This is a genomic window from Posidoniimonas corsicana, assembly GCF_007859765.1.
In the GTDB taxonomy this organism is placed as follows: Bacteria; Planctomycetota; Planctomycetia; order Pirellulales; family Lacipirellulaceae; genus Posidoniimonas; species Posidoniimonas corsicana.
The window spans coordinates 226,009-282,591 of sequence record NZ_SIHJ01000005.1; the positions used below are offsets into that span (position 1 = coordinate 226,009).

At 67.8% G+C, this 56,583-nt stretch carries 49 protein-coding genes (2 of these 49 cut by a window edge); 25 read left to right on the forward strand and 24 right to left on the reverse strand.

All coding sequences use genetic code 11. From position 1 onward, the window contains the following. A protein-coding gene (locus KOR34_RS24225; RefSeq protein ID WP_146568714.1) for a hypothetical protein crosses the window boundary here: on the reverse strand, positions 1–842 show its 5' portion. It extends 358 nt beyond the left edge of the window; the window shows 842 of its 1,200 coding nt (coding positions 1–842); the start codon lies at positions 840–842; the stop codon falls past the left edge of the window. A 305-nt stretch (positions 843–1,147) separates the two neighbouring features. Here KOR34_RS24225 and KOR34_RS24230 point away from each other — a divergent pair, with 305 nt between their 5' ends. Beyond that, positions 1,148–1,927 carry a lipoate--protein ligase family protein gene (locus KOR34_RS24230; RefSeq protein ID WP_146568715.1) on the forward strand — a complete coding sequence of 260 codons (780 nt, stop codon included), beginning with the start codon at positions 1,148–1,150 and terminating at the stop codon, positions 1,925–1,927. A 171-nt stretch (positions 1,928–2,098) separates the two neighbouring features. Further along, the gene (locus KOR34_RS24235) at positions 2,099–2,671 is read left to right on the forward strand and encodes an NUDIX hydrolase (protein ID WP_146568716.1); all 573 of its coding nucleotides are present in this window, start codon (positions 2,099–2,101) and stop codon (positions 2,669–2,671) included. Between the two features lie 105 nt (positions 2,672–2,776). Here KOR34_RS24235 and KOR34_RS24240 read toward each other — a convergent pair whose 3' ends face one another. Both KOR34_RS24240 and KOR34_RS24245 read right to left on the reverse strand, forming a co-directional pair. Then, entirely contained in the window at positions 2,777–3,178 is a 402-nt protein-coding gene (locus KOR34_RS24240) for a DUF4870 domain-containing protein (RefSeq protein WP_146568717.1), read from the reverse strand. Between the two features lie 25 nt (positions 3,179–3,203). Further along, positions 3,204–3,716 (reverse strand): DNA-deoxyinosine glycosylase, encoded by a 513-nt coding sequence (locus KOR34_RS24245; protein WP_146568718.1) that lies wholly within the window; start codon positions 3,714–3,716, stop codon positions 3,204–3,206. Between the two features lie 244 nt (positions 3,717–3,960). Here KOR34_RS24245 and KOR34_RS24250 point away from each other — a divergent pair, with 244 nt between their 5' ends. From KOR34_RS24250 to KOR34_RS24285, 8 genes are all read left to right on the forward strand, one after another. Then, the gene (locus KOR34_RS24250) at positions 3,961–4,410 is read left to right on the forward strand and encodes a YkgJ family cysteine cluster protein (protein ID WP_146568719.1); all 450 of its coding nucleotides are present in this window, start codon (positions 3,961–3,963) and stop codon (positions 4,408–4,410) included. Positions 4,411–4,605: 195 nt separating this feature from the next. After that, entirely contained in the window at positions 4,606–5,928 is a 1,323-nt protein-coding gene (gene hisS, locus KOR34_RS24255; RefSeq protein ID WP_146568868.1) for a histidine--tRNA ligase, read from the forward strand. 107 nt (positions 5,929–6,035) lie between these two features. Further along, on the forward strand, positions 6,036–6,818 hold the full coding sequence (gene trpC / locus KOR34_RS24260; RefSeq protein ID WP_146568720.1) for an indole-3-glycerol phosphate synthase TrpC: 783 nt from the start codon (positions 6,036–6,038) through the stop codon (positions 6,816–6,818). Positions 6,819–6,990: 172 nt separating this feature from the next. Further along, the gene (locus tag KOR34_RS24265; RefSeq protein ID WP_146568721.1) at positions 6,991–8,958 is read left to right on the forward strand and encodes an ABC transporter substrate-binding protein; all 1,968 of its coding nucleotides are present in this window, start codon (positions 6,991–6,993) and stop codon (positions 8,956–8,958) included. Between the two features lie 57 nt (positions 8,959–9,015). Next, positions 9,016–9,999, forward strand: a complete 984-nt coding sequence (locus KOR34_RS24270; protein ID WP_146568722.1) for an ABC transporter permease — start codon at positions 9,016–9,018, stop codon at positions 9,997–9,999. Positions 10,000–10,021: 22 nt separating this feature from the next. Next, complete coding sequence (locus KOR34_RS24275) at positions 10,022–11,158, forward strand: ABC transporter permease (RefSeq protein WP_146568723.1); 1,137 nt, start codon at positions 10,022–10,024, stop codon at positions 11,156–11,158. Positions 11,159–11,263: 105 nt separating this feature from the next. Continuing rightward, complete coding sequence (locus KOR34_RS24280) at positions 11,264–13,144, forward strand: ABC transporter ATP-binding protein (RefSeq protein WP_146568724.1); 1,881 nt, start codon at positions 11,264–11,266, stop codon at positions 13,142–13,144. Between the two features lie 122 nt (positions 13,145–13,266). Beyond that, positions 13,267–13,941, forward strand: a complete 675-nt coding sequence (locus tag KOR34_RS24285; RefSeq protein ID WP_146568725.1) for a hypothetical protein — start codon at positions 13,267–13,269, stop codon at positions 13,939–13,941. A gap of 86 nt (positions 13,942–14,027) precedes the next feature. Here KOR34_RS24285 and KOR34_RS24290 read toward each other — a convergent pair whose 3' ends face one another. Next, positions 14,028–14,672, reverse strand: coding sequence for a PEP-CTERM sorting domain-containing protein (locus tag KOR34_RS24290; protein WP_146568726.1), 645 nt, complete (start codon positions 14,670–14,672; stop codon positions 14,028–14,030). Positions 14,673–14,957: 285 nt separating this feature from the next. Between KOR34_RS24290 and KOR34_RS24295 the strand changes: the two genes are divergently transcribed. Further along, on the forward strand, positions 14,958–16,868 hold the full coding sequence (locus KOR34_RS24295) for a pectinesterase family protein (RefSeq protein WP_146568727.1): 1,911 nt from the start codon (positions 14,958–14,960) through the stop codon (positions 16,866–16,868). Positions 16,869–16,882: 14 nt separating this feature from the next. Here the strand turns inward: KOR34_RS24295 and KOR34_RS24300 are convergent, their stop codons facing one another. Then, positions 16,883–17,824 carry a 5'-nucleotidase gene (locus KOR34_RS24300; RefSeq protein WP_146568728.1) on the reverse strand — a complete coding sequence of 314 codons (942 nt, stop codon included), beginning with the start codon at positions 17,822–17,824 and terminating at the stop codon, positions 16,883–16,885. Between the two features lie 586 nt (positions 17,825–18,410). Between KOR34_RS24300 and KOR34_RS24305 the strand changes: the two genes are divergently transcribed. Continuing rightward, on the forward strand, positions 18,411–18,776 hold the full coding sequence (locus KOR34_RS24305; protein ID WP_146568729.1) for a SpoIIAA family protein: 366 nt from the start codon (positions 18,411–18,413) through the stop codon (positions 18,774–18,776). Positions 18,777–18,792: 16 nt separating this feature from the next. Here KOR34_RS24305 and KOR34_RS24310 read toward each other — a convergent pair whose 3' ends face one another. Then, entirely contained in the window at positions 18,793–19,617 is an 825-nt protein-coding gene (locus KOR34_RS24310; protein ID WP_146568730.1) for a hypothetical protein, read from the reverse strand. Between the two features lie 368 nt (positions 19,618–19,985). Here KOR34_RS24310 and KOR34_RS24315 point away from each other — a divergent pair, with 368 nt between their 5' ends. Then, positions 19,986–21,071 (forward strand): PA0069 family radical SAM protein, encoded by a 1,086-nt coding sequence (locus KOR34_RS24315; protein ID WP_146568731.1) that lies wholly within the window; start codon positions 19,986–19,988, stop codon positions 21,069–21,071. A 16-nt stretch (positions 21,072–21,087) separates the two neighbouring features. On the opposite strand, the gene KOR34_RS24320 is transcribed toward KOR34_RS24315, so the two are convergent. Both KOR34_RS24320 and KOR34_RS24325 read right to left on the reverse strand, forming a co-directional pair. Next, positions 21,088–21,849 carry a response regulator transcription factor gene (locus KOR34_RS24320; protein ID WP_146568732.1) on the reverse strand — a complete coding sequence of 254 codons (762 nt, stop codon included), beginning with the start codon at positions 21,847–21,849 and terminating at the stop codon, positions 21,088–21,090. A gap of 385 nt (positions 21,850–22,234) precedes the next feature. Then, positions 22,235–22,918, reverse strand: coding sequence for a VTT domain-containing protein (locus tag KOR34_RS24325; protein WP_197531715.1), 684 nt, complete (start codon positions 22,916–22,918; stop codon positions 22,235–22,237). Between the two features lie 83 nt (positions 22,919–23,001). On the opposite strand from KOR34_RS24325, the gene KOR34_RS24330 reads away from it, so the two are divergent. Beyond that, complete coding sequence (locus KOR34_RS24330; protein WP_146568734.1) at positions 23,002–24,078, forward strand: hypothetical protein; 1,077 nt, start codon at positions 23,002–23,004, stop codon at positions 24,076–24,078. Positions 24,079–24,218: 140 nt separating this feature from the next. Here the strand turns inward: KOR34_RS24330 and KOR34_RS24335 are convergent, their stop codons facing one another. The 6 genes from KOR34_RS24335 to KOR34_RS24360 form a co-directional block, all read right to left on the reverse strand. Further along, positions 24,219–24,425 carry a small basic protein gene (locus KOR34_RS24335; protein ID WP_146568735.1) on the reverse strand — a complete coding sequence of 69 codons (207 nt, stop codon included), beginning with the start codon at positions 24,423–24,425 and terminating at the stop codon, positions 24,219–24,221. Positions 24,426–24,573: 148 nt separating this feature from the next. Next, positions 24,574–26,190: an SDR family NAD(P)-dependent oxidoreductase gene (locus KOR34_RS24340; protein ID WP_146568736.1), complete on the reverse strand. Its 1,617-nt coding sequence runs from the start codon at positions 26,188–26,190 to the stop codon at positions 24,574–24,576. 154 nt (positions 26,191–26,344) lie between these two features. Then, positions 26,345–28,144, reverse strand: a complete 1,800-nt coding sequence (gene ilvB, locus KOR34_RS24345; RefSeq protein WP_146568737.1) for a biosynthetic-type acetolactate synthase large subunit — start codon at positions 28,142–28,144, stop codon at positions 26,345–26,347. A gap of 215 nt (positions 28,145–28,359) precedes the next feature. Next, positions 28,360–28,584 carry a hypothetical protein gene (locus tag KOR34_RS24350; protein WP_146568738.1) on the reverse strand — a complete coding sequence of 75 codons (225 nt, stop codon included), beginning with the start codon at positions 28,582–28,584 and terminating at the stop codon, positions 28,360–28,362. A 220-nt stretch (positions 28,585–28,804) separates the two neighbouring features. Continuing rightward, positions 28,805–30,043, reverse strand: a complete 1,239-nt coding sequence (locus KOR34_RS24355) for a DUF6786 family protein (RefSeq protein WP_146568739.1) — start codon at positions 30,041–30,043, stop codon at positions 28,805–28,807. Positions 30,044–30,253: 210 nt separating this feature from the next. Continuing rightward, entirely contained in the window at positions 30,254–31,972 is a 1,719-nt protein-coding gene (locus KOR34_RS24360; protein ID WP_146568740.1) for a DUF5060 domain-containing protein, read from the reverse strand. A 232-nt stretch (positions 31,973–32,204) separates the two neighbouring features. Between KOR34_RS24360 and KOR34_RS24365 the strand changes: the two genes are divergently transcribed. The 3 genes from KOR34_RS24365 to KOR34_RS24375 are packed head-to-tail and all read left to right on the forward strand — an operon-like array spanning position 32,205 to position 36,720. Then, positions 32,205–33,704: a purine-cytosine permease family protein gene (locus tag KOR34_RS24365; RefSeq protein WP_146568741.1), complete on the forward strand. Its 1,500-nt coding sequence runs from the start codon at positions 32,205–32,207 to the stop codon at positions 33,702–33,704. After that, positions 33,701–33,892 (forward strand): hypothetical protein, encoded by a 192-nt coding sequence (locus KOR34_RS24370; protein ID WP_146568742.1) that lies wholly within the window; start codon positions 33,701–33,703, stop codon positions 33,890–33,892. Before KOR34_RS24365 ends, KOR34_RS24370 begins: the two co-directional genes overlap by 4 nt. Before the next feature lie 32 nt (positions 33,893–33,924). Then, entirely contained in the window at positions 33,925–36,720 is a 2,796-nt protein-coding gene (locus tag KOR34_RS24375) for an alpha-L-rhamnosidase (protein ID WP_146568743.1), read from the forward strand. A 109-nt stretch (positions 36,721–36,829) separates the two neighbouring features. Here KOR34_RS24375 and KOR34_RS24380 read toward each other — a convergent pair whose 3' ends face one another. After that, positions 36,830–37,558, reverse strand: a complete 729-nt coding sequence (locus tag KOR34_RS24380; protein ID WP_146568744.1) for a hypothetical protein — start codon at positions 37,556–37,558, stop codon at positions 36,830–36,832. A 253-nt stretch (positions 37,559–37,811) separates the two neighbouring features. Between KOR34_RS24380 and KOR34_RS24385 the strand changes: the two genes are divergently transcribed. From KOR34_RS24385 to KOR34_RS24400, 4 genes are all read left to right on the forward strand, one after another. Beyond that, entirely contained in the window at positions 37,812–38,471 is a 660-nt protein-coding gene (locus KOR34_RS24385) for a sigma-70 family RNA polymerase sigma factor (protein ID WP_146568745.1), read from the forward strand. Between the two features lie 348 nt (positions 38,472–38,819). After that, on the forward strand, positions 38,820–40,766 hold the full coding sequence (locus KOR34_RS24390) for a serine/threonine-protein kinase (RefSeq protein ID WP_146568746.1): 1,947 nt from the start codon (positions 38,820–38,822) through the stop codon (positions 40,764–40,766). Then, complete coding sequence (locus tag KOR34_RS24395; RefSeq protein WP_146568747.1) at positions 40,763–41,302, forward strand: hypothetical protein; 540 nt, start codon at positions 40,763–40,765, stop codon at positions 41,300–41,302. The genes KOR34_RS24390 and KOR34_RS24395 overlap by 4 nt, the downstream gene beginning before the upstream one ends. Positions 41,303–41,469: 167 nt before the next feature. After that, positions 41,470–42,411, forward strand: a complete 942-nt coding sequence (locus tag KOR34_RS24400; RefSeq protein WP_146568748.1) for a hypothetical protein — start codon at positions 41,470–41,472, stop codon at positions 42,409–42,411. A gap of 256 nt (positions 42,412–42,667) precedes the next feature. Here the strand turns inward: KOR34_RS24400 and KOR34_RS24405 are convergent, their stop codons facing one another. Then, positions 42,668–43,843 carry a glycosyltransferase gene (locus KOR34_RS24405; RefSeq protein WP_146568749.1) on the reverse strand — a complete coding sequence of 392 codons (1,176 nt, stop codon included), beginning with the start codon at positions 43,841–43,843 and terminating at the stop codon, positions 42,668–42,670. A gap of 682 nt (positions 43,844–44,525) precedes the next feature. Beyond that, complete coding sequence (locus KOR34_RS24410) at positions 44,526–46,268, reverse strand: HEAT repeat domain-containing protein (RefSeq protein WP_146568750.1); 1,743 nt, start codon at positions 46,266–46,268, stop codon at positions 44,526–44,528. Positions 46,269–46,414: 146 nt separating this feature from the next. Between KOR34_RS24410 and cutA the strand changes: the two genes are divergently transcribed. Further along, complete coding sequence (gene cutA / locus KOR34_RS24415; protein ID WP_146568751.1) at positions 46,415–46,735, forward strand: divalent-cation tolerance protein CutA; 321 nt, start codon at positions 46,415–46,417, stop codon at positions 46,733–46,735. On the opposite strand, the gene KOR34_RS24420 is transcribed toward cutA, so the two are convergent. The 3 genes from KOR34_RS24420 to KOR34_RS24430 form a co-directional block, all read right to left on the reverse strand. Next, positions 46,725–47,396 carry an esterase/lipase family protein gene (locus tag KOR34_RS24420; protein WP_146568752.1) on the reverse strand — a complete coding sequence of 224 codons (672 nt, stop codon included), beginning with the start codon at positions 47,394–47,396 and terminating at the stop codon, positions 46,725–46,727. The genes cutA and KOR34_RS24420 overlap by 11 nt on opposite strands. Before the next feature lie 90 nt (positions 47,397–47,486). Further along, positions 47,487–48,449, reverse strand: coding sequence for a beta-propeller domain-containing protein (locus KOR34_RS24425; protein ID WP_197531716.1), 963 nt, complete (start codon positions 48,447–48,449; stop codon positions 47,487–47,489). Between the two features lie 43 nt (positions 48,450–48,492). Next, the gene (locus tag KOR34_RS24430; RefSeq protein ID WP_228714757.1) at positions 48,493–50,061 is read right to left on the reverse strand and encodes a hypothetical protein; all 1,569 of its coding nucleotides are present in this window, start codon (positions 50,059–50,061) and stop codon (positions 48,493–48,495) included. A gap of 224 nt (positions 50,062–50,285) precedes the next feature. On the opposite strand from KOR34_RS24430, the gene KOR34_RS24435 reads away from it, so the two are divergent. Together KOR34_RS24435 and KOR34_RS24440 are read left to right on the forward strand one after the other, a co-directional pair. Continuing rightward, on the forward strand, positions 50,286–51,137 hold the full coding sequence (locus KOR34_RS24435; RefSeq protein ID WP_228714758.1) for a phytanoyl-CoA dioxygenase family protein: 852 nt from the start codon (positions 50,286–50,288) through the stop codon (positions 51,135–51,137). Between the two features lie 94 nt (positions 51,138–51,231). Continuing rightward, complete coding sequence (locus tag KOR34_RS24440) at positions 51,232–51,435, forward strand: hypothetical protein (RefSeq protein WP_146568756.1); 204 nt, start codon at positions 51,232–51,234, stop codon at positions 51,433–51,435. Between the two features lie 205 nt (positions 51,436–51,640). Here the strand turns inward: KOR34_RS24440 and KOR34_RS24445 are convergent, their stop codons facing one another. Beyond that, positions 51,641–52,288 (reverse strand): hypothetical protein, encoded by a 648-nt coding sequence (locus KOR34_RS24445; RefSeq protein WP_197531717.1) that lies wholly within the window; start codon positions 52,286–52,288, stop codon positions 51,641–51,643. A gap of 114 nt (positions 52,289–52,402) precedes the next feature. Continuing rightward, a protein-coding gene (prfB, locus tag KOR34_RS24450) for a peptide chain release factor 2 (RefSeq protein WP_390620807.1) occupies positions 52,403–53,522 on the reverse strand; the annotation gives its coding sequence in 2 pieces (ribosomal slippage) (positions 52,403–53,452 and positions 53,454–53,522; 1,119 coding nt in all). Between the two features lie 223 nt (positions 53,523–53,745). Between prfB and mnmA the strand changes: the two genes are divergently transcribed. Next, positions 53,746–54,864, forward strand: coding sequence for a tRNA 2-thiouridine(34) synthase MnmA (gene mnmA, locus KOR34_RS24455; RefSeq protein ID WP_146568759.1), 1,119 nt, complete (start codon positions 53,746–53,748; stop codon positions 54,862–54,864). 191 nt (positions 54,865–55,055) lie between these two features. Here the strand turns inward: mnmA and KOR34_RS24460 are convergent, their stop codons facing one another. Together KOR34_RS24460 and KOR34_RS24465 are read right to left on the reverse strand one after the other, a co-directional pair. Beyond that, positions 55,056–55,904, reverse strand: a complete 849-nt coding sequence (locus KOR34_RS24460) for a TIGR01457 family HAD-type hydrolase (protein ID WP_146568760.1) — start codon at positions 55,902–55,904, stop codon at positions 55,056–55,058. A 362-nt stretch (positions 55,905–56,266) separates the two neighbouring features. Then, positions 56,267–56,583, reverse strand: partial view of a DUF6768 family protein gene (locus KOR34_RS24465; RefSeq protein WP_146568761.1) — the 3' portion only. It continues 55 nt past the right edge of the window; the window shows 317 of its 372 coding nt (coding positions 56–372); the start codon falls outside the window, past its right edge; its stop codon occupies positions 56,267–56,269.

The window sequence follows — 56,583 nt, forward strand, 5'->3', positions numbered from 1 at the left end:
ACCATCTTGCACACGCGGACCGGCACCTTGCGGCACTGCACCTCGGACACCATCCGCTGCACCTGCATGGGCACCTGCTCGGTCACCTGCTGGGGCACCATGCAGACCACCGGCTTCTGCACCGCCACGGCGTTCGGCTTCCAGACCGTCTGGACGGTCTGCTGCGGCGGCGTGGTCTGGTTCACCCAGGCCAGGCCGGGCCGCACGGTCTGCACGACGCCGGTCGCCGGGTCGACGGTCTGCTGCGGGCTCATCCAGCGGAGGCGCGGCCCCGACGTTGTGCCCGGCGTGACCGACACCTGATTCACGTAGCAGCCCTGGTCGACGTACTCGGTCTTGTACGTGGTGACCGGACGCATCACGGTGCGCACCTGCGGGCGGTAGACGGTCTCGCACACGGGCCGCTGCACCACGTACCGCTCGGTGCGCTCGCTGGTCTCCCAGACGGGGCGCTGCACGGTGTAGGCCTCGTCGCGGTACGAGGTCTCCACCACGTTTCGCACCTGGTTGTAGCTGGCGTCGCGGTACTGGGTCTCGTAGACGGGCCGCTGCACGGTGTAGCGGACCTCGCGCATGGAGGTCTCCTGCACCGGCTTCATGACCTTGTAGGTCCGCTGGCGGTACTGGGTCTCGTAGGTCGGGATCTTGCGCACCACCTGCCGCTCCTCGCAGACGGTCTCGCTGACGGTCTTGTAGCAGGTGACCTGCTTCTCTTCGTAGACGGTCTGGCACTCGACGCGGTAGGCCTGGCCGCAGCACTGAGCCTGGGCGGGCCGCAGCCCGCTCATGGGGCCCAGTCCAATGACCAGGGCAAGCACGCAGTTAGTCACGCGGTTGAACATTCGATTGACCCGACGAAATGGTATATCCGTTTGAAAAGCACAGCGGCCGCGGAGCACGGACGCCGGAGGGACTCATTTCCCTGCCGGAAGTGTGCGTCATGACCCGCGTCGCGGCAAATCAATTTCCTCCCGTACAACTGCTAGCAGGCAAAAAAGATTCAAGCCTGTTTCGAGTTGGGGCGCTCAGAGAATCTGTGCGCCCGACCCATTGTGGACCGACACTCGCGCGGGGCACAGCGGCGCCCCCACGGGTTCGGCGCACTCCGGCTACGCCACCGACGGCGCAACCCCTACAATCGTCAAACATGACAGCACCCTGCCCGACCACGCCCCCGCCCGCCGCGCCCCGCGGGCTCCGCTGGCTGGACCACACATGCGACGAACCGGCCGACAACCTGGCGCTCGACCACGCGCTGCTGGAAGCCGCCGGCGCCGAATCCGACTACCCCGAGGTGCTGCGGGTGTGGCGGCCGGCCACACCGATGCTGGTGCTGGGCCGTTCGTCACGCGTCGCGGAAGAGGTCGACGAGCAGGCCTGCCGCGGCGATGGCGTGCCGGTGCTGCGGCGGGTGAGCGGCGGCGCGACGATCTTGACCGGTCCCGGCTGCCTGATGTACGCCGTGCTGCTGAACCTGGAGAAGCGCCCCGAGCTGACCGCCGTGGACCGCGCGCACCAGTTTGTGCTGGGCGTGCTGATTGGTTGCCTGAGCGGATTGGCGCCGGGCGTGCGTTGTGCCGGGCAGAGCGACCTGGTTGTGCCCGACGGCGACCGCCTGCTGAAGTTCTCCGGCAACAGCCTCCGGGTTGCGCGGCGGTGGCTGCTGTACCACGGCACGCTGATGCACGGGCTGCCGGTCGAGGACATCGCCAAGTACCTCAAGCACCCGCCCCGCCAGCCTGAGTATCGGGACCAACGCGAGCACGGCCGATTCTTGACCAACCTGACCGCGGACGCCGACGCGCTGTCCGCCGCGCTCCGTCGGGGCTTCGGCGCCGATGAGGACTTCACAAACGTCCCCACGGCGTTGATGGAGCGGCTCGCGACGGAACACTACCGCGACGACCGCTGGAATCTGCAGCGGTAGGTAGGACGGGATCCAAGTGATTGATCAAGCCCGCACCGTTCGACTCGTAGCCCCCGGCTCTGCCGGGGGATAGCGCAACCAACCGACTCAACCTCGGCATCATCCCCCGGCAGAGCCGGGGGCTACGATCCACTCCCGGGGCCAGATTGAATCGCAAGTCATCAGCACCCAATGAACGAACCGCTACTCGCGCTCCTCGACAGCTACCAGTCCCGACACCCCGACGAAGCCGGCATGGTCGAGCGTGTCCGCGCTCTCGCCGCCGCTCACGCCGACTGCTTCGAGCGGACCTGCCTGCCGGGGCACCTCACCGGCAGCGCGTGGGTGCTCTCGCCCGACCGGCGCCAGTGCCTGCTGCTGCACCACCGCAAGCTGGACAAGTGGCTGCAGCCCGGCGGGCACGCCGACGGCGACCCCGACGTGCTGCGGGTGGCGATCCGCGAAGCGACCGAGGAGTCAGGGCTCGAGCGCATCTTCGCCCTCTCGCCGGAGCCGCTGGACATCGATGTTCATCTCATCCCGGAACGCCGCAACGCCGCGGGCGAGGTGACCGAGCCGGCCCACGAGCACCACGACCTGCGGTTCCTGCTGGCGACCGACGCGACGGCGCCGATTGTCGTGTCGCACGAGTCGAACGACGTCCGCTGGTGCACGCCGGACGAGGTGCACCGCCTGACGCAGGAAGAGAGCGTGCTGCGGCTGCTGCGCAAGAGCGAAGCCTGGATGGACAACAACGGCCGGTAGCCGATGGCTTACATCCATCGGAGAACATGTGGTGCGACTAGCCAAGCAACGGGCTCTTCCCCGTGACCTCCGACGGATGTAATCCGTCGGCTGCTTGGATCTTTGTTAGAAGATCCGGAACGCGCCGGGGTACTTCCACACGTCGCCGTCGCTTGCCTTGATGCCGCCTATGATTGGGAAGATCACCACGAGCAGCCCGAGCACGATCAGCATCGGGACGCCGATCAGCACCATCACCAGCGCGGCGGACACCAGCGTGTAGATGAGTGAACTGATGATCCAGTTGGCGATATTGCGGCCGTGCCCATCCAGGCCGGGGAGCGAGTTCTTCTTGAGTTGCCAGATCACGATTGGGGCGATCCACCCCGCCGGCGGCAGCACGCAGTTCGCCAGCTGTGACAGGTGCATCGCCATCGCCCACTGGTTGGTCTCGGCGTCGGTGACGCCGTCGGGCGCAAAGTGCGACGACTCGTAAGGATTCGCCTCGTGCGGTTCGTACTCGTTCATCGTTTCCCCTCCCCAGGTTCTTAGTTTAGACCCCCTCGGCGACCCGCCGCCACTCGGCCAGCTTCTGGGCGAAGCTCCGCCCTGCGTGCGCCGGGCTTGTCGACGGCAGGCGGGCGAGCGTCAGTTTGTCGGCCGTTGTCTTGTCGAGCAGCGGCGCCGCGTGCCGGAGGAAGGCGGTCTCGGCCTTCTGCCCGTTGAAGTAGATTCGCTCAATCTGGCGGCATCTTGCCAGAAAACCGCCGAAGTCGTTCGGCTGCTCGCTCGCGACCTCAATACTCGTGTCCAGGCTCCCCTCACGGCGGCACTCACGCAGCACATCCCACACCGCGACGCCGCTGGCCGCCAGCCGCTCGGTCCGCCGCTCGTACGGCAGATCAGGCCCGGCGCCGAACAGCTCGCCCATGATCGGCCAGAAGGCGTTCCGCGGGTGCGCGTAATACTGCCCCACTTCCAGCGACGCCACGCCCGGCATCGATCCCAGCACCAGCACCCGCGCTGACGGGCTCTCAATCGGCGGGAAACTGCGGGCAAGCGTCATCATAGTCCGGCTGATAGGAATTGCGTCGCATCCGGGTTGCGGCCCCAACGCGGAATCACCCTAGCCGACGAGCTACGCCTCGTCGGAGACCCCGGGGCCATGCTCTTTGCGTTTGCCAGGCTTCACTCCAGGCCTCCGACGGATGTAACCCGGCGGGTGCTGAGCCCGCCGCGATCTTCCGTGCCCCCGACGCGCATGGTAGATTAGGCGGCCTGCAACGATCAAGCAAAGGAAGCACGCGACCATGTCCACCCTGCCCGCCTTCGGAACCAACCGCATCCGCCGCGAGGACCTGCCCAAGGGGGGCAACCTGTGCGAACACTGCACGGCCAAGTGCTGTCATTACATCGCGGTTCCGTACGAGACGCCCACCGAGGCGGCCGATATGGAGTACATCCGCTGGATCGTGCTGCACGAGCAGGCCACCTTCTTCAAGGAAGACGAGGACTGGTACCTGCTGGTGCACGTGGTCTGCGAGAAGCTCGGCAAGGACTACCGCTGCGGCGTGTACGAAACCCGCCCGCAGATCTGCCGCGACTACACCTTCGACAACTGCGAGTACGACGAGGACTGGACCTACGACTTCTACCTCGAGACCCACGAGCAGGTGTGGGAGTACACCGAGGCCCGCTTCCAAGAGAAGGGGCAGGATATCCGCAGCCGCAAGCCCGACCCGCTGGCGGTGGTGGCCTAGGTTGACCACACACGGGGTTGCGACGCCAGCATCCGCTGGAGGGCGTTAGGCCCCGGCAAATCAAGCGGGCAGCGATTCCGCTAACGCATTCATCAGAACCACCAAGGCACAAAGACACCAAGCAGAAGCCGCTGAGCAGCCTCCCGCCGTTCGTCTTTGTGCCTTCGTGTCTTTGTGGTTTTTCAGCTCATGTCGTTGATCCAGCCACGCACACTCAAGGGTTTCCGCGATTACCTGCCCGAGGCGATGATCCCGCGCGAGCGGCTCATCGAGACCGCGCGGCGGGTCTACCGCTCGTTCGGCTTCGCGCCGATCGACACGCCGGCGCTCGAGTACCTCGAGGTACTCACCGGCAAGGGCTCCGACGAGACCGACAAGCAGCTCTACCGGTTCCAGGACCACGGCGGGCGGGACGTCGGCCTGCGGTTCGACCTGACGGTGCCGCTCGCCCGCTTCGCGGCGCAGCACATCGGCCAGCTCGGCACGCCGTTTAAGCGGTACCACATCGCCAGCGTCTGGCGGGGCGAGAACACACAGCGCGGCCGCTACCGCGAGTTCATGCAGTGCGACTTCGACACCATCGGCACGACCGCCGTGGCTTCGGACATCGAGGCGCTGCTGGTCATCAACGACCTGCTCTCCGCGATCGGCTTCGACAAGTTCACCATCCACGTCAACAACCGCGGCATCCTCAACGCGGTGCTCCGGCAACTCGGCCTGGCCGACAAGTCGGTCGCCGTGCTGCGGGCGCTCGACAAGCTCGGCAAGGCGGGCTGGGACAAGGTTGAGGCCGAGCTGTGTGAAGCAGCCGGCGCGTCGCACGAGCAGGCGACCGCCATCCTCGACTTCTCTCAGCTCCGCGGCGGCTGCGACGAGGTGCTCAGCGCCGTAGAGCCGATGATCGCGTCGGACGAGGCGGGCGAGGCAGCGCTGCGGCGCACGCACGACATGATGCACGCGGTCTCCGCGGCCGGCGTGCCGGACCACCGCGTGAAGATCGACGTGTCGATCGCCCGCGGCCTGGACTATTACACCGGCCTGGTGTTCGAGACCACCCTCGACGACCTGCCCGGCATCGGCAGCATCGCCAGCGGCGGACGCTACGACAACCTGGCCGAGCTGTACACCAAGCAGCAGCTGCCGGGCATCGGCGGCTCGCTCGGGCTCGATCGGCTGCTGTCCGCGATGGAGGAGCTCAAGCTGCTGGGCGACGCCCAAACGCCGGCCGACGTGTTCGTCCCGCTGTTCGACGCTTCGCACCTGAACGAGTACCTCAAGCTAGCCGCCAAGGTCCGCGCCGCGGGCATCGGCTGCGAGGTCTACCCGGAGCCGAAGAAGCTGGGCAAGCAGCTCCAGTACGCCGACAAGAAGGGCTTCAGGGCCGCCCTGATCGCCGGCGGCGACGAGTTCGCCAAGTCCCAGGTGCAGGTCAAGAACCTGGGCACCGGCGAGTCGACCACCGTCGCGTTGAACGCCGACGCGGTCGTCGCCGAGCTGCAGAAGGTGCTGGCGACATAAGAGAGAAGCACCCTAACGGCAACACAGCCAATCGACCCGCAGCCTCCGGCTCTGCCGGGGGCTACGAGCAACCGATCACGCAGAGCCGACGACAAGCCCGACCCACCATGCCCACCATCCTCGACAAGATCGTCGCCACGAAACGCGACGAGATCGCCCGCGCCAAGGTCGACCGGCCCGCGGACCGGCTCCGCGCGGCGATCGCCGACGCGCCGCCGGTGCGCGACTTCTTCGCCGCGCTCGCCGCGCCGGGGCCGATTAAGCTGATCGCCGAGGTGAAGAAGGCGAGCCCGTCGGCCGGGCTGATCCGCGACGACTTCGACCCGGTCTCGATCGCCAAGACCTACGAGGCCCACGGCGCTGCCTGCCTGAGCGTGCTGACCGACCAGCAGTACTTCCAGGGCAGTCTCGACTACCTGCGGGACGTGCGCGAGGCGGTCGGCCTGCCCTGCCTGCGGAAGGACTTCATCCTCGACGAGCACCAACTGCTCGAGGCCCGGGCCGTGGGCGCGGACGCGGCGCTGCTGATCGCCGAGTGCCTGACGCCCGACGAGCTCCGCCGGCTGCACGACGCCGCACTCGAGCTCGGCCTCACACCGCTGGTCGAGCTGTACGACCCGGAGAACATGAAGTCGGTGGTAGCGGCGGGCGCCAAGCTGATTGGGGTCAACAACCGCAACCTGCACACCTTCGAGGTCGACCTGCAGCACACCGTGCGGATGCGCGAACAGGCGCCGGCGGATTGCGTACTGGTAGGTGAGAGCGGCATCCGCACCAACGACGACGTCCGCCTGCTTTCGACCGCGGGCGTCGACGCGATCCTGGTCGGCGAGTCGCTGACGCGCGAGCCGGACATCGGCGCCGCGGTCGACCGGCTGCTAGCACGCTGACCGCCCGCCGCCCGCGCCGTTCTCGCGTGCGCTCCGCGACGCCGCGCGGCCGTTCAATCGTCATTGACCCGCGGGAAACGACCGTGATAGCATGCGCCGCTTAGGGGGAGTTTGCGGCCACGCCCGGCCGACGCCCCAGCGACCACCCCTCGCGCACCACACGGAACCCCCGATGACCTCCCGCTGTCTGACGCCGTCGCGCCTGCTGCCCGGCGGCGTTCTCGCGTTCTCCGCCCTCCTCCTTCTCTCGGCGGGCTGCACCTCCTCCTCCACCGAAGGCCCCTCCGCCGAAAAAGCCGAGGCCGCCGAGCCGACCAAACCGTTCAAGCTCGGCGACCTGATCGAGCCGTTCGACCCGCCATCGCTGGAAGAGGTCGACGCTACCGCTAACTGGCAGGACCGCCCGGTGCGCGACGGGCTGAAGGTGATGCGGGAGCTGCTGGCCGAACAGGGCAAGCCGGAGATCACCGCCGACGAGGCGCTGAAGCTCAGGAACGACTCACCCGAGACGAACGCCAGGATGCGCGCGGCGCTCGGCCAGCTCGCCCCCGAAGACGGCTCGGGCGTCAACTACAACGCGTCGGTCACCCGCCATGTCGGCGGCGACCTCAAAAGCACCAACCCGCTCTCCGCGAGCAGCGTCACGGAGTTTGAGTACCAGAGCCTGACCAACAGCGGGATCCTCTCTTTCGACAAGAACTTCGAGTGGTTCGCCACGATCGAGACCGTCAAGAGCTGGCAGACCAGCGAAGACAAGATGGTGGACAAGTTCGTCCTCCGCGACGACGTCTTCTGGTCGGACGGCACGCCGGTCACCGCGCACGACTACGAGTTCTCTTTCCAGGCCACGATGACCGAGGCGGTCGTCGTCCCGGCGGTCCGCTCCGGCGTGGATGAGCTGAAGTGGGTGAAGGCGTACGACGACCACACGCTGGTGATCTTCCACAAGGAGTCGCTGCCGACCAACACCGAGAACATGCAGATCTCGCTGATCCCGAAGCACGTCTACGAGAAGACCATCCCGGACGATCCGACGCTGGCCCGCAGCAAGGAGCACAGCCGCCTGGAGGACGACCCGGTGGTCTCCGGCCCCTACAAGCTGGTAAAGCGGACCCGCGGACAGGAGTTCGTGCTGGAGCGCCGCGAAGACTACTACATGCACGACGGCGAGCAGGTACGCGACAAGCCCTACTTCAAGACCGTCCGCGTGAACCAGATCGACGACTTCAACACGGCGCTGCTGGCGCTCAAGTCGGGCGACATCGACCAGATGGAGCTCCGCCCCGAGCAGTGGGTCACGCAGACTAACGGGGACGACTTCTACCAGCGGAACACCAAGGTGTACGACACCGAGTGGGTCGAGTTCCACTTCATCTGGAACGTCGAGTCGACGTTCTTCGAAGACAAGAACGTCCGCTGGGCCATGACCTACGCGATGGACTACGAGGAGCTGCTCGAAACCATCTGCTACGGCCTGTACGAGCAGTCGCGCGGCAACTACCACCCCGACGCGTGGATGTTCCCCAAGGACGGCCCGGAGCCGGTAAAGCAGGACCTGGAGAAGGCGCAGCAGCTCCTGGCCGAGGCGGGCTGGGAGGACACCGACGGCGACGGCATCCTCGACAAGGAGATCAACGGCCGCCGCCGCCCCTTCGAGTTCACCCTCACGACCTACACCACCGAGACCGGCATCAAGACCGCCACCTTGATGAAGGAGTGCCTGGACCTGTTGGGCATCGTCTGCAACGTGAAGCCGACCGAGTTCACCGTCATGCAGGAGAAGTCCCGCAACCATGAGTTCGAGGCGATGATGGCGGGCTGGGGCACCGGCACCGACCCGTTCACCAACCAGAACATCTTCGGCACCGGCGAGGGACGCAACTACGGCAACTACTCCAGCGAGCGCGTCGACGAGCTGTTCGATCAGGGCAAGCGCGAGTTCGACAGCGAGAAGCGGGCGAAGATCTACGCCGACATCCACATGCAGCTGTGGGAGGACCAGCCCTACACCTGGCTGTTCTACCGCAGCAGCTTCTACGGTTTCAACAAGAAGCTCCGCGGCTACAACTTCAGCCCGCGGGGGCCGTTCGGGTACAGCCCGGGATTCGGCAGCGTGTGGTCGCCCGAGGCGACCCCGTAGCCCCCGCCGACCGTCCGCGCCGCCCCGAGTCGCCCACCGCCGTCTGCCGCTGGCTTCATGCTCAACTACCTGATCCGCCGCATCGGCATCGCGCTGCTCACGCTCTGGCTGGTGACGTTCGTCGTGTACGGGCTGATCCGGTTCATGCCGGGCACGCCGCTCACAACCGACCCGGCGATGATGGACCCGAACCGCCAGATCTCGCCCGCGGAGATCGCGCGGCTCGAGAAGCTCTACGGCATCGACAAGCCGTGGCACGTGGGATACTGGAAGTGGTTCGGCAACGCGGTCCAGCTCGACTTCGGCAGCAGCATCCCCAGGAACAACAAGCCGGTCCTCTCGCTGATCGCCGAGCGGGCGCCGGCCACGCTGCTGCTGTCGGTCACTTCGCTGCTGCTGACCTACGTGCTGTCGATCCCGTTGGGGCTGTGGGCCACGGCCAAGAGCGGCACGCTCGCCGAGCGCACGGTCAGCACGGTGCTGTACGGACTGTACTCGTTGCCGTCGTTCGTGGCGGCGCTCTACCTGCAGCTGCTGTTCTACGTGAAGCTGGGCTGGCTGCCGCTGTACGGGCTGACCTCCGACAACTACTCGCAGCTCTCCACCGCCGGCAAGGCGTGGGACATCATGCTGCACGCGGCGATGCCGATCGCCTGCTTCACGTACGCGTCGCTGGCGTACTACTCGCGGTTCATCCGGGCGAACATGCAGGAGGTGATCCGCCAAGACTACATCCGCACGGCCCGGTCCAAGGGCGTGGGCCGCACCGCGGTGCTGTGGAAGCACGCGTTCCGCAACACGCTGATCCCGCTGGTCACGCTGCTGGGGCTGACGCTGCCGTCGCTGCTGTCGGGCGCGGTGATCCTGGAGCAGATCTTCGTCTGGCCCGGCATGGGCCGGCTGTACTTCGAGTCGATCCAGCAGCGCGACTACGACACCATCATGGGGCTGACGCTGATGTTCAGCGTGCTGACGCTGGCCGGGCAGCTGCTGGCCGACCTGCTGTACGCGGTGGTCGACCCCCGCGTCACGTACTCCTAGCCGGGCCGCCCTCGCGAATCGCATGACGGACAAACCCAAGAAATCGCCCGGCTTCTGGCTCGAGTCCTGGCGCCGATTCCGACAGCAGAAGCTGCCGATGCTGGCGTTGGCGTACGTCTGCTTATTGGCGCTGGTGGCGCTGCTGGCCCCGTTCATCGCCGGCACCAAGCCGATTGTCTGCAGCTATAAGGGGAACGTCTACTTCCCCGTAATGGGCTACTACAGCCGAGGGTGGGAAAACCCAATCTTCCGCAAGGACCGGGTGCTCAACCGCTACCCGATCATGCTGCAGGAGAACGACCCCGAAAGCTGGGCCGTCTGGCCGCTGGTCTACCAGGACCCGTACCGCCGGATCCGCACCCGCGACTTCGCCGTGCAAGAACGCAACGCCGAGGGCGAACGCGAGTGGCGTTACGCCAAGGGCTGGGAGGACCGCCAAGAGAACCCCTCGGGCGTCGACGGCAAGCCGAGCAGCCAGAACTTGTTCGGGACCAACCAGCAGGGGTTCGACGTGTTCGCGTCGATGGTGCACGGCGCGCAGACGGCGTTGTCGGTCGGCATCATCTCAATGAGCATCGCCGCCGCGATCGGCATCACGGTCGGCGCGCTGGCCGGCTACCTCGGCGGGTGGGTGGACATCCTGCTCAGCCGGCTGATCGAGGTCGTGATGTGCATCCCCTCGCTGGTGCTGATCCTCGCGCTGGTCGCGCTGCTAGACAAGGTCAGCAACTTCCACCTGATGACCGTGATCGGCGTGACCGGCTGGACCGGCATCGCGCGGCTTACCCGGGCGGAGTTCCTCAAGATCAAGCAGATGGAGTTCGTCACGGCCGCCAGGGCGATCGGCGCCAGCCGGCCGCGGATCATGACGCGACACGTGCTCCGCAACGCGTTGGCGCCGGTGCTGGTGCCCATCTCGTTCGGCATCGCGTCGGCCATCCTGACCGAGGCCGGGCTCAGCTACCTGGGCTTCGGCGCCTCGCCCCCCAACCCCAGCTGGGGCACGCTGCTGCAGTCCGGCCGCACCGCCATCCAAGAGACCTGGTGGCTGATCCTGTACCCCGGCGCCGCCATCTTCCTCACCGTGCTGGCCTACAACCTCATTGGCGAGGGCCTGCAGGAGGCGACCGACCCGCGGCTCAAACAGGCGGGGCACTAGCGCGGGTTGCGGGACCCGGGTTTCGGGTTCCGGAAGAGAGGTTTCTGCCCGCAAGCTGGTCGGTCACAATAGCCGAGACCCGATACCCGGAACCCGGACCCCGCAATGCCGCCCGTCATCGACATCCAAAACCTCCGCACCTACTTCCACACCGACGAGGGGGTCGTCCGCGCGGTGGACGACGTCTCGTTCCGGGTGGAGCCCGGTCGCACGCTGGGCATCGTGGGCGAGAGCGGCTCGGGCAAGTCGGTCACATCATTGTCGATCATGCGGCTGCTGGCTTCGAGCGCCGAGATCGAGTCGGGGCACATCTCGTTCCTCGGGAAGGACCTGGTCGGCCTCCCGGAGCCGGAGATGCGCAAGATCCGCGGCTCGGAGATCAGCATGATCTTCCAGGAGCCGATGACCTCGCTGAACCCCGTATTCACGGTCGGCAGCCAGGTGGCCGAGGCGATCATCCTGCACCAGGGCCTCTCGAAGGCCGACGCGCGGCGCCGCACCATCGAGCTGTTCGACGAGGTCGGCATCCCCGACCCCGAGGTCCGCGTCGACAGCTACCCCCACCAGATGTCCGGCGGGCAGAAGCAGCGCGTGATGATCGCCATGGCGCTCTCCTGCGACCCGCAGCTGCTGATCGCCGACGAGCCGACCACGGCGCTGGACGTCACGATCCAGGCGCAGATCCTCGACATCCTCCGCCGCCTGCGCGACACGCGCGGCATGTCGATCCTGTTCATCACGCACGACCTGGGCGTAATCGCCGAGATCGCCGACGACGTGCTCGTCATGTACCGCGGCGAGATGGTCGAGTACGGCCCCGTGCTGCAGATGTTCGAGGCGCCGCAGCACCCCTACACCAAGGGCCTGCTGGCGTGCCGCCCGAAGCTGGAAACGCCCTACCGGCTGCTGCCCACCGTGCAGGACTTCATGGAGAGCCGGGTCGAGGACGGCAAGCTCACCATCATCGAGAAGCAGCTCACCGAGGAGCGGCTCAATGAGCTCAAGACCCACGGCCGCGGCCGGCTGCTGAGCCCCAAGAGCGAGCTGCAGGCGATCGGCCACCCGTGGAGCGAGGGCCACCACCCGCCCGACACGACCACCGTCGATGAGGGGATCAGGCCGCTGCTGGAGGTCAAGGACCTAGAGGTGTACTTCCCGATCCGCCGCGGCGTGCTGTCCCGCACCGTGGGCCACGTCAAGGCGGTGGACGGCGTCTCGTTCAACGTGTACCGCGGCCAGACGCTCGGCCTGGTGGGCGAGTCGGGCTGCGGCAAGACCACCACCGGCCGCGCGATCCTGCGGCTGATCGAGCCGACCGGCGGCCGCGTGCTGTACGACGGCGTCGACCTGGCCGGCCTGTCGGGCGGCGAGCTCCGCCGCATGCGGGGCCAGATGCAGATCATCTTCCAGGACCCCTACGGCTCGCTGAACCCGCGGATGACGGTCGGCGCCGCGATCACCGAGCCGATGGTCATCCAGAAGCTCGGCGCCGGCAAGGCCGACCGCCGCGACCGCGCCGCCACGCTGCTGGAGGAGGTCGGCCTGTCGGGCGACCACCTCAGCCGCTACCCGCACGAGTTCTCCGGCGGCCAGCGGCAGCGGATCTGCATCGCCCGGGCGCTGGCCGTGGAGCCGGAGTTCATCATCTGCGACGAGTCGGTCTCGGCGCTCGACGTGTCGGTCCAGGCGCAGGTGCTCAACCTGCTGAAGAAGCTGCAGGAGGACCGCGGTCTGACGTACATCTTCATCAGCCACGACCTGAGCGTGGTGAAGTTCATGGCCGACATGATGGCCGTGATGCAGCCGATCACGCTGGAGGACGGCGACAAGGGCGGCCGCATCGTCGAGTTCGGCCCGTCCGAGAACATCTACAACAACCCCAAAGAAGAGTACACCCGCAAGCTGATCAGCGCCACGCCGAAGGACGACATCGAGCACGTGCGGGCGCTGGTGGCGAAGCGTGAAGCGGTGCGGGCGGGGGTGTAGCGGGCCGCACAAGCTAACCATCTAGCCAACTCAGCCGTGTTGGCCCAAACGCTCTGGAACTGCTACGATGCGGTGAGTTAGATCGCATCCCCGCTCCCGTGACACGCCGACGGAGCAGTTCAATGGGTAGGTTTCTTCTTTCAGTTCTACTGGCAGGACTCCTTGCTTCCGACGCATGGGGCGACTACGCGTCGACCCATCTCTACGAGTTGATTGGTCAGGCCGACCTGATCGCGGCAGGGAGCATCAAAGAAGTCGACGATCAGACGTTCCTGCTCGAAGTCGAAGACCTCGTCGTTGGCGAGGCAAGAAACAACGGGGTAAGGATCAAGCGGTTTCGGGACTGGCCGTGCGCGTGGCGTTGGTCGGAGTACTCGGCCGGGCAACGGGTGCTGGTGTTCGCGAAGCGAGAGGGCCGCGAGCTTCGCTTGATCGGCGCCGGCGGTGAGGGCGAGTCGCCCATCGTTGACGGCCTGGTGTACTGCCAGTTTGTCTGCCCAGTGGGGCCCTCTGCGACGTTCGCCGAGAGAGAGGTCGCCACGATCAGGTACCGCGATCTTCGCTCGGCGATTATCGAGTACCGGAAACTCTTCCGACTGGTCCCCGCCAAACAGGCAGTGAGAACAATCGGCGCCGAACGGGGCTACTTCCCGTTTGAGGCGGTCAACTTCCTGGGCGATGCAACGGCCATGATGAGCTTTTCGGATCGGTCTCCGTTGCACCAGATGCTCTTCGACCAGACACTGCGGGAGAAACGCCGGCTCCGCAGCAAGCGTCCCTCGGCCCCAATTGACTAGCCGGCAGAACAACTCCGCCGGCTAGCCGATCTCAAGACCTGCACTCACGCCGGTCATCCGAGGGGATCTGTCGGCTGCTGGACTTGCTAGCAGCGACGCCGGCGGCGACCGGCGACCAGCATCGCGCCCATCCCCAACACCGCCAGCGAGGCCGGTTCGGGAACGGCGGGGCCTTCGACCCGCAACGAGTAGCGCTGATCGTCGGGGCGGAGGTTCCAGGGGTTCAGGTCGGTCCTGCCGGCGGTCAGGCCGAAGTCGCCGGTGGTGTTGAAGTTCCAGCTGCCGCGGAACTCGTCCTGGGCGTCCATCACCACCCAGTACGTGGTGTTGGCGTCCAGCGGAACCGGGTCGCCGCTGACGGTCAGCAGTTGCTTGCCGGTGGAGTTGAGGTTGGCGGAGTACGTCTTCAGTGCCGCCCCGGGCCCGGCGCCCGTGTCCGCCGCCAGCACGATATCGACCGGGCCCGTGCCCACGTTGGGCGCCTCGTTCACCCAGATGCCGAGGGAGATGGTGTCGGCCATCTGGTCAGTCGCGCCAACGGTGAATGACGCCGCCTGGTCGATGTTGCCGATCGAGCCGGGCGCGCCGCCGCCATCCACCACGCGGCCGCCGTTGGCGAAGTCGTCGCCGGGGCCGAAGTTGTTGAAGATGATCGCGGCGCGGGCGTCGACCGCCCCGCCCGCCAGCGTCAGGGTGACCAGTGCTGCGGTCCAACCGAGTGTGCGTTTCATTGTGTCTTGCTCCGATAGGGCGTGCTGTGGGGATAGGGGATGGGCGGCTGCCCAACAGCGGATCACCAACCGGCGTCGGAGACCGACAGTGAATCAGCACGAATCTCGGCCGGCGTAAGGTCTCCGATTGCACGCCATCCCGGGCCCCTCTGCTTGCGTAGGATCCGCCCGCGAATGCGATCTGGCGGCCCAGCCAACCATTCGGTTGGCTTAAACTACAGGGCGCCGCTCGTCGCGTTGGATCCCAATGCCCGCACCCGATCCTGTTGACCTTCTTCGTCTGCTATGCCCAATCCGCCCCGTGTCTGCCTGCTTCTCTGCCTCTTGCTTGTCTCCGCGGCGTCCGCCGACGGGCTGCGCACCATAAAGGTCGAGGGGTCCATCCAGGACGCCATCGACCGGGTCCCGCTGGACAACGTGGAGCGGGTCGTGATCCAGATCCCCGACGGCGTCTACACCGAGCGGCTGCGGCTCGACCAGAACCGAGTCACGCTCCGCGGCGCCAGCCGCGATGGCGTGGTGATCCGCTACAACTTCCCCCGCTCGGAATTCCACAAGCGGTACGACCGGTTCGGCGCCGGCGTGGTCAACCTGTTCGGCGACGACTGCACACTGGAGCATCTCACGATCGACAACACCCAACCGACTCGCGAGCACGCGTTCGCCGTGTACGGCCAGCCCAACCGGCTGATCCTGGACGACTGCAAGATCGTCGGCGAGGGGGGCGACACGCTCTCACTCTGGAACACGGCCCACGGCATGTACTACCACCGCAACTGCGAGTTCCGCGGCGCGGTCGACTTCGTCTGCCCGCGGGGCTGGTGCTACGTGCGCGACTCGACGTTCTACGAGGCGCACCGGACCGCCGCCATCTGGCACGACGGGCACATGGACCCGCAGCGCATGAAGTTCGTGCTCCGCGACTGTCGCTTCGACGGTGTGCAGGACTTCTGGCTCGGCCGCAACCACTACCCCAGCCAGTTCTACCTACTCGGCTGCCGCTTCGCGGAGTCGATGGCCGACCGGCCGATCGGCGTCGTGAAGGACCTCTCGGACGTGCCCGAAGAGGACCGCCACCTGTGGGAGCGCAAGTACTACTTCGACTGCCACCGCGATGGTGGCGACTACCCGTGGCACGCCGACAACCTGACACAGGCGGCCGGCTCGCCCTCGCCCGAAGAGGTAACCGCCGCCTGGACGTTCGACGGCCGCTGGGACCCGGAGAGCGAGGCGCCGCCCGAGGTGCTCGAGGTCCAGACCAACGGGGAGGAGGTCTTCATGCGGTTCAGCGAGCCGGTGGCCGGCGCCACCACCGCGCGGCTCGTGCGGGCGGATGGCAGCTCCGCCGACTACGTACGGGGCGAGGGGACCGCCCGCGTGGTGTTCGCCGGCGGCGATGCGTCCTCGCCCCCGTCCAAGCTCACGCCGGGCGGCGATCAATCTCTGTACGGCTGCCACGCCACGCTCGCGGTGCGTTACCTCGGCGAACAGGATTTGCCGACCGCCACACCGGGCCGCGGTGTGACGATCCTGGTGATCGGCGACTCGACCGTGGCCGACTACTCGCCCGGCAACCGGCTGCAGGGCTGGGGCTGGGGGCTGCGCAGCTTCCTCGACGACCGCGTGACGGTAATCAACGCCGCCGCCAACGGCCGCAGCTCCGAGAGCTTCCGCAGCGAGGGCCGCTGGGACCGGGGCCTCGCCGACGCCAAGGCGGCCGGCGGACCGGACTACGTGTTCATCCAGTTCGGCCACAACGACAACCTCGGCAAGGGCCCCGGCCGCGAGACCGACCCGGCCCCCGGCGGCAGCTTCCGCGCCAACATCCGGCGGTACGTGCAGCAGGCCCGCGACGCCGGCGCCACGCCGATCCTGGTCACCCCACCCCGCCGTCGGCTGTATGATGAAGGAACCGAACGACTCCGCCAGAACACGGGCAACGCCCCCTACGCCGAGGCGATCTTGGCGGTAGCCGCCGAAGAGGACGTGCCGGTGGTCGACCTCCGCAAGCAGACCGAGGACCTGTTCCACAACCTCGGCCCCACCACCAGCGAGCCGCTGCAGACCAAGGGCGACGCCACCCACTTCTCGCCCAAGGGCGCACGGGTGCTGGCGGCGCTCGTGCTAGAGGAGCTGGGGGAGAAGCTGCCTGAGTTCAAGGCGTACGTGGTTGAGGACCGGCTGTCGCGGCCGTAGCTAGCACGCGGGGATTATGACTTGGCATTTGACACCCCAAACGGAATATGAACTGATGGAACAACGCTTGAAGCTGGCTCGAGATGGCTAGATTGATCGTCAAAGTAGATGTGAGGGCGCAGGATTTGCAAAACCCTTCTCTTCTCAATCCCCCCTAGAAAGAACGCATCGTTGGCCATTACGCCCCAAGACTTTAGCGTTCGAAGAGCACGCTCGTGTGAAGGTGCATTCCGAGCAGTAACCAGCGAGACCCTTAGCCTATTTCGATACTGAGGGTCCTCTTTCTTGCGATCTTCTTCAACTGACTGGATTCGTGCGATCCTCACCAGGAACTCCTTGAGCGGCCCTGGATTGTGGGGCTCCATGACGTTCCGCACTTCGTGCGCATGAAACTGCGACAGATCATTTGTCGATTTCATAACGGCCTCGGATTCGTCATCCGCTAGCACGCCATCGAAGTCGAAAGCGATTCGCAGATCGTTGTCCTGTTCATCGTCAACAATCTTGGACTCTAGCACTTGCCCGGCAGGCAATGACTTCTCTATCGCTTCAGCAACATCTGGCTTGCTACCGGACAAGAAGAGTGCGATGTTCAACGCGGGTATGAACTCATACGGCGCTCGCCCCTGCATGAAAATCGCTCGAGTAATGTAGAGACTATAGTGTTCTATGGACTTCATTACTCGAAGTCCGGTGTCAGGGTCGTTCTTTGACAAGAGAACGACTTCCACCATTGGGTCGCCAACTGGATCGGTGCTCAGATCGTTGAGCGAGAGCAGTCTCTTGATGAACGAGAATGCAATTCCTTTCGGCAGAGGCTCGTCCAGGTGCTCCTCTTGATAGCTCCGATACTCCTCTTCTCCCTTACTGCGAAAAACAGTGTCGGACTCGCTCAGATCGAACACAGCACTTGAGGCGACGCCAATTACAAGTCGGTTCTCGAGATCGTAAGGCATGCTTATCCGTTCAAAAGGAGTACTATTCACTCACGTTGGGCGATCGCCCCATAACCTCAGTTCAGATCGCTGTGGCTATCGACGTACGTGCCAATACTACCCCAAACGCGTTAAGACCCTAAGCTCGCAATGCAATCGCTGGTTGGCGACTGCTGCGAATGCGATCTACCTGCTCTAATGCGGGAACATCTCCACTGCTAAACGACGGGGAATGCGACAAGGAATTCCCCCAGTTTTCGGTTGAATCCTGCCACCCACGACGGTCAAATCAGGGGACGTGCCCGCCCCCTGCGTTCACCCCGTCCGCGGGTGGGGGGTGGTCGTTCGCCGGGTACCGTGGGAGGCTCGTCGCACTCGCGCACGTGATGTCGGCGGCGCCCTCTGCGGACCGTTCCCGTCGGTTTCAGTAACCCGTTAGCTTGCCGTGGGTTAACTCGAACCGGCGGCCGCAATAAAACCACGACAAAATCCCGCTGGCAACCAACCGCGGCTGCCGGGGTTTCGTACAGACAAGCCTCAGGGCGGGCCAGGCGCGATCGGACCCGCGAACTCTCCCCTCTAATCCAACGCCAAGCGAGGAGCAGCGATGTCTCTGGAACTGATCGAATCCGCCACCGGGAACCTGGTCGAGATTCAGGCGAGCGGCAAGCTGAACAAGGAAGCCTACGAGATCTTCGTCCCGGAGATCGAGCAGCGGATCAAGGAGCACGGCAAGATCCGCGTGCTGTTCATCATGAACGACTTCCACGGCTGGGACGCCGGCGCCATGTGGGAAGACTTCAAGTTCGACCTGAAGCACTTCAAGGACATCGAGCGGCTGGCCATCGTCGGCGAGACCAAGTGGGAGAAGGGCATGTCGGTCTTCTGCCGCCCGTTCACCACCGCCAGCATCAAGTACTTCGACCACGCCGAGGTCGACGCCGCCCGCGCTTGGATTGTGGCCAACGACTAGCCCGCGTGGCGCCAGCCTAGAACCGCTTGGCGCCGGGCGCCGCGAGCGGCTTCTCGGCGAACAGGCCGTCGAGCATGCCGAGGGTCTCGTCGGTGGAGCGTTCGAGCCGCCGCACCCAGGTGCTCCGCAGCACGCCAAACGCGTCGAACGCCTCGGGGCCGAACAGGCCGAGGCTCGCGCCGGCGATGCGCTGGTTGGTCTCGCCGCAGACCGGCTCGGCGTAGCTGCCCCGCAGGGTCATCCGCAGGCTGGCCGAGAGGAGCCGCTGCACGTCCACGGCCGACTGACCGGCGTGGGCGCCGGCGTCGAAGGCGAAGTCGACCACCCGCTGCGGGTCGCAGGCGAATTCGATCACGTGACCGTCGGGGCTCTTGCTGCCGGGTGCGCTGCAGCACGGCAGCAGGTAGCCCAGCAGGAGGTCGGTCCAGCGGCGGGCGCGGCTCTGGATGTGGACGAACTCCTTGTCGGGCGACTGCGAGAGCAGCGGGCGGAGCCGCCGCACGGCCTCGTCGTGGCCGGCCAGCGCGTTGCGGGCGATGGCGCCGGCGCCGTTGGCGGCGTCCCAGCGGGCGTCGTGCAGCACGCACAGCGCGGCGAGTGTGCGGGTGTGGGCCTCGCTGAGCAGGATCTCCTCGGCCAGCGAGCGGAACTCGCCGCAGTCGAGGTCGGCCCCGGGTGAGGAGTACGTGCGGAGTTGGCGGCCCCACGTGTCGAGCCGGCACCGCGACGAGGTCCAGTACTCGGTCAGCGCGTCCTCGGCGATCTGGGGGCAGTCGTCCAGCAGGCTCTGGGCGCCAAGGCTCAGGACGCCGGCGACATCAACCAATTCGATAGCGTGCATGCGGTGGGGCTCGTCGGTTCCGTGCGGCGGGTCGGACGGTCCTGCTGGGGGCCCGAGGGGACAGGGGCCCCCAGCAGTCGACCGTTGGCAACTCGTTGCGAATCCGGGGGAGGAAGCGGTTCGCTTGTGCCAGCCCAACTAAGCACCCCCGGCGCCAGCGGCGCCAAGAACGCTGGCCAAAGGGAGCTAACCCGCTTTGTTGCAAGGGGTTTGAGCCCGCGAGCCGAATCGGCGCCGTCACCGCCGCTGAGGCCACAACGACACACGCCGGCCAATCGCGTAGCGAAAAGCCAACGCGAAGCACCCATGGCCGCGCCTCCGGCACGCACCAGCGTTGCATTTGAAGTAAACACGCGTACACTAACCCCATGACCCGAGAACCAGGCAACGCACTGAGGGGCCGCGGCGCCCAGGCGGCGGTCGGCAACCGGTTCGAGCCGCTGCAGCTGACGGCGGACTACGAGCACCTGGACGAGGACGAGATCCTCGAGGACCTAGACCGCCGCCCGGCCACGCGGTTCTTCGATGATGAGTCGCAGAGCATCGTCACGGAGAACAGCTCTCCGGACATCATGTTCCGCTACAGCGTAAACCCCTACCGCGGCTGCGAGCACGGCTGCAGCTACTGCTACGCGCGGCCCTACCACGAGTTCCTGGGCCTCAACCCGGCGATCGACTTTGAGTCCGTAATCCTAGTCAAACGCAACGCGGCGCCGCTGCTGCGCGACTGGCTGGCCCGACCGGGCTACACGCCGGAAACGATCGCGTTCTCGGGCGTGACCGACTGCTACCAGCCGATCGAACGCCGGCTCGGCCTGACGCGGGCGTGCTTGGAGGTGGCCGCCGAGTGTTGCCAGCCGGTGGGGATCATCACCAAGAACGCCGGCGTCACCCGCGACATCGACCTGCTGAAGCGGCTGGCCGCGCACGACGCGGTGCGGGTGGCGGTGTCGATCCCGACGCTCGACGCGCGGCTGTCTCGCAAGATGGAGCCCCGCACCAGCTCACCGGCCGCGCGGCTGCGGGCGGTGCGCGAGCTTGCCGACGCCGGCGTTCCGGTGCAGCTCATGACGGCCCCGGTCATCCCAGGGCTGACCGACAGCGAGCTGCCTTCCATCCTGGCCGCCGGCCGTGAGGCGGGCGCCCGGCACGCCAGCTACACGGTGCTGCGTCTGCCGCGGGGCGTGCGCGAGGTGTTCGTTGACTGGCTGCGGATCACTGCGCCGGAGTCGCTGGACCGCGTCACCGCGTTGGTCGGCGCTGTGCGCAACGGCCAACTGAACGACAGTCGGTTCGGCGTGCGCCACCGGGGCGAGGGCGCTTATGCCGAACAGATCAGTCAGACCTTCCGGGCGTTCTCGCGGAAGCTCGGCTACGAGCAGCACCCTGGCACGCTGAACGCCGGCGCGTTCAAACCGCCCACGACCGCCGGCGGCCAGCAGTGGCTCTTCTAGCGGCGGCGCGGCGGAGTTAGCAGGTCTGGCTCACAACCGCCCCGCCCCGCGAAGCCGGCGACGTCCAGCACGGCGCCACGGCGGTGCGGTGCGCGGCGTTCCAGCCCTGCACGGGTGTCTGCGCCGCCTGACGCTGATCGCCGGCCTGCGAGCTGATCGCCTCGATCGTGCGGACCTCGGCCACCCGGCGGGCCAGGGGCACCGCCGACGGCACGTTCATCTTGGTGAACACGCGGCGGCGACGCTGCTCGACGGTGCGGATGCTGACATTCAGCTCGCGGGCGATCTGCTTGTTGAGCTTGCCGTCGCACACGGCGGCCATCACCTCGCTCTCGGCGGCGCTCAGGCCGTTGTAGCGCTGGTAGAAGTCGGTCATCAGCCCGCGGTACTCGGCCCGGCGGACCCCCTCGGCCAGCAGCGGCTCGAGCATCCGCTGCAGGTCGTGTCCGGCCAGCGGCGGGACGAGCACGTCCCACGCGCCGCGCCGCAGCGCGTCGAGCGCGGCGCCCTCGGCGTCATCGACCACGGCGAGCACCGGCGGCGCCGGCATCGCACGGCCGATCGCCGCGGAGCCGAGGCCGGGCATCGAGCGGCGGTCGAACACAACCGCGATCGTGTCGAGCGTTGCTGCCGAATCGGGTGAATCGGACACGACCACCCGAAGCCGCAGCTGCGCCGCGAGCGACTCGATCGCGGCGAGCAGCTCGCCGTCTCGCGAGGCGACCGCCAGGGTGAAGCGGTCCTGTGGCTGTTGTGTTTCTTCGAAGGAGCTCTGCATGGAACTGGTCCCCACGTAATGGTGTGTGGAACCCGCCCAGGCGGTACGCGACGCATTTAGGATGTGCGCAGCAGCGCCGGCTGCCCCTTGCGGGGCAGCGACGCCGCTGTGACGATCCCAACAATGCCCTGCCCGCATGGTTGGATCGTGGTGGTAAACAACTGGGGGGAGCCACAGTGGAAATGTGTACTGCCGCATCCCAACATGGGGCGTATCGGCGCCGGGGACCAATCTGACTAAAGCGCGACCACGGCGGAATGTCGTCAACCACATGCCTGCGCCGGCTAGATGCGCCAACCAACCGGCATGTGTGAGCTCGAGCGATTGTTCGCAAACCCCTTACAGCAAAGGCAAAACGCGAAGCGTGGGCCGAGTTGCGGATAATTCAGTCTTCTGGCGCCTCATTGCCTTGGCGGTTATGCGCCACACGAAGCAATAACGCAGGCAGGGCGACACAGAACGCAACGCCGATCGGCAGCACCTCGTGCTGAGCGGCCGCCGAGCCGACCACCGAGAACACCAGCGAGGTCACGCTGTTGCCTAGAAACAGCCACAACAGCAACCGACCGACGGGCATCCGCCCCAGCCCCGCGGCCAGCACGACCGCCTCGGCGACGACCGGCGCCGGACGCGACGCGAGCAGCAGCCAGGCGCCGTTGCGTTCGATCGCCCGCTCCCACCGGGCGAGCTCGTCCGGGTCGACCCACCTCAGCGCCAGCGAGCGGCCCCCCCAGCGGGCCAGCAGGTAGCCCGCCAGGCCGCCAGCAGTCAGCCCCACGGCGCCGGCCAAGGCCGCCACGGGCCAGCCCAGCCGCGCCGCCAACAGCGCCAGCAATGGCCCCGACGGAACCGGGATCAGGATGTCTGCTGCCAGCAGACCGACGCCGGCGGCGAGCAACGCGCGGTCGCTTGGGCCACCGTCGGCGGCCCACAGCCAGCGCGTGTAGCCTTCGCCAAGGAGCACCGCCGGCACAACCGGAACCGCCAGCAGCACCAGCACAATCAGCCACAGCCGGCCGCGGGAGGGGCGTGAGGTCGTCCGCGGCGAGGGTCGTGGGTTGACTTGCAAGGGGGTGGGTCTAGGTTTAATCGCATGCTGCGCTTCCGGGCGCGGGAGGCTCCATTGTAACCGCCGACGGAACCCGACAAACAATGTTTACCGCCCCACAGCTCCGCCCGCTCCGCCTGACACTCACCCTGCTGCTGGCCGCCGCAGCAGCGGCGCCTGCGGCCGCGCAACCAACGCCCCGCACGACCGAGCTGCAGTCGCTCGTCGAGCGCGCCGCACGGCACCTGTCGCTCCGGCGTGAGAGCCTCCGCGGCAACTACACCGAACACCAGTCGCGCCGCGACGCGCTGCAGCAGACGCTCACCGCGTGGAACAACTCGGCCCGCACCGACCAGGACGCCGACGCCATGGAGGCCTGGCTCCGCGGGGTCATCAACGCTTCCATGCTGGGCGGCCGCGGCCCCATGCCGGCGCCGCCGGTCTTCCAGACGCCCGAGGAGGTTGCCAGGGCGCGCCAGCCGCGTCCCGAGGTCGTCCCCGCCGAACCGGCCAGCCCGATCGCGTTCGACCCGGCCCCGAGCAGCGTGGACGAGGTCCCCTTCGAGCCGGACCCGTTCGACCCCGTAGAAGCGCCCGTCGAGGCGACCGAACAACCGCAGGTGACCCGCCAGCCGCCGGTCCGTCGGCCCGCCGCCCCGGCCCCCGCCAAGGAAGCGCCGCCGGTCAGCGAATGGGCGAACCACCCCTCGGCGCCCGAGCTCGACTGGAGCGACCCGTTCGCCGACGACGCCCCCGCCCGCGGCTCGGCAGGGATCGCGAGCACGCGTTTCAAGCCGGTGTCACGGAGCAGGACCGTCAAGGTCGACCTGCTGGAGCTCTCCTCGCGGGTCGCGGGCTACAACTCGCGCCTGCGTGAACTCGAGGGGCTGCTCATCGGATCGGACGAGCTGTCGGCGTTCCGCCTGGCCGCGATCGTCCGCGACCTGGACGAGCTGAACGACCAGCGGGGATTCCTGCAGCTCTACCTGGCGGGCCTGTCCCCCGAGGAGGCCGAGGTCGGCCCCCAGTTGAACTCTTCCGACCCGCTGGTGAAGCTGGTCGGCAAGGCGGTGAGCCGTCGGGGCGAGTCGATCAACGCCCAGCTTGGCTCGCGGGCCGAGGCCGAGTCGGCCATCCTGTCGGCACTCTACCGGAAGCTGGATGAGATGGGCGACAACTAGTCGTCCCGGCGGCTCTCGTGAGAGCCGAGCAGAAAGCAACGAGAAAGAGCCGCGTGCCATGCACGCGGCTCTTTCTGTTTTGTTTGCGACAAGCTTGGTCGCGAAGGGCGGAGGCCGCTCTGGCGGAGCTCCGGACGACATCACTTCTTGTCGTCGTCGTCGTCCTTCTTCTTCTTTTTCTTCTTCATCTGGAGCTTCCGCACCCGCACCTTGGGGATGCCAAAGGGCGAGTCGCCCTCGCTCCAGCGCTCGTTTTCCTTGAGCTGCTTGAGCCGCTCGACACGGGTCAGCACACTGCGGGCGCCCGTGGAGCCACGCTTTACTTTGAGTGATTTGTCGATCGTCATGGGAGGTCTCCCGCTGGTCGCGGAACGCTGGGCCCGGCTGGACCCTGGTTTGATTTGTGAGCCCCGCAGTATATCGGCCGTGGCGGGGGGTGGCAAGACGCCTAAACCGGGCTAAAACCCGAGGTTTTCCGGAGTTCGACGGCTTCGCCTACCAGTTCGCCACCTGGTAGTCCTTCAGGAACTTGCCCCACACGTGGTTGCCGGTAATCTGGCCGTCGATGTACGGGTCGCAGATCCGGGCGGCGGCGTCCACCAGGTCGAGCGGAGGGTGGAAGCCCAGCTCCTCCTGCTTGCGCTTGGCGATCTCGGCCGGGTCCTCGTCGGTGATCCAGCCGGTGTCGACGCTGTTCATGTGGATGCCGTCCCGCGCGTAGTCCTGGGCGGAGGTCCGCGTCAGCATGTTGAGGGCCGCCTTGGCCATGTTGGTGTGCGGGTGCTTGTCGGTCTTGTACGCGCGGTAGAACACGCCCTCCATCGCCGACACGTTGACGATGTGCTTGTCGGGCGTGGCGACGCGGGTCATCAGCGGCTTGAGCCGGGCGTTGAGGATGAACGGCGCGATGGCGTTCACGAGCTGCACCTCGAGCAGCTCGACGGTTGGCACGTCGGCCAGGCGGAGCCGCCAGCTGTTGACGCTCCGCAGGTCCACCTGCTGCTGGTCGACGTCGTACTGCCCTGCGGGGAACAGGTGCTCGCCGCGGTCCTCGTCGCCGGCTACCAGTGGGATCTGCGACAGCTCGGCCGCTTTGACGATGCCGGCGATGCTGTCCCGGGCGAGCCCATCGCCGAGCGCGGCGAGCGCGGCGCCGGCCAGCTCCGGCTCGTTCTCCCGCGTGCCCTGCTTGCGGAGCTCCTCGTACGACGCGAGCATCGGCCGCGCCTCGGCCGGGAGCGACTCGCCCAGCCGGCGCTCGCCCTCCATCAGGTGCGCGTAGAACCCCGGCGGGCGGCGGACCGTCTGGCAGGCGTTGTTTAGGAGAAAGTCCAGCCGCGGCAGCGTGCCGGCCAGGTGGTCGGCCAGGGCCTCGACGCTGGGCGTGTGCCGCAGGTCGACGCCGTGCAGCTCGAGCCGGCTGCGCCAGGACTCGCTGTCTTCCTCTTCAAGGAACCGCCGAGCGGCGTCCCGCGGGAAGCGGGTCAGCACCACCGTGTGCGCGCCGGCCCGCAGGAGCTTGAGCGCCGCCTGGTATCCGATCTTGACCCGCGCGCCGGTCACCACCGCCACGCGGCCCGACAGGTCGCACGTCTGGTTGCGTTTGGTCCAGTTCAGCCCGGCGCAGGCCGGGCAGAGGGCGTCGTAGAAGTGGTGCAGGCGGTCGTACTCGGCCTTGCAGGTGTAGCAGGTCCGCGGCAGGTCGAGCTTGGGCCAGTCGGCGGTCGGGTCGGCCGCGTCCTGCCCCGCGGACGCCGAGCCGTCGTGCGTCAGGGCCGGCGGCGGCACGTCGAACGGCGCGGGCGGCTCGGGCTTCTTGAGCTGCCGGGTGCTGTACTGCGAGCGGATGCCGGTCGTGGCAAGCCGCTCGGCGTCGGCCTTGCGCTGCTCGTCGAGCGCCGCCTGCTTCTTTCGGTGGAACTCCTTGCGGAGCTTGCGGCGCGAGCCGCGGTCGGGCAACGCCACCTGGTTGACCACCCGCAGCAGACGCTGCCGCTGTTCCTCGGGGAGCTGCGCGAGCAGCCCGCGGTCGGCGGCGACCTGTTCGAGGACGTCGGCGGCGTGCTGGAGCGCTTCGGCGGAAGGCGAGTCGGGTTCGGGGGAATCAGACAAGTTGTCGCTTCGCAAGACTGAGATCGAGAGCGGGCGGTTCCAACAGCTTAGCCGCCCAGGCGTCCCACGGCAGTCGGGGGGCGCCGACGCCAATGAAAAACCCCCGGCTCCCGCCGGGGGTTGATGGTTGCGCTCTGCAGGTGGCGGCGCCGACCTACTCCGTGATGATATCCCGCACGGTGTGGCCGCTGGGGATCATCGGCAGCACGTGCTCCTGGTACGGCACGTTGACGTCCAGGATGTAGGGGCCGTCGTAGGCGATCATCTCCTCGATGGCGGCGGGCAGGTCTTCCTTCCGCTCGACGTACGCGCCGCCGCAGCCATAGCCGTGGGCGATCTGCACGAAGTCCGCGTACCGCTTGTCGCGCCCCGCGCGGCCGATGCCGTCGCCCTTGCCGGCCCACTCGGGGTGGTCGACCGGGCCGAGGTAGGTGTGGGCCCGGTTGCCCTGCATGAACCGGTCCTCCCACTGTACCACCATGCCGAGGTGCTGGTTGTTGAGGAGCAGCACCTTCACCGGCAGCTTCTCGCAGACCAGCGTTGACAGCTCCTGGATGTTCATCTGGAACGAGCCGTCGCCGTCGATGTCGATGACCAGCCGGTCGGGGAACTGGCTCTGCGCGCCCATGGCGGCGGGCAGGCCGAAGCCCATCGTGCCCAGGCCGCTGGAGCTGAGCCACGTGCGGGGCTTCTCGAACTTGTAGAACTGCGCGGCCCACATCTGGTGCTGACCGACGCCGACCGAGATGATCGGGTCCTTGTCGCGGGTCATTTCCCAGAGGGTCTTGATGGCGTGCTGCTGCGTGATGCCGGGGTACGACTCGTCGTAGCTGAACGGGTATTTCTCCTTCCACGCCTGGCACTTGGCAACCCAGGGGCTGATGTCCTCGGGCGCCTCGACGATCTTGTTCAGCTCGGCGAGGGCGTGCTTGACGTCGCTCTGGATGGGGATGTGGGCGGGCTTGTTCTTGTTGAGCTCCGCGGCGTCGATGTCGATGTGGACGATCTTGCCGTGCTTGCAGAACTCCTCCAGCTTGCCGGTCACGCGGTCGTCGAACCGCACGCCGAGGGCGATCAGCAGGTCGGCCTCGTCGACGGCGTAGTTGGCGTACACGCTGCCGTGCATGCCGAGCATGTCGAGCGACAGCGCGTCCGTGCCCGGGTAGACGCCCAGGCCCATCACGGTGGTGGTGATCGGGATGCCGGTCTTGTGGACCAGCGTGCGGACCTCGTCGCTGGCGTTGGCGATCACAATGCCGCCGCCGGCGTAGATCACCGGCTTCTTGGCCCGCTTGATCGCCGCGGCGGCCTGCTTGATCTGCTCGCTGCGCGCGACCGGCACCGGGTACTCGCCCTCTTCATTGAGGTAGCCCGGCAGGTCGAGCGGCGCGTCGTAGTCCGGCACGCAGTGCGCCAGCTGAACGTCCTTGGGCATGTCGACCAGCACGGGGCCGGGGCGGCCGGTGCTGGCGATCACAAACGCCTCGCGCATCACGCGGGCGACGTCCTCCACGTCGGTCACCAGGTAGTGGTGCTTGGTGATGCCGCGGCAGACCTCGACGATGGGCGTCTCTTGGAACGCGTCCGAGCCGATCACCGCGGTCGGCACCTGGCCGGTGATCGCCACCAGCGGGATGCTGTCGAGCTTGGCGTCGGCGATTGCCGTAACCAGGTTCGTGGCGCCCGGGCCGGACGTGGCCATGCAGACGCCCACCTTGCCGGTGGCGCGGGCGATGCCCTGCGCGGCGAAGCCGCCCCCCTGCTCGTGCCGCGGCAGGATGGTCCGCAGCTTGTCGCCCTGCCGGGTGAGCGCCTGGTGCAGCGGCATGCTGCAGCCGCCCGGGTACGCGAAGATGGTGTCTACGCCATGGTTGACCAGCGACTGTACCAGGATGTCGGCCCCGGAGGTGAGTTCGGCAGCGGTCGAGGATTCTGGCTTGGTAACGGTCGCCATAGCGGGAACGGGGATTCGGGGGTGAGGGGATCGGGTCGGGCAGTACGGCCGTTAGGACCCGAAAAAAGCCAAGCGGTTCATCATAGGCCGCCGGGGGCGGCCCTTTCAAGCAGTTTGGGGTCTCCGAACGACCAATGACCGGGCCGAAATGACCCACGACGGCGCCGCGGCCTGCCGCAACTCGCCGGGCGCCGCAACGCGGGCGGGCCGCGTCGCTAGTCCTTCACCCGCTTGGGCAGCGTGAAGGTGTAGAGCACAATCACCGCCCCGCCGGCCATCAGGCTCCAGGGGGCCCAATCGGGGGGCTGCACGACCTTCTCGGGGCGGACCACCTGCCCGCCGTGCATCCGCGGCTTGATGGTGGCCTGCTCGATCGCCAGGCACTCGGCGCCCAGCAGCAGCGAGAACACGCCCATCGCGAGGAAGAAACTTCTCCACATGGCAGCACTCCTGGGGCGGTTGTCGGGGGTGGGTAAACAGCCTGGGGTCGGTCTTGAGCCGGGGCGCGGAACCGGCGCGCTATCGGAGAAGATCGACCGACCCGGGGTGCTAGCTGAACGGTCACCGCCCGGCTTCACGTTGGCGCGGCGGTGCCGGTCGCAACGGCGGCCCGCCAACGCGCAGCTGAGATGGGCAAACAGCCACCCCAACGGCGCCTGTTCAGAACTGCCGCTTGATCTCCGCCAGCGTGACGCCCAGCAGGTTCTTCGCGATGCCGTCCAGTTCGGCTTCGCCGCCGCTAAAGTGGAGGGTCTTCTGGACGTGGCGCAGTGTCTCCCCGGGTTGGAGTGCGGCGGCGGGCGACGAGGTTTCTAGCTCGTAGAACGGCCCCAGCGGCGGCGCGCCCGGCTCGGGGGAGCCATCGTTGTAGGAGTTGATTACGTCGCCCGAGTACGGGTCCTGCTGGTGCTCCCACATCGAGTTGACATAGCCGTGCGGCGCAGGCTGCTGGGTGCAGATAACGATCGTGAGGGTCTGGCTGTCGGCGTCGTAGCTGCCGGCCACTCCCTTGGCCCGCTTCGGTCCGACACCGATCTTGCCTCGGCGGGTCCCGTCGCCCCTGAAGAACAGCGTGTCGTCACTCACCTTGAGGTAGTCGGCGGGGACCTCACCGAAGTAGGCGGCGTTGACCTTCGGTCCGAGCTCGGCCTCGGCGCCCGGCTCGATCGGGACGACGACTACCGTGCGCGGCGTTGGGTTGAACATGCCGAGGATCCAGATGGACGGCAGCCCGGTCTCCGGCGACCACGCTTGGTCGCCCTGGTTTGTCAGGCGGTTGTCGGTCTGGTAGCCGACCATGCGGACGCCGTCGGCCAGCGGCCCACCGACGAGCTGGGCGGCGCCGGCGCGATCGATCAGCCGCACCGTCCGCTCGATGCCCATCTTGAAGACCTGGCCGCTATAATTGGTCAGCTCGCAATCACGGCGGAAGGCTACGCTGTCGCTCCGCGAGTCGACCAGCTCGAACGGCTCGGTGTCGATGACCGCCGGCACACGCCAGTCGGCGAAGTCGAACTCGGTTCCCGGTTTAAAATAGAAGGCAAACTGGCCACCCTCGGGGCCTAGCCAGAACCGCTCCTCACCGCCGAACACGTGGATGTGATCCTGCAGCTGCCCCTGCGCCTGCTCGCCGCTGAGCACCCCCTTCTCAATGACAGGCCGGTTAATCCAGCCAAAGCTCGGGCCGGCTTGGCGGTCGAACGTGCTGGTCATCACCCGTCCTTGGTACGCGGGCGCCACAGCCACCGCCGCGTCGCCGTCGCGCAGCAGCACGATCGGCGTGTGCCGCTCCATGAAAGCCACGTCGTCAGCAAAACCTCCGCCCATCGATCCACGTCCCAGCAGGAGAAAAGAACCAACACCAAGCAATCCCAGCACCGCCACGCTTGTTTGTCTCATGCCGCCTAGCCCTTGGCTGTCGTGAATCAGGGCGCCGGTGAGGCGCCGCAAGAACGCCGCGTTCAACAAGTCGCTATTCTAACCGGAATCGCGGCCCAGGGGCGCGGCGGACAGGATCACCGCCGATTGCACTTAACACAAGCTAGTTGAAGGTCGGTGCCGGGCCTGACTACAGGCGTGACCGCTGAGCGTTGCCGAGAGTGTCCCTACTTACCCCGCACGCAGAATCAGCACCCAGTCGGTGTCGGCGCCCGGTGGGGTGAACCGGCGGCGGGAAGCGCCCTCGGCTGGCTTGTCATCGTCGTCGGTGAGGGCGGGCATGGGGACCTCGTCGCCCTCGGGCGCGGCAGTCGTCTCGCCGGTTTTGGCGTCGACCCACACGCGGCTGGGGTAGTCGCCGGGGGCGAGCGTTAACTGGAACGGCTCGCCGGCGGTGGCGAACACCAGGTACTGCTTGCCGGGCTCGGCCAGGCACCAGACGCGGAACGGGTCGTGCCCGGACAACAGGCTGTCGTCGGGGCGCATGCGGTGGAAGTCGACCCGCTGGTTCATCACGTCCGACAGCACGTCGATGTAGCCGGCCGACGCGGTGTAGGGATTTTCGTCGCCGTAGAAGGGGATGCCCTCAGGGCCGCGGACGGCCAACTCATACTCCTTGGCGTGGCCGTTCCAGCAGAACGACGCGCCGGCGGTCGCGCAGCCCCACGCGGCGCGGCGCAGGTCGTCCTGGGTGGCGCCGGTCCGCTCCGCCCAGTACCGCCGCCACAGCGCGTTGCCCTCGGACATGTAGACCGGCTTGCCCGGCACGTAGCCGATCAGGCAGGCCTGGTGGTGCGTCCAGGGGGTCTTGCGGTACGGCAGGTCGAGCGGGTTCTGCGGCGCGGCGATGTGGTGGTTCTCGATGGCGGCGAAGTTGTACTCGGGGCGTTGGTACTCGTTGTCGCGGGGCATCTCGTCTTCGTAGGTGCGTAGGTGGTCGAAGACGTCGTGCTTCTGCACCAGGCGGGCCCAACCGAGCTCACGGCTCTCGGTGTCGCCCGGGTCCTCCCACACGAAGTTCCAGCCCGCCAGGTTGGCGTACGGCGCCAGCCGCGCGACCGAGTACCGCACGTAGAAGTCCTTGGCGTCGTCGCTCAGGTTGTCCCACTTGGGGCCGTCGTTCTTGCGGCCCTCGAAGCCCAGGAACATGTGCACGCCGACGTTCCGGTCGTTGAGCCAGCCGAGGTGCCGCTCCATCCGCCGCCAGACGTCCAGGTTCATGGTGCTCTCGACCCGGCCGTCCTGATAGAGGGCGAGGTCCTGCGTCGACGGCTCCGGCCCATCCAAATAGTATTGTCCGAAGCAGCACAGCGACATCAGCCAGTTGACCTGCAGGTGGTTGTACCCGCGGTCGATGAGCGGCTGGTACACGTTGGCGGTGATCCAATCGAATGGCTGGGCGATCGATCCGTGGCCCGTTTCGTAGTACGACTTGATCCAGACGGGTTCCGTGCCGTTGTAGGCGAACCAGCGCGGGTTCTCGCCGTAGGCCCGCAGGACGCCCTTGCCGGCGCCCTCGGCGACGCAGTCGAACCGGCCCTCGCCGCCCGGCGTTCCGTCCGACCAGGACCACTTGTACGACCACTCGCCGAGCTCGTCGGGCAGGAAGCGGAGCTTCCAGACGCTGCCGGTTGTGGCGTCGCCGCCGCCGCGGCCGTCGCCGTCGAAGAAGCCCGCAAAGTCGACCGCGCGGCCCGACGGCGCCGTGTACGTGCAGCGCAGCGCGACGTCGGTAAACTTGTTGGCGTACGCCTTGTCGTTGTCCAGCGGCTTCTCAAACACCCGGTGCAGGCCGACCGCGTGCGGCTGTGCGGCCGCGGCGAGGGGCGCCAGGGCGATCAGCAACGCAAGCCAACGGGTGCAGACGGGAGCGGCACTTCGGGGGTTCATGCTGTGCGGCGGACCAGATCACTGAGGGCGGGGTTCCTAGACGAGGCCGCGCTGAAAATGTCGCGGGCGGTTGCTATGTTAGCTAGCCCGCGGGCGCTGGTCGAGTTTCCGGTTGCGCTGCTGTCTGGATTCGCACCACGTTTGCAGGCAGCGTCTGTCGCGTTGCAGTCCACGTAGCGCGGCCTCTTCACCGCCAACTCCTCACCCCGCTTCCTCCTCACCAAAGCTTCTTATGCCCGCAGAGCAATCTACGTCGATCGTCGACCGGCTGGACGAGCTGTACGAGTACGACCGCGAGCCGGTCAGCGAGGACAAGCTGTACGGCTGGCGGACGTTCATCGCGATGTTCTCCAGCGAGCACATCGCCGGCACCGAGTTCGTGCTCGGGCCGCTGCTGGTGGCGCACGGCGTCACGGCGTACGACGCGTTCGTCGGGCTGCTGGTGGGCAACGTGCTGGCGGTGCTGAGCTGGGCGCTGCTGTGCGCGCCGATCGCGGTGCGCGAGCGGCTGACGGTCTACTGGCAGATCCGCCGGCTGGCGGGGCCGTACCTGACGGTGCTGTACTCGGGCCTGTTCGCGGTGATCCTCTGCCTGCTGGCCGGCGCGATGGTGAACGTGTCGACAACGGCGGTCGCCAAGGTGGCCGGGGTTGAGAGCCCCAACTTCCTGGAGGCCGAGTACCTGCCCTCGGCGCCCTGGATCGGTATCGCGGTCGCGGTGGGGGTGGTGGTGGCGCTGTTCGCGATGCTGGGCTTCGAGCAGCTCGCGCACTTCGCCAAGGTCGCGGCGCCCTGGATGCCGTGTGTGTTCCTGGCGGGCGGGTTCGCTTCGCTCGCGTCGCTCGGAGTGACCGGTCTGGACAACTTCTGGGAGATCGCCAACGAGAAGATCTGGACCGGCGAGGCGCAGCCCGGGCAGATCAAGTACGGCTTCTGGCACTGCGCCGGCCTGGCGTGGCTGTGCAACATCTCGCAGCACATGGGCATGGGCGACGTCACGCTCTTCCGCTACGCGAAGAAGTGGCAGATGGGCTTCAGCTCGGCGTTCGGCATGTTCCTGGGGCACTACATGGCGTGGATCTGCAGCGGCATCATGTGCGCCGCGTTCGTCAACGCCGAGCTGGCGGCCGGCGTTGAGAACCCGAACGTGAACCCGGGCAACATCGCGATGTTCGCCGTCGGCTGGGCCGGCCTGGTGTGCGTGGTGCTGGCCGGCTGGACCACCGCCAACCCGACCCTGTACCGCGCGGGCCTGGCGCTGCAGGTCGCGACGCCCAACTGGCGCCGCTGGGCGGTCACCCTGTTCGCCGGCGCGATGATGATTGTCGCGGCGTGCATCCCGGCGGTCATCTACTACCTGGACCGCATCGTGGCGTACTACGGCCTGTTCTTCATGCCGCTGGGCGCGTTTATTGTGATGGACTACTGGGTGTTCCCGCGCCTGGGCCTGGCGCCCTACTACGCCGAGCGCAAACGCCTGCTGTGGAGCTGGCCCGCGGCGGTGGGCTGGTTCGGTTCGTTCGGCATCTGCTTCCTGCTGTACGCGAAGGACCAGTACCCGCAGTTCGAGGTGATCAACCGGGTGGCGCCGACTTTCCTGGCCAACTACAAGGCGGACATGTTCCTGCAGGTGCTGCCCGCGTGGGTGCTGGCCATCACCCTCTACACCGGCTGCAGCCTGATCCAGCAAACCCTCTCACCGGCGAACGCCCAACCGGAGGCAACCGAATGAACACCGCTACCGAAGCCGCGCTGAAAGTGATTGGCGTGCTAGGCCTGATGCTGTCGGTCCTGTCCGGGATGATGGTGTTCGGCGGCGCGATCTCGCCGACCACGCACAACTGGCTAATGGTGCTGGGCATGGCGATGTGGTTCTGCACCGCGATCTTCTGGATCCAGGCGAAGCCGCTCGGCGACTGACCAACCCCACTGCTCCCCCCGGCACGGACGGCATGACCCCCGACTCCCTCACCTACCTGCGCTGCGAGTACCTGGTCGACCCCCTCGGCATCGACGAGCCGCGGCCGCGGCTGAGCTGGGTGCAGCAGTCGTCGCGGCGCGGCGCCGCGCAGACCGCCTACCGGGTAGTGGTCGCCAGCTCGGCCGATCGGCTCGCCGCCGGCGAGGCCGACCTGTGGGACAGCGGGCGCGTGGCGAGCGACCAGTCGACGCACGTCGAGTACGACGGCGCGCCGCTGACGTCGCGCGCCGCGTGCCACTGGCAGGTAACCCTCTGGGACGAGCGCGGCGAACCGCTCACCAGCCCGCCGGCGATGTGGACGATGGGCCTGATGGAGAGCTCCGACTGGCAGGCGGACTGGGTCACGCACGACCCGCAGATCGTCGCCCGCGACCCGGGCGCGCAGCCGCCCACCGCTACCCAACCCGGCACGCCGGCCTTGTTCCGTAAATCGTTCGACGCGCCGGACGGGGTCGTCCGCGCGACGCTCTACGTGACCGCCCGCGGGCTGGTAGAGCCGCGGTTGAACGGCGCGGTCGTGACGCCGGACTGCTTCGTCCCCGAGTGGACCGACTACCACAAGCGTCTGCACTACCGCACATACGACGTCACGCGCCACGTGCGCGCCGGCGAGAACGCGCTGGCGGCCACGCTCGGCGACGGCTGGTGGAGCGGGTACATCGGCTGGCAGGAGACCCGCGGCCAGTACGGCACGCTGGAGAACAGCCTGCTGATGCAGCTGGAGGTCGAGCTCGCCGACGGGCGGACCATCGTTGTCCCGACCGACGGCTCGTGGAGCTGCACCACCGGGCCAATCATCGCCAGCGACTTCATGATGGGCGAGACCTACGACGCCCGGCGCGAGCGGACCGGCTGGGACCAGCCGGGCTATGACGCCACCGACTGGCTGCCCGTTGTCGAAGTCCCGCCCGCCACGGTGCGGACCCCGCGGTTCGGCTTCTCGAACAATGCCCCCGCCGACAGTGGCGAGCCGCTGCCATTGGTCGCGCAGCGCAGCGAGCCGGTGCGCGTGGTCGAGCGGCTGGCGCCCGTCTCGGTGACGACCGTCACGCCCGGCGTACACGTGTACGATTTCGGGCAGAACTTCTCGGGGTGGGTCGAGCTGTCGGCCGCCGGCCCGGCGGGCACGCGGTTGGTGCTGCGGCACGGGGAGCGGCTCAACCCGGACGGGACGCTCTACACCGAGAACCTCCGCCGCGCCGACGCGACCGACGCCTACACGCTGCGGGGCGGCGGCGCCGAAACGCTGCGTCCGCACTTCACCTTCCACGGCTTCCAGTACCTCGAGATCACCGGGATCGACGAGCCGCTGCCGCTGGCCGACGTGCGCGGCTGCGTGGTGATGTCGGCGACCCCGCCGGCGGGCGAGTTCGAGTGCTCGCACCCGCTGGTCAACCGGCTGTGGAAGAACGCGCTGTGGGGTCAGAAGGGCAACTTCCTGACCGTGCCCACCGACTGCCCGCAGCGCGACGAGCGGCTCGGCTGGATGGGCGACGCGCAGGTGTTCATGCGATCGGCCACGTACAACATGGACGTGGCGGCGTTCTTCACCAAGTGGATGAACGACGTCACCGACTCGCAGGACGCCGACGGCCTGTTCCCCGACGTCGCGCCACGGATCGACGAGGGCGACAACTTCGTCGGGCTCGACGGCCTGGGCGGCGGCGCCGGCTGGGCCGACGCGGGCGTGATCGTGCCGTGGACGCTGTGGCGGGTGTACGGCGATCGGCGCATCGTGCAGCGCCACTGGGACGCGATGGTCCGCTGGCTCGACTGGCTGGAGCGCGTCAACCCGGAGTCGATCCGCGAGAACCACCTGAACAACAACTACGGCGACTGGCTCTGCATCCCCGCCGACACCACCTTCCGCACCCACTCCGAGATGAAGACGCTGCTCGCCACCGCCTACTGGGCGGACGACGCGGCAAAGATGGCCGCCATGGCCCGGGCGCTGGGCCGCGCGGACGAGGCCGACCGCTTCGACGCGATGTTCACGAAGGTCCGCGCCGCGTTCGGTAAGCGGTGGCTCGAGGACGAGGGCCGCCTGGCCGTCGAAACGCAGACCGCCTACCTGCTGGCGCTCGCATTCAACCTGCTGCCCGAGGCCGACCGCGCCGCCGCCGCGAGCCGCCTGGTCGAGCTGATCGCGGCCGAGGACTGGCATCTGAGCACCGGCTTCATCGGCATCAAGCACCTCAACCCGGAGCTCACCCTCGCCGGCCACGCCGACGTCGCGGGCCGGTTGCTGACCAACGAGGACTACCCCTCGTGGCTCTACCCGGTGGTGCACGGCGCCACCACCATCTGGGAACGCTGGAACGGCTGGACCGCCGACGACGGGTTCTTCAACCCGCAGATGAACTCGTTCAACCACTACTCGCTCGGCTCGGTCGCCGAGTGGCTGTACCGCCACGTCGCGGGCATCGAGCTGGACGACGCGTCCGCCGGGTTCAAGCAGTTCGTCGTGAAGCCCTACCCGACCGACAACCTGCAGCACGCCGGCGCGACCTACCGGTCGGTGCACGGTGAGATCGAGAGCCGCTGGCGGATTGAGGACGCGCAGTTCAAGCTGCGCGTGCGCGTCCCGGCGAACACCACGGCGCGGGTCTTCTGCCCCTGCCCATCAGACGGTGCGGTCACCGAGGGCGGCCAGCCCGCCGCCGAGGCAGAAGGCGTGCAGCTTGTTGGCTTCGCCGATGGCTACGCCGAACTAGCGGTGCGGCCCGGCCTGTACGAGTTCGCCGCGCCGTTCGGGCAGTACGCGTAGCGAACAGAATATCAAACAGCGCCGCGGCTTCGCCTCGCGCCAACTCGAAGAGCGGCCGGCGCTGCCGCCGGCCGCTCGTTCACTGGTTGCGAAATTGTCGCCTTATCCACTAGGTCTCTGGCGAGTCTTCCTGCTCTGGTTGCTCTATCGGCGGGCGGTCCCGTTCCGGTCGGCCGCGGCGGCGGCCCTCGTCGCGGCGTTCGCGACGCGGCCGGTCGGCGCGGTCGTCATCGCCGCGGCGCGGCGGCGGGCCGAAGCCACGCTCGCCCTGGAAGCGGGGGCCTCCGTCTCGTGCTTCGGGGCCACGGTCACCTGGACCGCGGTCACGCGGGCCGCGGCGGCCCTCAGCCCGCGGTCCGTCCTCCCGGTCGCGAGGGCCGCGGAAGCCGCGCTCGCCGTCACGGTCGCGCGGACCGTCGAAGTCGCCGCCGCGTCGCCCGCGGGGCGCACGGTCGCCCTGGCGATCTCCGGGCGGGCCCTGACGGTCGTCCAAGTCGCCACGCGGGCCGCGGCCCTGGCCGCGCCCCTGACCACGTCCGCCACGCGCCTGGCCACGCTCGTCACGCGGCGGTCCGAATCCTCGCCGGCCCTCGGGCGGGCCCGATCGGCGATCGGCCACGCGCTGCTTGTGGTGCTGCTCGAACTCCTGCCGGCTGATGACGCCGTCGCCGTCGGCGTCGATCTGGTCAAACACCTGTCCGGCCGGCGGCGGGCCCGGTCGGTCGGGCCGGCCGTCGCGGGGTGGCGCGTCATCGGGCTGCCCGTAGGCGACCCCCACCGTTGCGGCGGACACGCAGGCCGCCAGCACGCCACGAGAGAATAGCTTTGCAACAAACATGACCCCGTACTCCCTTCAAAGTGGATTCGCGCCGGCCCTCCCACGGGCGGCGTCCTCCTGTGTGATGTATCCAACCTCCTAAACGCGGGGCGGCGTCGGCGTTCTACACCGGTTGCAACAGAAAGTCGGGCGGCAGCTCCGTGGCGAGCAGCGCTGGGATGCTGCGGATGAGGGGTGAGGTTTGCCGTGGCGGGGCAATCCGCGATACTACACTTGTCCCGTGCGATTAACGCCTTCAGCCAGCGAGCAGCCCATGCCCCCAGCCACCGACGAGCAGCTCCGCCAGCGGCTGGTCGACGGCGACGACGCGGCCCTCGGCGAGGCGTTCGCGCTGCACCGCGAGCGGCTCCGCACCGGCCTGGTGTTCCGCATGGACCGGCGGCTGCGGGGGCGGCTCGACCCGGACGACATCCTGCAGGAGGCGTTCCTGCAGGCCTCGACCCGGCTGGACCACTTCCGCGGCACGGTCGAGAAGGACCCCGACAGCAGCCTGTTCGTCTGGCTGCGGCTGATCTCGACCCAGACCCTCATCGACGCCCACCGCCGGCACATCGGCGCCAAGATGCGGGACGCCGGCCGCGAGGTGCACCGCGGGCCGAGTAGAAACGCCGTGGCGACCAGCGTTTCCTTAGCAGACTGCCTGCTGGGCCACCTGACCTCCCCCAGCCAGGCGGCCATCCGCGAGGAGCTGGGCGCCCGGCTCCAGGACGCGATCGCCACGATGAGCGAGAACGATCAGGAGATCATCGCGCTGCGGCACTTCGAGGAACTGACCAACGGCGAGGTCGCCGAGGCGCTGGGGATCGAGGTAAAAGCCGCCAGCATCCGGTACGTTCGCGCCATCAAGCGGTTAAAAGAAGTAGTCGACGGCATCCCCGGGATGAAGAGCTTCGAGTCGCTGCTGAACCGGTGACCCGATCGGGGCCCAGCGAGGAAGCCAGAAAAGCTGGAAACGGAAGGCAACAAAGGAAACGAAGAAGAGAGGAGCCTAGCCGGCGGAGGCAGGGCCTCGCACGGCGCCAGGCGATGATTGATGCAAGCGTTGTTTCATCAGGCGGACGAACTCTCTCACGACTCTACTAGCGCTGCAATTGAAGTTCACCCGGAGATGGGACCCGGACTGCGGCCTGATTATCCACTTCCATGAGCTCCGCCTCGTTGGTGGCGTTGCTCGACTGATCCCGCCCGGCGCCGACCAAGAATCTTAGACTCCGTAACTCTGCTCTCTCTGCTGCCTCCTGTTCCAAGACTCCTACGCCCAATGGTGGAGCACACCGAGAACCGAGAACCGATTGAGCTGCTCGCCGAGCGGTTCTTGGAGGACCGCCGGCAGGGGCGGCGGGTGACGATCGAGGACTACGCGGCCGCACACCCCGACCAGGCGGACGAGATCCGCGACCTGTTCCCCACGATCGTCGCGCTCGAGGAGGCCAAGTCCGGCGGCCGCGACGACGCGCCCAAGCGGTTCGACTGCCCCGACCGGCTGGGCGACCTGCGGATCCTCGGCGAGATCGGCCGCGGCGGCATGGGCGTCGTGTACGAGGCGGAGCAGGAGTCGCTCGGCCGCCGCGTGGCGGTGAAGGTGCTGCCCGGCAGGGCGTTGTTCGACACGCGGCAGCTCGAGCGTTTCCGCCGCGAGGCCCGCACGGCCGCCGCGCTGCAGCACCCCAACATCGTGCCCATTTACAGCGTGGGCGAGCAGGACGGGCTGCACTACCTGGTGATGCAGCGGATCGACGGCGTGGGCCTCGACGTGCTCACCCGCCAGGTCGGCCGGCAGACCCGCAGCGGAGCGCTCGCGTCGGCGTCGAGCGTCAGCCTGGCCGGCGACGAGACCCTCGCCGCGCACACCGTGCGGGGGCTCGAGGACGGCGTGGCCGCCGCCATGGAGGTTGACCGCTGGACGCTCGACGGCCCGTCCTCCGGCCACCCGCCCGACTCGCGGGCGAACGAGGCGCCGACCGTCGAGTTCACCGAGGACCCCTCGCTGTCGGGCGCGGTGCGGGCCGGGTCGCTGGGCCGCTCGCTGATCGACGACCACAGGGTCGACGTCAACGCGTTGGACCCCGCCTACTACGACAGCGTGGCGAAGATCGGCGCCCAGGCGGCCGACGCGCTCGCCTACGCGCACGGCCGCGGCGCGCTGCACCGCGACATCAAGCCCGCCAACCTGCTGCTCGACCGCACCGGCCGCGTCTGGGTGACCGACTTCGGGCTCGCCAAGATGATGGACCAGGACGGCATGAGCCGCACCGGCGAGCTGCTCGGCACGCTCCGCTACATGTCGCCCGAGCAGCTCCGCGGCGAGGCGACCGCGCGGTCCGACCTGTATGCGCTGGGGCTCACGCTGTACGAGCTGGTGACCTTCCGCTCGCCGTTCGAGGCGCCCACCCCCAGCCAGGTGCTGCAGATGATCAACGAGCACCAGCCCGAACGGCCCCGCAAGCTCAACCCCAAGCTGCCCGTCGACCTGGAGAAGATCATCCTCAAGGCGATGGCCGCCGACCCGGCCGACCGGTACGCCACGGGCGAGGAGATGGCGGCCGACCTGCGGCGGTTCCTGGACAACCAGCCGGTCACCATCACGCGGGCCGCGTTCGGCGCCCGGGTGAGCAGGTGGCTGACAGCAAACCGCGTGGCCGTGGTCGCAACCGCCGCTGCGCTGCTCGGCGCCGCCGCGGTGTTCGCCGTCGGCGCGCTGCTGGGGCCGCCGCCGCGACCGCCCGAGGGCGCCGCCGAGGTCGAGACCCCGCCGATCGAAGAAGACTTCGAGCCGCGCGGCCAGGGACGCCGTGGCCGCGGGCTGCCGCCGGTCGACGGGCTGCCCCCGCGCTTCGGCCCACCGGGCGAGCGCCGCGGGCCGCCCCATGACGATTGGCGTGGCGAGGACCGCCGCGGCGACTTCGGCCCGCGCCGCGGCAGCGGGCCTCCGCCCGGCGAGGGGCGGCGGGGCGAAGGCCGGCGTGGCGACGGGCCGCGGGGAGAACGGTCCCGGGACGACGGCCCTCGCGGCGACGGACCTCCGGACGACTTCGACGGCCGGCCCCTCGGCGAGCGGTTCGGACCCGGCAGCCCGCAGGGCCAGGCGCGGCGCGATTTCCTGTTCGAGCAGCGGCGGCGTCGCCAACAGGAGCTCGACCGGATAGAACAGGAGCAGGCCCAACAAGACGGCCCTGAACTCCCCCCTGCCCCGCCCGACCAGCCGTGACCCAAGAGAGCACCACCCTGCAGAGCATCGCCACCCAGGAAGACCGATTGCGTGCGCAGTTCCGGTTCGATGCGGACCGCTTCGCACAGAGCGTCTTGCTGTCGGACCGCGAGTTGCTAGTCAGCTGCGAGCCGAGCGAGCCGCTGGCCGGCCCGGTCTTCCAGGAGGTGTACCGCCAAGCGACCCCGGCGGGCGGCCAGATCGCGTTCCTCACCGGCATGGCCGACAACCACTACTGGTCGGCCAGCATCGAAGCGGCGGCGGACCGACTGTCATTCGACTTCGCCTGCCGCACCAAGGGCCGCCGCGCCCACGTCGCGGCCGAGTACCGGCTGGCGGACGACGCCGAGGCGGACCTCGCGTCCGGCGAGCTGCGGCTGACATTCCCCGACGGGCCGTCCGCCCTTATCCGGCCGACCCCGGTCGAGGGCCACCCTACTTGCCAGTTGATGCTGGCGGGGCGGGTGGTGGTGCTGGCGCCGGGCGAGGGCTTCGAGGGCGACCCGCGGTGGGCGTTTGAGGTCGTCGCCAGCTAGCCGGGCGAGTCGCCGTTCATTGGCCGTAGGCCAGCGCGGCCTAGCTAGCACGGCGATTCGCCATAGGTCGTGCATGCCGCCGCTGCTATACTCCGCGGCCTAACTGAGTATTGGGTCGGCAAGGACGCCGGCCAGCACGCCTTAAGCTCCAACTTACAGGCCCACGCATGACGCGTTCGCTCGCCGCCGCTTTGGTCGCCCTCGTCTTGGTTCCCGCCCTCGCCCCGGGCCAGCAGCAGCGTTCGCCGCTGGTCGCGGCCGCCCCGCAGTCGCAGCCGGCGGTCCAGCCGCAGGCGCCCCCCGGGTTCCAGCTCAACACCGCGCAGCAGCAGTACCTGGACCAGGTGCTGGACGTGTGGGAAAAGTCGAGCGACCAGGTCAAGACCTTCAGCTGCCCGTTCGTCCGCTACGCGTACGACGCGTTCAGCCCGGCGGCGACCATCGCGTCGACCATCGAGGAGGGCGAGGTCAGCTACCAGAAGCCTGACAAGGGGAGCTTCAAGATCGCGAAGATCCACCGCTGGCAGGCCACGCCGGTCGAGCCGGGCTTCAAGGGGCCGCCGCAGGGCAAGCACGTGCACGACAAGGACGCCGTTGGCGAGCACTGGGTGTGCGACGGCAAGTCGGTCTTCCAGTACAACACCACCGACAAGACCCTGGTCGAGCGCCCCATCCCGCCCGAGATGCAGGGCAAGAGCATCGTCGACACGCCGCTGCCGTTCCTGTTCGGCGCCGAGGCCGCGAAGCTCAAGGCCCGCTTCTTCATGAAGGCGTTCCAGGCGTTGGACGCCAACAAGCAGCCGATCCCCGACGTGATCCAGATCTCGGCCGTGCCCAAGAAGATGGCCGACGCGGTCGAGTACCAGATGGTGGAGATCCAGCTCGACCGCCGCACGCTGATGCCGCAGTCGATGAACATCATCCGCCCCGACGGCAGCCGCAGCGCGTACGTGTTCTACAAGGACAAGGTGAGCATCAACAACACGCTGGACCGCCTGAAGTGGACCAGCCTGTTCGCCACCCCCAGCACGCCGCTCGGCTGGAAGCACGTGGTCGACGCGCCGTCCACGCAATCGGCCGCCGCCCCGCAGAACGGGGCGACCCGGTAGCCTTCAGCTCTGCAGCCGCAGGCGGCGGGGAAGAAAGTTACGGCAGTAGCGAACCGGCGATTCCGTAACAGCGGCGGGTGCCGGGGGCGCTCCGCGATAGCGCGAGCCCCCGCGATGTACCACCCGCGGCCTGAACCATTTCGCGGCTACCCTGCTGGGAGCGCCCCGGCGCCCGCCGTAGTGAGGCTACGGCAAGGCAGGCTGACTAGCGCCGTAACAGCGCTTCGCTTGTTACGGCCTACCGTTTCGCCGCCTGTTAATCGTCTAGCAGCTCGCGGTACACCTCGGCCACCTGCGCGGCCATGGCGTCGTCGGAGAACCGCTCGGCGTGCCGCGCGATCGACTCGGCGGACGCCTGCTCGTAGTCGATCTCCCCGTCGACGAGCGACTCGATCGCGCTGGCCAGCTGGCTGACGCTGCCCGGCTCGACCAGGCAGCCGGTCCGGCGGTGCACGACCGCCTCGGAGGTCCCCTCGCAGCGGGTGGCGATCACCGGCAGCCCGGCCGCCATCGCCTCGAGCACCACCATCGGCAGCCCCTCGCCGAACAGGCTCGGCAGCACCAGCGCGTCGCAGCGGCGGAGCTCGGCGTCGACGTCCTCGGCGAAGCCGACCCACTTGATCAGACTCCCCACGCCCAGACGGTTGGCCTGCGACACGAGCTGGTCCTGGTACTCGGGGGTCTCGAACGGGCCGATCGCGCGCACGTTGACGTCCAGCCCGTTGGACCGCAGCAGCGCGAGCGCCTCGAGCAGCACCTCGGCGCCCTTGCGGGGCCGGAACAGCGCGACCATGCCGAGCGTCCACAAACCCTTCGGCCGCGGGCGCGGCTCGGCGTTGGCCACGGCCGGCACGCCGTTCAGCACGCACCGCAGCCGCTCGCCCGCCACGCCCAGCGACTTCATGTGGTCGGACAGCGTCGGCGAGACCGTGATCAGCCGCGCCGCGTCCGACACGCTCCACCGCTCGACGCGGTCGTTCACCCAGTTGGCGAACGGGCGGGTCGAGTCGCGGCTGGTCGGGCTGTGCACGTGGTACACGAACGGCAGGCCGAGGCGGCGGGCGGCGATCGAGCCGACCATCGCCGACCGCGGCGTGTGCGCATGGATCAGTCGGTAGCCCCCTTCACGCGCGACCCGCGCCACGCGGCGGGCGGCCCGCAGGTCCCACCGCGAGCCCATCGCCAGCTCCTCCAGCGGCGCGTTGGTCGAGTGGCGGAAGTCGCCGAACTTGCCCGGCTTGAGCGCGACGAACCCCGCCTCGAACCCGTGGTCCGGCAGCCGCAGGCCGAGCAGGTCCTGCACCCGCTCGGCGCCCGAGTAGTGCTCGCCGTTGATGACGTGCAGCACGCGGGGCAGCTGCTCTTCGGTGGCGGGGACAACGAGGCGCAGCTCGGGCGCAGACGGAGAAGCAAGGTCGGTGAGCGGGGTCATCGCGGGCGGCGGTTCCAGAGGAGCAGGGTCGACTCTCAAAGGAAAGCCTAGTGCGCGTCTGACCGCCCGGTCGCGCCGCCCGTAGCGGTTGGTCCGGCTGTGCGGGCTGGCGGGTCCTCGGCGGGCGACTATCTGCACGGCACGCCGGGGCTGTGGCAGGCTGGCCTGACCTTGTCTTTCACCGGCCCCGCAGTGCCCGACTCTCTCGCGCGCCGGTTCGGAGAACCGGCGGCGCATTCTTGACGCCCGTCCTGGGAGCTGAATTCCTGGCGTCGGTCGCGGTTGTTTGCTGAAACCGGCCACCCAGCGCGGTCCAATGATGGGGGTATCTCACCGCGCCCAGGTGGCGAAGCGCCCTCGCGTACGCGGTGGTAGGCGAGCCCATCGCGGGGACTTCCCTGCGGGAGCGCCCCCGCCACCCGTGTGTCTGCTTGCGCAGCCGAAATCGGACAAAACCCCCGTCGCCTTAGTCAGAGGAGGCTGTCGCAATGGGATAATACAAAAGCACTTACGAGAGAACTGGGCCGCGGTACGCCCCGAGTTTTGTCCGCTGCGCGCGTGTTTTTGGGCAAAACGAATCGGACGAAACCACCGCTGCAGAATGCCCGTCTCGCGAATGTGGGAGGTCTGCGCGACGTGCGTTGGGAACCAGCGATGGGCTGCGCGGTACTAGCTACCGCGCTCAGTTGCGTTGCTGGATGCGGCGGAGGGAGTCGTTCGCGGCGCTGCGGACGCCGGGGTGCGACTTGCGCGCGGCGATTTTCAGCACACGGTACGACTTCGGCGAGCCGACGTCGCCCAGCAGCTCCAGCGCCTGGGGCATGATGGTCGGGTCAAGCTTCAAAACCACGGCCAGCAGCGGCGCCTCGGCGTCGGGGCCGGCCTCGCGGAGCGCGGCGGTTGCGGCCTCGCTCGCGCTCGTGACGCCCAGCAGCTTGATCAGCGCCACGATGCCCTCGGGCGTGCTGTGCTCGCGGAGCGTCTGGACGGCGGCGGGCGGCACGCGGAGCGGGTTGGTGTTCAGGTACTCGATGACCAGCGGCACGCTGTGCTTGCCGGCGTGCATCTCAAGTCCGCGGATGGCGGTCTCGCCGTCGGACATCATGTAGTGCGGGTCCTTGAGCAGCGCGCGGTAGCCGCGGGCGACCATCCGGCGGACGTCGCTGTTCCTGATCGACGAAGGCGGGACGTCGAGCAGCTCAACCGCGGCGGTGCGGAGCGCGATGCGGTCGTCGCTGTTGAGCGCCTCGGCGAGCTCCAGCTGCTGCTTGTCGCGGCCGGTCAGGTTCTGCAGCGGGGTAGGCTTGGCCGCGGTCGTCCTGGTGGGCGAAGCCGCCGAGGCCATCCGGCCGGTCGGCCAGGCGGGCTGGGCGGTCGGCTGGGTGGTGGGCACAGCGGGCTCGTCTTCCTCCTCGGCCCACGGGCTGTCGGCGGCGCCCGCCGGGTCAGCGGCGCGCCAGTCGGTGGCGGCTGGTTCGGCGTCGAACGCGGAGTTGAAATCGGCCAGCGCCTCGCGGCGCATGTCCTCGGCACGCCGGTGCGCGTCGGCCACGTGCTGGTCGTGCCTCTGCTCGATCGCCTGCACCCGCTCGTCGTGCGTCATGTCGGGCTCGAACAGATTGTCGAAGGAGGAATCATGCCGAGCGACCTGCCCGTGGTCTGGGGCGTTCCGCGGCGGCGAGGCGTGGGATGGCGAGAAGACGAACGACCGCATGCCGGGGTCGACATCCGTGACGGTCCCGTGGCTGGCGAGCTTCGAGCGGTAGGCGTCGAAGTCGTTGACCGGGCCGACAACCACGGTCGCCTGGTCCGCGGCGACGAGCCCGGTGGCGTCGCCGTCGGCGGCGTCGATGAGCGTCTGGGCAGCGCCGGGGCCGCCCTGTTTGATTTCGACCTCCACTACGTTCGCCGGGCCGTGCTGCTCGTAGAGTTTGAGCAGCTGGCGGCTCGTGTCCAGGTCCGCCACCACCGGCAAGCGGGGCGCTCCCTGGATCTTGGCGACCTCCTGCATCATCTCGACCGTGGCGATCATGAATTCGACCGACTGCATCTTCATCATCGAACAGAACGGCTCGGAGAGGTCGTTCCGCGCGTCGAGCTTCTCGACGGCCAGCGTCGATTCCCGCTCGGCCTTCTGCGAACGCTTCTTCAGCGCCTCGGTAGTCGACTTCAGCACCTTGTCCTGTGCGTGCTTGCGGAACAAGGCCGGCCCTTCGCGCTTCGCGCGGATCATCGCAACGTAGCACTGCCGCACGTCGTCGAGGCGTTCATCGGCCGCCGCGGGGCTGTCGATCTCGTTGAGCAGCTTGGTCAGCCGTTCGATCTGAGTGCACTGCTGCTCGGTCCACGTCAGCAGCGGGCTCTTGTTGCAGCCGACGGCAAACAGGCAGACAAACAGAAACAAGAACGCGGCGGGTTGCTTCATCGGGCTGTCGCGAGGAGTTCGGTGCGGACCGCGTCGTGCGGTCGGCAAGCCTTGACCCTACCAGAGCATTCGGGGGTCCGCAACGATTTCGCGCCCATGGTGTAGAATGATTCGCAAACCTGCCATCCCCCGCCCGACCGACCGTCATGACTGATTTCATCCAGGTCCGCACCACCACCGGAGACCACGCCGTGGTTGAGCGGATTGCGACCGAGCTGGTCGACCGCCGGCTGGCCGCGTGCGCCCAGATCGCCGGCCCGCTGACCAGCACGTACCACTGGCAGGGCGAGGTCGAGACCAGCAGCGAGTACCTGTGCACGCTCAAGTGCCGGGCGTCGGCGTTCGACGAGGTCGCGGAGCTGATCGGTTCGCTCCACCCGTACGACACGCCGGAGGTGATCGGCACGCCGCTGTCGCATGTCAGCCGGGCGTACGCCGCGTGGCTGGACGAGACCCTCAGCCGCTAGCGGCCGCGCTGCCAACTGGCCGACCGGCCGGCGCTGCTTCGGCCCGCAGGAACTGGCCGTGCCGCAGGAACTGTGCCACCTGCAGGGCGCACTCGCTGGTCCACAGCGCGGCGGTGTGCATGCCCTCGACCAGGCAGTGGTCACGCTGCCCATCCAGGTGGGTGCTCTCCAGCGCCACCACCCGGTCCAGGCGGGTCGCGATGACGCCCACCTCGGCGTGGCCCGGCGCGGCGGGCAGCGAGTTGACGAAGCTGTCCGGCGTGTCACGCAGCTCGTAGAGCGTGGGGCTCAGCAGGCCACGCAGGCGGGTGAGCCGCGTCGCGGCGTGCGAGCCGCGGTTCGGCGGGGCGATCATCACCACCCGACCGATGCCCGTGGGCAGCGACTCCTCAAACGCGCACCGCATGGCGATCGACCCCATGCTGTGCGCCACCACGTGCACCCGGCTGTAATCGCCGCTGGCGGCCAAGCGGTTCAGCTCGCTAGCGAGTCGGCGGCCGATGTCGCGGTTCGACCCGCGCAGGGAAAAGTACCCCCACAGCCGCGTCACATACCCCTCCCGCTGCAGGCGGCGGGCCAACGGCCACATCAGCCAGCGGGTGGAGCCGATCCCGTGCAGCAGCACGATGAGCTCGGGCTTGTCGGCAGCGGTTTGGGGCACGGCGGGGTCTCGTGGGGCGGCGGACTTGCCCCACACTATACGCGCCGCCGCCCGATTGGAAAGATCGCCCACAGCCTCGGCCGCCCGCGGCTACTCCGCCGCGTCGATCACCCACGAGTTGGCGAGCGCGTCGCCAAAGTTCTCATGATCCTTGAATGCCCACACCAGCCGCTTGTCGCGGGTGACCTCGATAATCTGCGGGTTGTCGGGCCCCGCGTGGCAGTTGCCGATAACGAGATTGCCGTTCGCCAGCGGCTGCACCGTGGTGACCCAAGCCAGCGTCACGCCCGGCAGGTCGCGCTGCTCAAGGCGCCAGACGACCTCCTTCTCTGGGGTGACCTCGATCACGCCGTGCCCGTTGCCGGTGGCGATCAGGGTGTTGCCGTTGGCCAGCCGCTCGGCGGCGAACACCGCGTTGCCCCACGCCCGCGCGCCGTGGCCGCCGCGGGGCTGCTTGCCGAACAGGGGGACCGGGTAGTCCCACACCACCTTGCCGGCGGCGTCGTACTCGCGGACGGCGCCGTCCCCCTCGTGGGCGACCAGGTAGCCGCCGCCCGCCAGCTTGCGGACCAGCCGTGTGTCGTGGTGGGGGTCGGGGTTCTCGACCTTGAGCTTCACCTCGTGCTGGATCTGGCCGCCGCGGTCAACCTCGATGATCCGCGCCGGCCCGGACTCGGCGATCATCGTCAGCCCGCTGGGCAGCCGCTGGAACGAGTGCACCTCAACCCGCTTCCCCTCGTTGCCGCCCTGGGCGGCGGAATCATACTCCCATACAACGCGGTCATCAGACGGGTCCACCTCGACGATCCGTGTCCACGAGAGCTGGAACAGCACGTTGCCATTCTCGAGCAGCTGCAGGTCGTGGATCGGGCCAATCTTGTGCTCCCAAGCGATCCGGCCGTCGGCGTCGACGATTGCGATCCGCCCGACGCTGTAGTCGGCCGCCAGCACCCGGCGGCCGGCGTGCTCAGGATCGGCGGCGGCCTGGGAAGCGAGAGACAGCGAGATCGACAAAGCCACAAGCGCCCGGCGCAGCGTGAGACAATTGGTCACGTAAGAAACCTCAAGAGTTGTGCTGCCAGGCGCGGTTGAAGGGTTACCGACGAAGGAATACCGCACCGCCCAGCGCGAGGAAAGCCGCGAGCGTGACGCCCGCCGGCTCGGGCACAGCGGCGACCGCCGACGAACCCCCTGCTATCGCCCCGAAGTTTTCGCGCCAGGCGGCGTACTGATCATCGCCGATCGACTCGCCGGTCGGGTCGTTGGGCAGAGTGCCAGCGGGGGCGCCGAGGTTGTCTCGCCAAGTGGTGTAGTCGGCCGCGTCGACGATCCCGTCGTCGTTGTAGTCGCCGGCCAGCGTGATCGGGAATTGGGACAGACGCGTCACGCTCAGCTCAATGTAGCTGCCAACGTCGTCGGACGAGGTCCCCAGCACGCTGAACTCGTACCACTCGTCGTTCAGCTCCCAGGGGTCGGTCGGGGCGGGCGGGTTGAAGCTCAGGAAGTCCTCGCCTTCCGTGTCCGACCAGAAGACCGACGTGCCGAAGGCGAGGTCGCTGATCGACTGCCCCACCTCCAGCTCCCGCTCGCCGTTGTTGCGGTCGGTCCCGCCCTCGAGGTCCATGTCGAGGATCGCCTCGCCCATGTAGAACTGCACCCCGTCGCGGCCCGACCGGTACTCGAGCGTGAGCTCCTGGTTGTAGGGCTCGAACCGCCTGGTGCTGGTGTTGAACCGCTCCGCCTTGCGGGTGTAGCGGAGCCCGTACAGCTTGTCGGCGGCGTAGGTTTCCTCGACGCCGTAGTAGTCGAAGGTCTCGTCGCGGGCGAGCAGCAGCTCGTCGTGCGCGTAGATGCGGTAGGTTCCCTCGCCGAGGTCGGTCAGCTCCGGCACCTGTTCGTCGGACAGCCAACCGTACTTGTCGTGCTTGGCGATGATCGAGAAGTGCTCGTGGCTGATATTGCCCATCACGCTGTAGGGGTTGCCGTAGCCGTCCAGGTGCACACCGAACGTGGTGGGCTGCAGCCCGTCCCGGCTGGTGCTGTACTCGCGGTACTGCTCCCGATCCCCGTCCCAGACGTAGGGCGTGTAGTTGTTGTCGCTGACAGCGCGGTAGGCGCCCGAGTGCGGCGCGCCAATGTGGTGCCCCAGCTCGTGGTCGACCACAATCTTGCCCCAGTCGGAGGTGATGTCGGGCTGGACCGCGATGTTGTTGCCCGGGCTTACCGCGATGCCGGACCAGCCCTGGTCCGCGTCCGGCTCGGTGCTGCTGACATCGAACAGGTTGAGGTGGAAGTCCTCGGGCTCGATCCCGTAGTTGCTGCGGACGTAGTTCTCGCCAAGGCCGAACCAGTCGTCGGGTCGGGTGCCGTTAGAGTTCAGGGCGAGCGGGACGTCCAGGATGTGCGTGAAGCGGATGTCGTACTGCCCGCCAGAATTGACGGCGTAGAACTTGCGGGTCTGGGCCTCCAGCTCGCGGATCTGGGCGATCTGGAACGAGGCCATCGGGCGGCCGCTGTCGCTGCGGAGCTTGAGGTACACCGAGTCCCGCAGCCCCGTGCTCTGCGAGCGGGGACGACGCGGGAAGACCGCCGCCGTGGCGTCAGCGGCCAGCATCAGGGCCGCTAGCACAAGGGTTGCGCAACGCACGCGTCCGCCTGCGGGCATAATCGCTCCTCAAGGATCGCTCGGCGGACCGCTGCCTCAAGCGATTCCGCACGCTCTGTTCCGGTCAAACCAGACACGACGTGTCCGGTTCTCCATACCGGTCGCGGGCTATCGGTTACAATCAACCGCTCCAATCGGCGGTGATCAGCGGCGCAAACGCTGTTCCCGCCGCTAAGCAAGCCGGCATGGGCACGGTCGCCCGTGCCCACCACGGAGGCCGTTCATTGGACTTCTCGACAATCCACCACCCCGCGGGCAGCCTGTTTCCGCCAGCGGAGTCTGCTCAGTCGGCGGTGCTGAGCGACCAGCAGGTTGCTTCGTTTAACGAACAGGGGTTCCTGACCGGCGTCCCGCTGCTCGACGACGCCCAGTGCGAAGCGCTGTGTGATGAGCTGAGCGGGTTCTTCGACCCAATGCATGAGGGCCGCGAGCTGTGGTACGAGTACCACACGAACGAGTCCACCTCGCCGGACACCGCGCTGTTCCACGCCCTGGGCGCATGGCGGCTGCGCCCCGGGTTCCACGACCTGCTCTGGAACCCGCGGCTGGTGGGCGCGGCAGCGCAGCTGCTCGGCGGCAGGCCCCGCTTCTGGCACGACCAGCTGTTCTGCAAGCCGGCCCACCACGGGGGAGTGGTCGCGTGGCACCAGGACTACTCGTACTGGACGCGCACCAAGCCGATGCGGCACCTCACCATCTGGATCCCGCTGGACGACTGCGACGAGGCCAACGGCGCCATCCAGTACGTGCCGGGCAGCCACGAGTGGGACCTCCTGCCAATCACCGGCCTGGCCGGCGACATGGACGCGATCGGCGAGGTGCTGACCGACGATCAGTACCGGGCGCTGCGGAACCCGGTGTCGGTCGTCGCCCCGCGCGGCCACGCGGCGTTCCACGCGCCGCTGACCGTACACGGCTCACCCGCCAACAAGAGCGACCGCCCGCGGCGGGTTGTGGTGGTCAACCTGGTGGCCGACGGAGTGCGCAGCGACTCGGACGAGTCGCTGCTGGCCGGTGTGCCGATGGTCCCCAAGGGCGAGCCGCTCGGCGGGCGGTTCTTCCCGCTGTTGGGGTAGCACGACTCTGTTTCACGAGATCACCTGACGCACGACCGCTATGCCTGAAGAGACGCAATCCAAGCCACCCCGGCCTCCCCACCAAACGCCGCTAGTGATCAAGCTGGTAGCGGTCGTGATCGTGGCCCCATTCCTTTTCATGGTGCTACGCCTGTTCGCTATGCTTGGCGTCGGAATGCTGTTAGCGGGCGTGCCTCTGATCGAAGCGGAAACGGGCAAGGAGGTCGCTGACTGGCTCTCATCGCTGATAGGCCTAGGCCTATCAGGCTGCTTACTGTGGCATGTCTGGAAGATGTAGCGGCGGAATAACCAGAGCATGGGTGAAGCCAACGCCGACTGGCAGTAGCTTCAGTAGACCGGTCGAACCTCTCAGCGGGCTTCCAGCTTGTGCATGTCAGCCCAGAACAATGGCGGATCGATCGCCGCGCTAAGCTGCTGACGGCGGAAGTGGACAAGTCAGCACTCGCCTAACCCCCATTGGGACAATGCCGGGATGAGTCCAGTTACGGCCACCGCATGTCACCCAGCGCAATCTCAAACCGCCAGCTCAGCTTCATCGGCGGCTGATCGCTGATGGCTGGTTCGGCCACCACCGCTACCGCTGGCCGCGAGTTCCAGGCAAGCGTGTTTGGCAGCTCAATGCGGCAGAACGGCGAACGGGTCGCCTCCACCTCGTTCCGCAGCCGTAGCGTCCAACACACCCCGGCGGTTCGGAAGGTCGCCGCCTGGCTTGAGCCGCTGAGCAGCCGCGCCCGCGGCGTGTGGTAGCTCGACCGCACCTCGGGCGCCGCGGTCGCCAACCGGCAGCTCGCCTCATACAGCAGGCGATCGTCCGCCAACGGGTCGGGCCCGAGCGCCACCTTCCAGCTGCGATCAGTCGATACGCCGATCAGCTTGGCCTGCGTCGGCAGCGGGCGTGGGGAGTACCCCAGGTCGTCAACGTTCAGCCCGTGCAGCGGTGGGCTGTCAGGGTTTTGTGGATCGCGGCCGCTTGCGGCGCGCAGCAAGACGACGGGCTCGACAGGCCCCCGACGCATCTCAATCCGGTGGGTGTAGAGCCGCTCGTCGCGCGAGAACACCGCCACCAGCGTGCCGCAGGGGGTCGCCACCGCGTGCTCAACCGACGCCTTAGCCGGGCTGCCTCGGAACATCTCGGCCTCCACGCGACTACGGACGGTTTGCCAGTAGTGGTTCGACACGCCGCGGCGCCGCTATTCCCGGCGCTGCTGGCGCGGCCGCCCTGTGTCGGATGACACAAGCGACGGCTAGTCCTCGTCGTCCTCCTCAACCGGCTGCCCGGCGCGCCAGCGGAGGGTGGCCTCCAGGAAGCCCTGGATGTCGCCGTCCATGACGTTGTGGAAGTTGCCCTGCTGGTACTTGGTGCGGGCGTCCTTCACCCGCTGGTCGGGGTGCAGGAAGTAGTTGCGGATCTGGCTGCCGAAGCCGGTCTTGGCCTGCTGCTGGTACTTGGCGGCCTCTTCGGCTTCCCGCTTCTCTTCCTCCACCCGCGCCATCCGCGCCCGGAGCATCTTCCACGCGCTAGCGCGATTCTTGTGCTGTGAGCGTTCCGCCTGGCACTGCACGACGATGCCGGTCGGCACGTGCGTGAGCCGGATCGCCGAGTCGGTCTTGTTGACGTGCTGGCCCCCGGCGCCGCTGGCACGGTAGGTGTCCTCGCGTACGTCCGCCTCGTTGATCTCGACTTCGACCGAGTCGCTAATCTCCGGCGACACGTCCACCGCCGCGAAGCTGGTCTGGCGTTTGCCCTCGGAGTTGAACGGGCTGATCCGCACCAGGCGGTGCATGCCGCTCTCACCCTTGAGGTAGCCGTAGGCCATCGGCCCGCGGAGCGCGATGGTGGCGTTGTTGATGCCGGCCTCGTCGTTGTCCTGGCGGTCGAGCAGCTCGGCCTTGTACTCGTGCTTCTGCGCCCACTGGATGTACATCCGCAGCAGCATCTCGGCCCAGTCGTTGGCGTCGGTGCCGCCGTCGCGGGCGTTGATGCTGATGATGGCGCCGGTGTTGTCGTGCGGGCCGCTCAATAACGCCGACAGCTTGAGCTTCTCGATCAGCTCCTCGAGCTTCTCGACCTCGCCGGGGACCTCGGCCTCAAACGACTCGTCCTCCTCGGCCATCTCGATGGCGGCGGCCAGGTCGTCGTTGGCGGCGATCCCCTCGTCCAGCGGCGCCACGACGGCGGTCAGACCCTTCAGCTCGGCGATTGCGGCCTGCGCCTGCTCCTGGTCGTTCCAGAAATCGGGCGCGGCCTGCGCCTGCTCGATCTCGGCGATGCGTTGTTTCTTGCTGTCGTAGTCAAAGAGAGTCCCTGAGCTGCGTCAGGGCCTCGTGGATCGCCTCGGCGCGATCAGTCCATTGCTTGTCCATCTACTCACCGTCCGTTGAAGGGTTGAGAGCGGCGATTATAGACGGTCCATTCGGGACGGACGAGGCGGGGGAACCACAAAGGCACGAAGGCACAAAGCCATTCCGAAATCCCCTTTAGCGGCCCCGGTAGCCGGAGAGGACCGGGTTCCCCCTCCGTGTCCTCTGCGTGCTCTGTGGTAAAATGTCGTCGTCTTCGTGCCTTTGAGTCTTTGTGGTTCTCAAAATGTCCCTCGTAGTCCTAGCCATGTCCGGCGGCGTCGATTCGAGCGTCGCCGCGCACCTGCTGCTCGAGCAGGGGCACGAGGTGATCGGCGTGTTCATGCGCCACGGCGAGCAGTCGCCGGCCGCCTGTTCCACGGAATCCACCCCCGGCTCACTGCCGATCGTCAACCGCCTGGACCACAAGCAGGGCTGCTGCACCGCGGCCGACGCGGAGGACGCCCGGCGGGTGTCCGACCGGCTGCGCATCCCGTTCTACGCACTGGACCTGAACGAGGAGTTCGGCCAGATCATGGACTACTTCGCCGCCGAGTACGCTCGGGGCCGGACCCCCAACCCGTGCGTGCAGTGCAACAACTGGATCAAGTTTGGCAAGCTGTTCGACTACGCCGACTCGGTCGGCGCCGAGTACGTCGCCACCGGGCACTACGCGCGGATCGATGATTCCAGCAGCGAGCCGGTTCTGCTCCGCGGGATCGATCAATCCAAGGACCAGTCGTACGTGCTGTTCGGCATCAAACGCCGCGACTTGTCGCGGATGCTGCTGCCGGTGGGCGGATACCAGAAGCCCAAGATCCGCGAGCTGGCCGCCGGCATCGGCCTGAACGTTGCGGAGAAGAAGGACAGCCAAGAGATCTGCTTTGTCACCAGCGGCCGCTACGACCAGTTTGTCCGCCGGCGACTGGAGAGCGGCGGCGAATCGGGCGACCGCTCGGGCGAGCTGGTCACGACCGACGGCCGCGTCGTCGGCCGGCACGACGGCATCGAGGGCTTCACGGTCGGACAGCGGAAGGGCCTGGGCGTGGCGCTCGGCGAGCGGGCGTTCGTGGTGCGGATCGAACCGGACACCAACCGCGTGGTGCTGGGCGACCGCGCGGCGCTCGATGCTAGCGAGCTGACCGCCAGCGGATGCAACTGGCTGACCGATCTGCCGCCAGAAGAGCCAATCGAATGCCTGGCCCAGATCCGCTACAACGCCAAGCCGGCCGCGGCGGAGCTAGTGGTCCAAGCGGGGCACAAGCTGAGCGTACGGTTCAAGTCGCCCCAGTTCGGGGTAGCCCCCGGGCAAGCAGTGGTCTGCTTCGACGGCGAGCGAGTCCTCGGCGGCGGCTGGATCGATTGATCGAGAGCAACCTGCGGCGGAAGCCGTTGGTGCGCCGGGTTGCCTGCGGTTCAGCTCCACTCTCCTGAGCTCCGAACCCTGCCGGCTTCCGCAGGCAGTGGCTTGGGACTACGAGCAGTGCGCAAAAAAAAGCGAGCCGGCTGCTCCGCGGCCGGCTCGCTTGCCTCAACGCCCTCTGTCCGGCTCCGTCCCTACTGGGCTGCCCCGGCCCACTGGAGGACCTCCGAAGGGGAGTCGTCCTCGCGGCTGCGGACCTGCATCAGCTCCTTCATCAGCATCTCTTCATTGCACAGGTCGGCAATCGACTCCACCACCAGGTCGGGCTGGTAGGCGAACCGCGCCAGGTCTTCGCGGCTGGTGGTGCCGGTCAGCACCAGCACCGTGCGGTAGCCCATCTGCACACCGCCGATGATGTCGGTCGACATGGTGTCGCCGATCATGATCGTGTCGCTGGTGGTCATGCCGATCTCCTTGCGGGCGGAACGCATCATCACCGGGCTCGGCTTGCCGACGCTGAACGCCTGGATGCCGGTCGCCTCTTCGATCAGCTTCACGATCGCCCCGCAGCCCGGGCGGGTGCCGGTGTTGGTGGGGCAGTTCGGGTCCAGGTTCGTGGCGATCAGCTTCGCGCCGTCCAGGACCATCTGCACCGCCTGCTCGAGCATCTCGAACGACAGCGTGCGGCCCTCGCCGACCACCACGTAGTCCGGGTGCTTGTCGACGATCGAGTACCCGTTGGCGTGTAACGCGTTCAGCAGGCCGCCCTCGCCGATCACGTAGGCCGTGCCCTCGGGCTTCTGCCGGGCGAGGAAGCGGGCGGTCGCCATGGCGCAGGTGTAGATGTGGTCCTCGCTCACCGGCATGCCCATCCGCACCAGCTTGGTCGCCGTGTCGCGGCGGGTGCGCTGGCTGTTGTTGGTGAGGAACAGGAACGGGATGTCCCACTTGGTAAGCAGCTTGATGAAGTCCACCGCGCCAGGGATCAGCTGGCTGCTGCGGTAGATGACGCCATCCATGTCAATCAGAAAACCCTTTTGCATCGCATCGTCACTTATAACGGGGAGGCCGTCTCGCCGGACGGCTCAGAGAGGGACCGAATCCAGGGCGGTCCGGTCGGGGCGGGGGCCGCGTGGGCCTGCTTAGGAAGGACCAGTCACGTACGCAACCAGCGTGCCACAACGGCGCAGGTGGCGAACGATCACCCGCAGACTGCGTTATTCAGTGGGATCGGGCGGAATCGCCGTCAAACCGCCCATTCCGGCTAACCGAAAAGCTAGCGTGCTGGTTGCCTAGTTTGCGGGCAGCTAGCGATGGGCGGCCGCCACTGTTTCGGGCTCGGCCCGCCGCACGGCACGTGGGGCTGAGCCGTGCGGGGTCGCCGGGCAGCGGTCCGACCTATCGCTCAGCGGGCGAGCTTGTCGATCTTCAGCTCCAGCCGCTTCACTTCGCGGATCACCGAGTTGCGGCGCCACTCGCCCCAGATCCAGACCTTGGTGGTGCAGATCGACATTGCGCAGCACAGGAGTCCGGTCGCCCAGGCGATCTGAATCTTGGTGGTCGGCTCCTGGAAGAACTCGTAGCCGCACCACACGCCCAGCGCGAGGTACAGCAGCGAGAGCAGCATCGGGAAGATGGTCATCCACCTCCGCCTGCCGCGGAAGCTCTGAAGGAGATCCTCCGTGAGCGGGCGGTCGCCGAGGAAGGCGTCGATCGATTCTT

What these genes read in the sequence shown, in the direction of transcription:
- KOR34_RS24400 (WP_146568748.1), top strand. Translation starts at nt 41,470, where the DNA reads ATGACGCGTTCGCTCGCCGCCGCTTTGGTCGCCCTCGTCTTGGTTCCC.
- KOR34_RS24350 (WP_146568738.1), bottom strand. Translation starts at nt 28,584, where the DNA reads ATGTGGAGAAGTTTCTTCCTCGCGATGGGCGTGTTCTCGCTGCTGCTG.
- KOR34_RS24460 (WP_146568760.1), bottom strand. Translation starts at nt 55,904, where the DNA reads ATGCAAAAGGGTTTTCTGATTGACATGGATGGCGTCATCTACCGCAGC.
- KOR34_RS24290 (WP_146568726.1), bottom strand. Translation starts at nt 14,672, where the DNA reads ATGAAACGCACACTCGGTTGGACCGCAGCACTGGTCACCCTGACGCTG.
- KOR34_RS24365 (WP_146568741.1), top strand. Translation starts at nt 32,205, where the DNA reads ATGCCCGCAGAGCAATCTACGTCGATCGTCGACCGGCTGGACGAGCTG.
- KOR34_RS24275 (WP_146568723.1), top strand. Translation starts at nt 10,022, where the DNA reads ATGACGGACAAACCCAAGAAATCGCCCGGCTTCTGGCTCGAGTCCTGG.
- KOR34_RS24245 (WP_146568718.1), bottom strand. Translation starts at nt 3,716, where the DNA reads ATGACGCTTGCCCGCAGTTTCCCGCCGATTGAGAGCCCGTCAGCGCGG.
- KOR34_RS24295 (WP_146568727.1), top strand. Translation starts at nt 14,958, where the DNA reads ATGCCCAATCCGCCCCGTGTCTGCCTGCTTCTCTGCCTCTTGCTTGTC.
- KOR34_RS24230 (WP_146568715.1), top strand. Translation starts at nt 1,148, where the DNA reads ATGACAGCACCCTGCCCGACCACGCCCCCGCCCGCCGCGCCCCGCGGG.
- KOR34_RS24430 (WP_228714757.1), bottom strand. Translation starts at nt 50,061, where the DNA reads ATGCCCGCAGGCGGACGCGTGCGTTGCGCAACCCTTGTGCTAGCGGCC.
- mnmA (WP_146568759.1), top strand. Translation starts at nt 53,746, where the DNA reads ATGTCCCTCGTAGTCCTAGCCATGTCCGGCGGCGTCGATTCGAGCGTC.
- KOR34_RS24240 (WP_146568717.1), bottom strand. Translation starts at nt 3,178, where the DNA reads ATGAACGAGTACGAACCGCACGAGGCGAATCCTTACGAGTCGTCGCAC.
- KOR34_RS24300 (WP_146568728.1), bottom strand. Translation starts at nt 17,824, where the DNA reads ATGCCTTACGATCTCGAGAACCGACTTGTAATTGGCGTCGCCTCAAGT.
- KOR34_RS24445 (WP_197531717.1), bottom strand. Translation starts at nt 52,288, where the DNA reads ATGTTCCGAGGCAGCCCGGCTAAGGCGTCGGTTGAGCACGCGGTGGCG.
- KOR34_RS24380 (WP_146568744.1), bottom strand. Translation starts at nt 37,558, where the DNA reads ATGTTTGTTGCAAAGCTATTCTCTCGTGGCGTGCTGGCGGCCTGCGTG.
- KOR34_RS24280 (WP_146568724.1), top strand. Translation starts at nt 11,264, where the DNA reads ATGCCGCCCGTCATCGACATCCAAAACCTCCGCACCTACTTCCACACC.
- KOR34_RS24320 (WP_146568732.1), bottom strand. Translation starts at nt 21,849, where the DNA reads ATGCAGAGCTCCTTCGAAGAAACACAACAGCCACAGGACCGCTTCACC.
- KOR34_RS24315 (WP_146568731.1), top strand. Translation starts at nt 19,986, where the DNA reads ATGACCCGAGAACCAGGCAACGCACTGAGGGGCCGCGGCGCCCAGGCG.
- KOR34_RS24375 (WP_146568743.1), top strand. Translation starts at nt 33,925, where the DNA reads ATGACCCCCGACTCCCTCACCTACCTGCGCTGCGAGTACCTGGTCGAC.
- KOR34_RS24360 (WP_146568740.1), bottom strand. Translation starts at nt 31,972, where the DNA reads ATGAACCCCCGAAGTGCCGCTCCCGTCTGCACCCGTTGGCTTGCGTTG.
- KOR34_RS24330 (WP_146568734.1), top strand. Translation starts at nt 23,002, where the DNA reads ATGTTTACCGCCCCACAGCTCCGCCCGCTCCGCCTGACACTCACCCTG.
- KOR34_RS24405 (WP_146568749.1), bottom strand. Translation starts at nt 43,843, where the DNA reads ATGACCCCGCTCACCGACCTTGCTTCTCCGTCTGCGCCCGAGCTGCGC.
- KOR34_RS24355 (WP_146568739.1), bottom strand. Translation starts at nt 30,043, where the DNA reads ATGAGACAAACAAGCGTGGCGGTGCTGGGATTGCTTGGTGTTGGTTCT.
- ilvB (WP_146568737.1), bottom strand. Translation starts at nt 28,144, where the DNA reads ATGGCGACCGTTACCAAGCCAGAATCCTCGACCGCTGCCGAACTCACC.
- KOR34_RS24310 (WP_146568730.1), bottom strand. Translation starts at nt 19,617, where the DNA reads ATGCACGCTATCGAATTGGTTGATGTCGCCGGCGTCCTGAGCCTTGGC.
- KOR34_RS24410 (WP_146568750.1), bottom strand. Translation starts at nt 46,268, where the DNA reads ATGAAGCAACCCGCCGCGTTCTTGTTTCTGTTTGTCTGCCTGTTTGCC.
- KOR34_RS24305 (WP_146568729.1), top strand. Translation starts at nt 18,411, where the DNA reads ATGTCTCTGGAACTGATCGAATCCGCCACCGGGAACCTGGTCGAGATT.
- KOR34_RS24385 (WP_146568745.1), top strand. Translation starts at nt 37,812, where the DNA reads ATGCCCCCAGCCACCGACGAGCAGCTCCGCCAGCGGCTGGTCGACGGC.
- KOR34_RS24390 (WP_146568746.1), top strand. Translation starts at nt 38,820, where the DNA reads ATGGTGGAGCACACCGAGAACCGAGAACCGATTGAGCTGCTCGCCGAG.
- KOR34_RS24270 (WP_146568722.1), top strand. Translation starts at nt 9,016, where the DNA reads ATGCTCAACTACCTGATCCGCCGCATCGGCATCGCGCTGCTCACGCTC.
- KOR34_RS24235 (WP_146568716.1), top strand. Translation starts at nt 2,099, where the DNA reads ATGAACGAACCGCTACTCGCGCTCCTCGACAGCTACCAGTCCCGACAC.
- KOR34_RS24370 (WP_146568742.1), top strand. Translation starts at nt 33,701, where the DNA reads ATGAACACCGCTACCGAAGCCGCGCTGAAAGTGATTGGCGTGCTAGGC.
- KOR34_RS24250 (WP_146568719.1), top strand. Translation starts at nt 3,961, where the DNA reads ATGTCCACCCTGCCCGCCTTCGGAACCAACCGCATCCGCCGCGAGGAC.
- cutA (WP_146568751.1), top strand. Translation starts at nt 46,415, where the DNA reads ATGACTGATTTCATCCAGGTCCGCACCACCACCGGAGACCACGCCGTG.
- KOR34_RS24265 (WP_146568721.1), top strand. Translation starts at nt 6,991, where the DNA reads ATGACCTCCCGCTGTCTGACGCCGTCGCGCCTGCTGCCCGGCGGCGTT.
- trpC (WP_146568720.1), top strand. Translation starts at nt 6,036, where the DNA reads ATGCCCACCATCCTCGACAAGATCGTCGCCACGAAACGCGACGAGATC.
- KOR34_RS24285 (WP_146568725.1), top strand. Translation starts at nt 13,267, where the DNA reads ATGGGTAGGTTTCTTCTTTCAGTTCTACTGGCAGGACTCCTTGCTTCC.
- KOR34_RS24335 (WP_146568735.1), bottom strand. Translation starts at nt 24,425, where the DNA reads ATGACGATCGACAAATCACTCAAAGTAAAGCGTGGCTCCACGGGCGCC.